The 57671-nt window shown below is 42.2% G+C and carries 55 protein-coding genes, 1 rRNA gene and 1 pseudogene (1 of these 57 running past the window's edge); 41 read left to right on the top strand and 16 right to left on the bottom strand.

Going from position 1 to position 57671, the window contains the following annotated elements; translation table 11 throughout:
• The 5 genes from KSP24_RS20430 to KSP24_RS20410 all read right to left on the bottom strand — a co-directional run.
• A protein-coding gene (locus KSP24_RS20430) for a DUF4870 domain-containing protein (RefSeq protein ID WP_040102217.1) crosses the window boundary here: on the bottom strand, positions 1 to 48 show its 5' end (the start). It extends 291 nt beyond the left edge of the window; only the first 48 of its 339 coding nucleotides appear in the window; its start codon is at positions 46 to 48; the stop codon falls past the left edge of the window.
• A 144-nt stretch (positions 49 to 192) separates the two neighbouring features.
• A complete protein-coding gene (locus KSP24_RS20425) occupies positions 193 to 876 on the bottom strand; it encodes an MOSC domain-containing protein (RefSeq protein ID WP_043886083.1) in 684 nt (227 codons plus the stop codon).
• A 459-nt stretch (positions 877 to 1335) separates the two neighbouring features.
• Positions 1336 to 1617, bottom strand: a complete 282-nt coding sequence (locus KSP24_RS20420) for a hypothetical protein (protein ID WP_019686045.1) — start codon at positions 1615 to 1617, stop codon at positions 1336 to 1338.
• 30 nt (positions 1618 to 1647) lie between these two features.
• Positions 1648 to 2799 (bottom strand): MGDG synthase family glycosyltransferase, encoded by a 1152-nt coding sequence (locus tag KSP24_RS20415; protein ID WP_216976450.1) that lies wholly within the window; start codon positions 2797 to 2799, stop codon positions 1648 to 1650.
• 43 nt (positions 2800 to 2842) lie between these two features.
• A complete protein-coding gene (locus KSP24_RS20410; protein ID WP_064964309.1) occupies positions 2843 to 3880 on the bottom strand; it encodes a serine hydrolase domain-containing protein in 1038 nt (345 codons plus the stop codon).
• Positions 3881 to 4246: 366 nt separating this feature from the next.
• Between KSP24_RS20410 and KSP24_RS20405 the strand changes: the two genes are divergently transcribed.
• The 3 genes from KSP24_RS20405 to KSP24_RS20395 all read left to right on the top strand — a co-directional run bounded on the left by KSP24_RS20405 (position 4247) and on the right by KSP24_RS20395 (position 6015).
• Positions 4247 to 4435: a hypothetical protein gene (locus KSP24_RS20405; RefSeq protein ID WP_007428354.1), complete on the top strand. Its 189-nt coding sequence runs from the start codon at positions 4247 to 4249 to the stop codon at positions 4433 to 4435.
• Between the two features lie 101 nt (positions 4436 to 4536).
• A complete protein-coding gene (gene map / locus KSP24_RS20400) occupies positions 4537 to 5319 on the top strand; it encodes a type I methionyl aminopeptidase (protein ID WP_081275993.1) in 783 nt (260 codons plus the stop codon).
• 183 nt (positions 5320 to 5502) lie between these two features.
• Positions 5503 to 6015, top strand: a complete 513-nt coding sequence (locus KSP24_RS20395; RefSeq protein ID WP_025675803.1) for a GNAT family N-acetyltransferase — start codon at positions 5503 to 5505, stop codon at positions 6013 to 6015.
• Here the strand turns inward: KSP24_RS20395 and KSP24_RS20390 are convergent.
• Positions 6004 to 7263 carry a DUF438 domain-containing protein gene (locus KSP24_RS20390; protein ID WP_013369241.1) on the bottom strand — a complete coding sequence of 420 codons (1260 nt, stop codon included), beginning with the start codon at positions 7261 to 7263 and terminating at the stop codon, positions 6004 to 6006. The genes KSP24_RS20395 and KSP24_RS20390 overlap by 12 nt on opposite strands.
• 14 nt (positions 7264 to 7277) lie before the next feature.
• Positions 7278 to 7505: a DUF1858 domain-containing protein gene (locus tag KSP24_RS20385; RefSeq protein WP_025675801.1), complete on the bottom strand. Its 228-nt coding sequence runs from the start codon at positions 7503 to 7505 to the stop codon at positions 7278 to 7280.
• A 237-nt stretch (positions 7506 to 7742) separates the two neighbouring features.
• Here KSP24_RS20385 and KSP24_RS20380 point away from each other — a divergent pair, with 237 nt between their 5' ends.
• From KSP24_RS20380 to KSP24_RS20360, 5 genes are read left to right on the top strand one after another with little or no spacing between them, the layout of a single operon-like run.
• A complete protein-coding gene (locus tag KSP24_RS20380) occupies positions 7743 to 8462 on the top strand; it encodes a hypothetical protein (protein ID WP_025675800.1) in 720 nt (239 codons plus the stop codon).
• A 40-nt stretch (positions 8463 to 8502) separates the two neighbouring features.
• A complete protein-coding gene (locus KSP24_RS20375) occupies positions 8503 to 8904 on the top strand; it encodes a GntR family transcriptional regulator (RefSeq protein ID WP_013369244.1) in 402 nt (133 codons plus the stop codon).
• Between the two features lie 5 nt (positions 8905 to 8909).
• A complete protein-coding gene (locus KSP24_RS20370) occupies positions 8910 to 9875 on the top strand; it encodes an ABC transporter ATP-binding protein (protein ID WP_216976448.1) in 966 nt (321 codons plus the stop codon).
• Positions 9872 to 10774, top strand: a complete 903-nt coding sequence (locus tag KSP24_RS20365) for an ABC transporter ATP-binding protein (protein WP_013369246.1) — start codon at positions 9872 to 9874, stop codon at positions 10772 to 10774. The genes KSP24_RS20370 and KSP24_RS20365 overlap by 4 nt, the downstream gene beginning before the upstream one ends.
• Positions 10767 to 12086, top strand: a complete 1320-nt coding sequence (locus KSP24_RS20360) for an ABC transporter permease (RefSeq protein ID WP_216976446.1) — start codon at positions 10767 to 10769, stop codon at positions 12084 to 12086. Before KSP24_RS20365 ends, KSP24_RS20360 begins: the two co-directional genes overlap by 8 nt.
• 211 nt (positions 12087 to 12297) lie before the next feature.
• Here KSP24_RS20360 and KSP24_RS20355 read toward each other — a convergent pair.
• The 3 genes and pseudogenes from KSP24_RS20355 to KSP24_RS20345 all read right to left on the bottom strand — a co-directional run.
• Positions 12298 to 12582 (bottom strand): annotated as a pseudogene (locus KSP24_RS20355) (Tn3 family transposase); the annotation flags it as partial.
• A gap of 137 nt (positions 12583 to 12719) precedes the next feature.
• Positions 12720 to 13571 carry an SPL family radical SAM protein gene (locus KSP24_RS20350; protein ID WP_165084247.1) on the bottom strand — a complete coding sequence of 284 codons (852 nt, stop codon included), beginning with the start codon at positions 13569 to 13571 and terminating at the stop codon, positions 12720 to 12722.
• 119 nt (positions 13572 to 13690) lie between these two features.
• Positions 13691 to 14131 carry a YybH family protein gene (locus KSP24_RS20345; protein WP_216976444.1) on the bottom strand — a complete coding sequence of 147 codons (441 nt, stop codon included), beginning with the start codon at positions 14129 to 14131 and terminating at the stop codon, positions 13691 to 13693.
• A 138-nt stretch (positions 14132 to 14269) separates the two neighbouring features.
• Between KSP24_RS20345 and KSP24_RS20340 the strand changes: the two genes are divergently transcribed.
• The 4 genes from KSP24_RS20340 (at position 14270) to KSP24_RS20325 (ending at position 17510) form a co-directional block, all read left to right on the top strand.
• Positions 14270 to 15163, top strand: coding sequence for a helix-turn-helix domain-containing protein (locus KSP24_RS20340; protein ID WP_216976442.1), 894 nt, complete (start codon positions 14270 to 14272; stop codon positions 15161 to 15163).
• Between the two features lie 123 nt (positions 15164 to 15286).
• A complete protein-coding gene (locus KSP24_RS20335) occupies positions 15287 to 16615 on the top strand; it encodes a replication-associated recombination protein A (protein ID WP_216976440.1) in 1329 nt (442 codons plus the stop codon).
• A gap of 47 nt (positions 16616 to 16662) precedes the next feature.
• Positions 16663 to 17010: an MmcQ/YjbR family DNA-binding protein gene (locus KSP24_RS20330; RefSeq protein WP_216976438.1), complete on the top strand. Its 348-nt coding sequence runs from the start codon at positions 16663 to 16665 to the stop codon at positions 17008 to 17010.
• A 74-nt stretch (positions 17011 to 17084) separates the two neighbouring features.
• The gene (locus tag KSP24_RS20325) at positions 17085 to 17510 is read left to right on the top strand and encodes a MaoC family dehydratase (protein ID WP_013369260.1); all 426 of its coding nucleotides are present in this window, start codon (positions 17085 to 17087) and stop codon (positions 17508 to 17510) included.
• A gap of 36 nt (positions 17511 to 17546) precedes the next feature.
• Here the strand turns inward: KSP24_RS20325 and KSP24_RS25375 are convergent, their stop codons facing one another.
• Together KSP24_RS25375 and KSP24_RS25680 are read right to left on the bottom strand one after the other, a co-directional pair.
• Complete coding sequence (locus KSP24_RS25375; protein ID WP_253806569.1) at positions 17547 to 17729, bottom strand: hypothetical protein; 183 nt, start codon at positions 17727 to 17729, stop codon at positions 17547 to 17549.
• A 167-nt stretch (positions 17730 to 17896) separates the two neighbouring features.
• Positions 17897 to 18079 carry a tyrosine-type recombinase/integrase gene (locus KSP24_RS25680; protein WP_367949371.1) on the bottom strand — a complete coding sequence of 61 codons (183 nt, stop codon included), beginning with the start codon at positions 18077 to 18079 and terminating at the stop codon, positions 17897 to 17899.
• Between the two features lie 507 nt (positions 18080 to 18586).
• On the opposite strand from KSP24_RS25680, the gene KSP24_RS20315 reads away from it, so the two are divergent.
• Positions 18587 to 19186, top strand: a complete 600-nt coding sequence (locus tag KSP24_RS20315) for a hypothetical protein (RefSeq protein WP_064964317.1) — start codon at positions 18587 to 18589, stop codon at positions 19184 to 19186.
• 167 nt (positions 19187 to 19353) lie between these two features.
• Here the strand turns inward: KSP24_RS20315 and KSP24_RS20310 are convergent, their stop codons facing one another.
• Positions 19354 to 19956 carry a lysozyme gene (locus KSP24_RS20310; protein WP_064964318.1) on the bottom strand — a complete coding sequence of 201 codons (603 nt, stop codon included), beginning with the start codon at positions 19954 to 19956 and terminating at the stop codon, positions 19354 to 19356.
• 395 nt (positions 19957 to 20351) lie between these two features.
• Here KSP24_RS20310 and KSP24_RS20305 point away from each other — a divergent pair, with 395 nt between their 5' ends.
• The 20 genes from KSP24_RS20305 to KSP24_RS20210 all read left to right on the top strand — a co-directional run bounded on the left by KSP24_RS20305 (position 20352) and on the right by KSP24_RS20210 (position 43348).
• Complete coding sequence (locus tag KSP24_RS20305; RefSeq protein ID WP_216976436.1) at positions 20352 to 20888, top strand: VOC family protein; 537 nt, start codon at positions 20352 to 20354, stop codon at positions 20886 to 20888.
• 62 nt (positions 20889 to 20950) lie between these two features.
• Complete coding sequence (locus KSP24_RS20300) at positions 20951 to 21646, top strand: response regulator transcription factor (protein ID WP_064964319.1); 696 nt, start codon at positions 20951 to 20953, stop codon at positions 21644 to 21646.
• 2 nt (positions 21647 to 21648) lie between these two features.
• On the top strand, positions 21649 to 23109 hold the full coding sequence (locus tag KSP24_RS20295; protein ID WP_216976435.1) for a sensor histidine kinase: 1461 nt from the start codon (positions 21649 to 21651) through the stop codon (positions 23107 to 23109).
• A 3-nt stretch (positions 23110 to 23112) separates the two neighbouring features.
• Positions 23113 to 24258, top strand: a complete 1146-nt coding sequence (locus KSP24_RS20290; RefSeq protein ID WP_216976433.1) for a hypothetical protein — start codon at positions 23113 to 23115, stop codon at positions 24256 to 24258.
• Positions 24259 to 24447: 189 nt separating this feature from the next.
• Positions 24448 to 26250, top strand: coding sequence for an acyltransferase family protein (locus KSP24_RS20285; RefSeq protein ID WP_216976431.1), 1803 nt, complete (start codon positions 24448 to 24450; stop codon positions 26248 to 26250).
• A 27-nt stretch (positions 26251 to 26277) separates the two neighbouring features.
• Positions 26278 to 26976 carry an SGNH/GDSL hydrolase family protein gene (locus KSP24_RS20280; RefSeq protein WP_216976429.1) on the top strand — a complete coding sequence of 233 codons (699 nt, stop codon included), beginning with the start codon at positions 26278 to 26280 and terminating at the stop codon, positions 26974 to 26976.
• A gap of 46 nt (positions 26977 to 27022) precedes the next feature.
• The gene (locus KSP24_RS20275; RefSeq protein WP_216976427.1) at positions 27023 to 28033 is read left to right on the top strand and encodes an LCP family protein; all 1011 of its coding nucleotides are present in this window, start codon (positions 27023 to 27025) and stop codon (positions 28031 to 28033) included.
• Between the two features lie 111 nt (positions 28034 to 28144).
• Positions 28145 to 30970 (top strand): M14 family metallopeptidase, encoded by a 2826-nt coding sequence (locus KSP24_RS20270; protein WP_216976425.1) that lies wholly within the window; start codon positions 28145 to 28147, stop codon positions 30968 to 30970.
• 211 nt (positions 30971 to 31181) lie between these two features.
• Positions 31182 to 32522, top strand: coding sequence for a DUF418 domain-containing protein (locus KSP24_RS20265; protein ID WP_216976424.1), 1341 nt, complete (start codon positions 31182 to 31184; stop codon positions 32520 to 32522).
• Between the two features lie 392 nt (positions 32523 to 32914).
• The gene (locus KSP24_RS20260) at positions 32915 to 33526 is read left to right on the top strand and encodes a hypothetical protein (protein WP_254207908.1); all 612 of its coding nucleotides are present in this window, start codon (positions 32915 to 32917) and stop codon (positions 33524 to 33526) included.
• 398 nt (positions 33527 to 33924) lie between these two features.
• The gene (locus KSP24_RS20255; RefSeq protein ID WP_216976422.1) at positions 33925 to 34140 is read left to right on the top strand and encodes a hypothetical protein; all 216 of its coding nucleotides are present in this window, start codon (positions 33925 to 33927) and stop codon (positions 34138 to 34140) included.
• Between the two features lie 11 nt (positions 34141 to 34151).
• A complete protein-coding gene (locus KSP24_RS20250) occupies positions 34152 to 34601 on the top strand; it encodes a hypothetical protein (RefSeq protein WP_216976420.1) in 450 nt (149 codons plus the stop codon).
• A gap of 383 nt (positions 34602 to 34984) precedes the next feature.
• Positions 34985 to 35137 (top strand): hypothetical protein, encoded by a 153-nt coding sequence (locus KSP24_RS20245; RefSeq protein WP_170973128.1) that lies wholly within the window; start codon positions 34985 to 34987, stop codon positions 35135 to 35137.
• A gap of 1136 nt (positions 35138 to 36273) precedes the next feature.
• A complete protein-coding gene (locus KSP24_RS20240; protein ID WP_216976418.1) occupies positions 36274 to 37311 on the top strand; it encodes a hypothetical protein in 1038 nt (345 codons plus the stop codon).
• Between the two features lie 1498 nt (positions 37312 to 38809).
• Positions 38810 to 38905 carry a pyridoxamine 5'-phosphate oxidase family protein gene (locus tag KSP24_RS25365; RefSeq protein ID WP_249930664.1) on the top strand — a complete coding sequence of 32 codons (96 nt, stop codon included), beginning with the start codon at positions 38810 to 38812 and terminating at the stop codon, positions 38903 to 38905.
• A 212-nt stretch (positions 38906 to 39117) separates the two neighbouring features.
• The gene (locus KSP24_RS20230; protein ID WP_170973129.1) at positions 39118 to 39288 is read left to right on the top strand and encodes a hypothetical protein; all 171 of its coding nucleotides are present in this window, start codon (positions 39118 to 39120) and stop codon (positions 39286 to 39288) included.
• A gap of 51 nt (positions 39289 to 39339) precedes the next feature.
• The gene (locus tag KSP24_RS20225; protein WP_216976416.1) at positions 39340 to 39849 is read left to right on the top strand and encodes a hypothetical protein; all 510 of its coding nucleotides are present in this window, start codon (positions 39340 to 39342) and stop codon (positions 39847 to 39849) included.
• 487 nt (positions 39850 to 40336) lie between these two features.
• Positions 40337 to 41299 (top strand): ABC transporter substrate-binding protein, encoded by a 963-nt coding sequence (locus KSP24_RS20220; RefSeq protein WP_216976414.1) that lies wholly within the window; start codon positions 40337 to 40339, stop codon positions 41297 to 41299.
• Positions 41300 to 41457: 158 nt separating this feature from the next.
• Positions 41458 to 43125 carry an AraC family transcriptional regulator gene (locus KSP24_RS20215; protein ID WP_216976412.1) on the top strand — a complete coding sequence of 556 codons (1668 nt, stop codon included), beginning with the start codon at positions 41458 to 41460 and terminating at the stop codon, positions 43123 to 43125.
• A 61-nt stretch (positions 43126 to 43186) separates the two neighbouring features.
• Positions 43187 to 43348 (top strand): hypothetical protein, encoded by a 162-nt coding sequence (locus KSP24_RS20210; RefSeq protein ID WP_014599449.1) that lies wholly within the window; start codon positions 43187 to 43189, stop codon positions 43346 to 43348.
• Positions 43349 to 43415: 67 nt separating this feature from the next.
• On the opposite strand, the gene KSP24_RS20205 is transcribed toward KSP24_RS20210, so the two are convergent.
• Together KSP24_RS20205 and KSP24_RS20200 are read right to left on the bottom strand one after the other, a co-directional pair.
• The gene (locus KSP24_RS20205; RefSeq protein ID WP_216976410.1) at positions 43416 to 44390 is read right to left on the bottom strand and encodes a bile acid:sodium symporter family protein; all 975 of its coding nucleotides are present in this window, start codon (positions 44388 to 44390) and stop codon (positions 43416 to 43418) included.
• 84 nt (positions 44391 to 44474) lie between these two features.
• On the bottom strand, positions 44475 to 45356 hold the full coding sequence (locus tag KSP24_RS20200; protein ID WP_216976409.1) for an AraC family transcriptional regulator: 882 nt from the start codon (positions 45354 to 45356) through the stop codon (positions 44475 to 44477).
• Between the two features lie 250 nt (positions 45357 to 45606).
• Between KSP24_RS20200 and KSP24_RS20195 the strand changes: the two genes are divergently transcribed.
• Both KSP24_RS20195 and KSP24_RS20190 read left to right on the top strand, forming a co-directional pair.
• Positions 45607 to 46893, top strand: coding sequence for a cellulase-like family protein (locus KSP24_RS20195; protein WP_216976407.1), 1287 nt, complete (start codon positions 45607 to 45609; stop codon positions 46891 to 46893).
• A gap of 78 nt (positions 46894 to 46971) precedes the next feature.
• Positions 46972 to 49329 carry a beta-galactosidase gene (locus tag KSP24_RS20190; protein ID WP_216976405.1) on the top strand — a complete coding sequence of 786 codons (2358 nt, stop codon included), beginning with the start codon at positions 46972 to 46974 and terminating at the stop codon, positions 49327 to 49329.
• A 111-nt stretch (positions 49330 to 49440) separates the two neighbouring features.
• Here KSP24_RS20190 and KSP24_RS20185 read toward each other — a convergent pair whose 3' ends face one another.
• On the bottom strand, positions 49441 to 50424 hold the full coding sequence (locus tag KSP24_RS20185) for a glycoside hydrolase family 5 protein (protein WP_216976403.1): 984 nt from the start codon (positions 50422 to 50424) through the stop codon (positions 49441 to 49443).
• 494 nt (positions 50425 to 50918) lie between these two features.
• Between KSP24_RS20185 and KSP24_RS20180 the strand changes: the two genes are divergently transcribed.
• The 6 genes from KSP24_RS20180 to KSP24_RS20155 form a co-directional block, all read left to right on the top strand.
• A complete protein-coding gene (locus tag KSP24_RS20180) occupies positions 50919 to 51482 on the top strand; it encodes a 5' nucleotidase, NT5C type (protein WP_025675578.1) in 564 nt (187 codons plus the stop codon).
• 127 nt (positions 51483 to 51609) lie between these two features.
• Positions 51610 to 52404, top strand: coding sequence for a Nif3-like dinuclear metal center hexameric protein (locus KSP24_RS20175; RefSeq protein WP_216976401.1), 795 nt, complete (start codon positions 51610 to 51612; stop codon positions 52402 to 52404).
• A 78-nt stretch (positions 52405 to 52482) separates the two neighbouring features.
• On the top strand, positions 52483 to 54825 hold the full coding sequence (locus tag KSP24_RS20170; protein WP_216976399.1) for a glycoside hydrolase family 2 TIM barrel-domain containing protein: 2343 nt from the start codon (positions 52483 to 52485) through the stop codon (positions 54823 to 54825).
• Positions 54826 to 54975: 150 nt separating this feature from the next.
• Positions 54976 to 55641 (top strand): ArsR/SmtB family transcription factor, encoded by a 666-nt coding sequence (locus KSP24_RS20165; protein ID WP_216976397.1) that lies wholly within the window; start codon positions 54976 to 54978, stop codon positions 55639 to 55641.
• A 77-nt stretch (positions 55642 to 55718) separates the two neighbouring features.
• Positions 55719 to 57002: an MFS transporter gene (locus tag KSP24_RS20160; protein ID WP_216976395.1), complete on the top strand. Its 1284-nt coding sequence runs from the start codon at positions 55719 to 55721 to the stop codon at positions 57000 to 57002.
• Positions 57003 to 57608: 606 nt separating this feature from the next.
• A 16S ribosomal RNA gene (locus KSP24_RS20155) occupies positions 57609 to 57671 on the top strand; the annotation flags it as partial.

Genomic DNA, 57671 nt, shown 5'->3' with positions numbered 1-57671 from the left:
AGCTGCTATATTTTCATCCAATCCTGTGGAAGACTTATAGACTGACATGTCAGGCATATCCTCCTTTATAAAAGATTCAAGCTAAGTCTCCGTACTATACAAGCTATGAGGATAGGATTGAAGGATATGCCCGATCTCGGTAAAAAAGTTGTCTCTACACAAAACATACTAACTCATTGAACCACTTCCACCTTACGAATTGCCTGATAGTCTTTCCCGAGAATCCGTTTCGGTTCCCGCCAAACGTTTTAGAAACGTATTTCTCCAGTTTACGGACAATTCTTCCACTTCGAGAATTTGTTTAATACCCTCGATATGATCCTTCTCTTGATGCATAATTCGATTGGCAAATGAAACCGTAATTGCTTTCGGATGGCGATGAAGGAGGGATAGTCCGTCGGCTTTAGAGGCAACTCCCTCTTCCAGAACGCGGAAGTAGAATCCCGTGTAGCCTGTTTGCTGTACCTTCAATGGCATGTCCGGTACGCCGTACTTGATGGACAACTTGTAGCAAGGCTGTCTCGGCTGGCTAACTTGAACGATAGCTTTGCCAAGCTTAAAGACGTCTCCAATGCAAACGTCGGATTCTAGCAAACCCTTTATCGTTAAATTTTCCCCGAACGCGCCGTAATCGAGCGGTCTCCGCAATTCATTTTCCCAGAACGGATAGTGCTCGTAGGGATAGACGCATACAGCTTTCTCTTTACCCCCGTGATGAACTAGATCGCCCTGCCCATCCCCTTCGAAGTTTAGATAAGATAAATACAAATATTCATCTGTGGCCGACTTGAATATCCCCGTAGAAACGTCCTTCTGATTAAACTGGATCTGCTTGGGCATGCCGACATTAAGTGAAAGGATTTTAATAGATGCCATTCGGATCACCCCTACTCTTTTTACATTTCGGTAATTCCTTCTTTTGACTCTGTTCGTCCCCGTTTCCATTTTACACTCCTCTATGCGCTATTTGCGAATTTTTGATTAGTCTCCGTTAATGGGATAGAGTCCTGTTTGGGCAACTCATCGTTCCGGGAGCGATGTTCTCGTTCGAACATACCCGATCTCGGTAAAAAAATGAATTAGAGAATGTGTATAAAAATGCGAAAAAGGCTGAACGAAAAGAATTCGTTCAGCCTTTTAAACGGTTATGCACATGTTTTGCACATGTTGTATACACTTTATCCACCGCATATTAATATTTATCCACAGAAATAACATGATTTATACACAAATTGTGCACAATCTGTAGATAATATTACGATAATTCATACTTTGCACACAGTTTGTCCACAAACTATCAACATATTGGGTGTAATTGTGGATATACTTCCGTAATTATCGATCACCAGTTTTTAAATGGCGGCGTGGGTGCGTGATTTTACCCATTTTATTCTTGTCATCCTCTTTGGGGATAAGTCGTTCATCGGTACGTCCTTCGTGATGGTTATCAAAGGCATATTCGGTCATTTTCCACTCGGAAGTACCCAAAACAACATCAGCGGGAAAGTGCTGGCCTCTGTGCAAATGTTGCTCATGTCCATCCTCATCCACATAAATACCATCCACTTCTACCTTTTCACCCGTTAGTGGGAGTAAATCCTTTCCTTTGTGTTCCATTGGTATCCCCTCCGTCTGGCTTATTCTTCGTTAATTTGTCCGGACAGAGGTTCTTTTATCCACAAGCTGCAGTAAAATATCCTCGGCAATCTGGTCTGCGGGATGAGGTTTGCGAAGTAACTCAATCGCCTGCTTCATTTCCTTAGCAAGAGAGGGGGTGGAGATCAGATCCAGACAATGTTGAATCAGTTCCTCTGTTGTGCGAGCAATGCGGGCAGCTCCTTTTTGCTGCAGATACAGAGCATTATTTAGTTCCTGCCCGGGTACGGGTTTGAACACCAAGATAGGTAAACCCGATGCGATGCTTTCCGAGAGTGTGATACCACCGGGCTTTGTAATCACCAGATTGCTTGCTCGCATAAGTGCCGGGACGTAGTCCACGAATCCGTAGGTGTAGATGTCGGGGTGGTCCGCATACAGCGCATCCAATTCTGCTTTTAGCTGCTGGTTGCGTCCGCAGACGATCAGCAGTCGTAGCTGCGGAAGTCGGCTTAAATGACGACAGATATCCAGTATGCCGGATAACACACCATATGCACCTGCCATAATGAGCAACGTGGTCGTCTCAGTTTGTAACGGTGGGATTACCTGTTGCTGATCAGGGACTTCGTTGACAGATAGGTTATAAAAAGAAGCGTGAATCGGAATCCCGGTCGCGGCAATACGTTCGATAGGTATTCCTCGCTGTACGGCTTCCTGCTGAAGATCCTCAGTGGCTACATAGTAGCGATCAATATCGGGATGCAGCCAGCGCCCATGCAGGTCAAAGTCTGTAACCACGTTGACAATAGGCAAATTCATTCCCATTTTGCGGCGTAACGCCGGGAGAGCGAGCTGCGGGAACGTATGGATTACGAGATCCGGCAACTCCTTTTTCAGTGTGAGAGCAAGTTGACGCATTCCGAATGAATGCAACACATGGCCAAAGGCCGATTTAGCCTGCATACCGCGCGTGATGTTATAGACCCAGCCGTAAAGCTGTGGAATGGTTTTGAAGCTTTGCATATATACAAATTTGGTCAGCCCATTCAACCATGGATGTGATTCAGCCATCAGGTCGAGTAGTTGTACCTCGCAGTGTCCGAGTCTTCGCAGACTATCCATGATTGCCCGGGCGGCCTGCACATGGCCTTCCCCGTAGCTGGCGTATAATATTAGAATTTTCGGTGCTGAGACTTCCATGATTGTTTAGCCCCCTATATTCAATAAGCACATGTAGCTCATTTCAGGAACGTTCCAAGTTGAGGGAGGATACGGCTGGCAAAACGAAACGCTCTAGCAATGTTCGTGGGTTTTTCCAACGGTTTACCTTGCTGTCTGCTGTAAATACCACGACTGCATTCGCTTCCGGTATCAGATAAATTTGCTGTCCTCCATGTCCGTGTGCACACGCATAATCAATGCCGTGGAGTCGTCCAGTCCACCATTGGAATCCGTAATCTCCGAATTCCGGATAGCCTTCAATCTGTCGCTGCGTCGCCTCATGCAGCCAATCGGCTGGAATCAATTCTTTTCCACTCCAGATGCCTTGATGAAGGCAGCAATCGCCGAATTTAGCCATGTCTCGCGACGTCAGATACAGTCCGATGTGGCCCATGGTGTAGCCCTCTGGATCTTGTGCCCAACCACTTTTTCCGAACCCTAACGGTTCGAATAAATGCTGGAGAGCATAGGTATAGGCGTCAATGCCACAGCAACGGGTGAGCAGAACGGACAACAGATGTGAATCCACACTGCGGTATTGGAATACGCCGATTTGATCCTCCTGTACAGGTAAGCGTAGGGCAAAGGACGGCCAACTTTTGCTGCGATGAAAACGGTGGATAAAGGCTTCACCGAGCTTTTTGCCCGTCTGCCAATACAAGCCTGACGTCATAGTCAACAGATGACGAATTGTAATCCGTTCTAGCAGTGTTTCCTTCCGCTTGGGTAAATACTCAGGCAACAACTTATGCACAGCGGTCTCTGGTCCGGGCATATCCCCACGTGCCATAGCAATGCCGACGAGCGTGGAAGTGAAGCTTTTGGTTGCGGAACGCAAATCGTTCAGGGAGCTTGCTTCATGACCGTTGTAATAGCGTTCCCAGATCAGCTTGCCGTGGCGAAGCAGCAGAAAGCTATGCATTTTCGGAAATTTGGCTCGGATTTCGTGGTCTGCCTGATCAAGTAGGGAGGCATCGATGTCTTCCTCTTCACAAGTTCCGAGGTTCAGCGCAGACAGACGGGCAACAGGTGCAGTGAACAGTGGAGCATAACGGCTCATCCTTTTCCCCCCCTTGTTATGTTTATTTATTTTACCCCAAACACATACGCTCCAAAAGCCGATAAATAAGGTATATACCTCTATGCAGCAGCTAATTGAGAACTCCAAATGATATGAAGCGTAAAAGATAGGTAAAATCAATGTAAATTTACTGGAAAGCTGAAAGCTGTATCTGAATATGGTATAATGGGGTAGTGATTCAGCCAAAAGAAAATCGGTTAATAATAGTGTCAGGTACATGCCTCGCATAAGGCATTCCCGACCTAAGCTGCACTAGACATACTACTTCACTGCATAAGGACATCAATACTTTTCGGCATTCTCTTCAACGGAGCACTTATTTTCAACGTTTTGGGAGGGAGTTACATGGCAACGAAAGGTCATAATGAAGTTAAGGAAAGTCTGCGGGAAATGACTCGAATTTTCCGGCCTAAGGATCCCAAAAAATTTGTAAAGGAATATGTGCGAAAATACCGGATAACAGGAGGGTATGAGGAAGAGTTGACCATGGTGGTGGAAAACGAACTCGGCCGCATAAATTCTTCAGTATCTTAAGGGTTCGCTTACGAACAACTAGAAACACGACTTTTATAAACCGTCATCCACAGAGGAGACGGTTTTTTTGTGTCCGTCCTGCATACAATGGGATAGGTTTAGTGAATTTGTATGCTCAAAGGAGGCGGATTCCAATAGAAATAGCGATACGAACACCGGAGGAAATCGGCTACATGAGGGAGGCCGGACGTATTTTGGCAGATTGCCATCGTACGCTGGAAAGTCGTATTCTTCCGGGAATCACAACGCTTGAAATCGATGCTTGGGTGGAGCAATTTCTAAGCAAGCGTGGAGCTACGCCTGAACAAAAGGGCTATAAAGGGTTCCCTTATGCTACCTGCGCTTCGGTCAATGAGGTGGTATGTCACGGCTTTCCCTCGGAGCGGGTGCTTCATGACGGGGATATTGTGACCATCGACATTGTGGTCAACAAGGACGGGTGGCTGGCTGACCGGGGATGGACCTACGCAGTGGGTAACATCAGCCGGCCGGTAGCAAAGCTGTTGCGGCACACCCATAAGGCGCTAATGCGAGGCATCGACGTTGCCCGCCCCGGCAGGACATTAGGGGATATCGGGCATGCGGTGGGAAAAGCGGCAGGCTGGCGGCGGTACGGTAACGTCAAATCTCTGATCGGGCATGGGATCGGCCGCCAAATGCATGAACCGCCGGACGTTCTCCACTACGGTCGTGCCAGAACAGGATTGCCACTGCGCGAAGGGATGGTGATTACCATTGAGCCGGTATTTACCCTCGGACCCGAAGGCGCGGTGCTCTGGGGGGATGATGGTTGGACCATCAGCACAGCAGACGGCAGTTGGGGCGCTCAATATGAGCACACCATTGCGATTACAAAGAACGGTCCTTATATTTTGACCTCGTAAAAGAGTATTGTGCCATAGGGAGTCCAATGTGCGGGTCGTGTGCATAAGACTCTCTTGGTAAGTTTTTTAGCATGGCCTATCCACTTCACCAAACAATGAGCTTCTTGTTATAGATCATAGATCGAGATTCGGATCGTCGGTATAATAGGAGGCATAATATTGGAAACTAGGAGTGGAACCCACATGATGATCAGGGAAGCGATGATATCAGATGCCGAAGACATCGCCAAGGTGCACGTAGACTGCTGGAGAACGACATACAAAGATATCATGCCTGACGAGGTTCTGGAACGTCTTTCCTATGAACAAAGAATAGAATTATGGAATGCGAATCTATCTACTGAAGATGGTCACCTCGTATATGTTGCTGAAAATGAAAAGGGGGAAATTATCGGATTTGTGAGTGGAGGTCCGGAAAAGTCAGGGGAATATCCCCCGTATGGGGGAGAGATCACGGCTATTTATGTTTTGAGTGAATACCATAGTTTAGGGCTCGGCAAGAGACTTTTTCTACGCTTGCTTCAACATTTTAATAGTATGGATATTCACTCTGTCATGGTGTGGGTGCTGGCAGATAATCCAGCGTGTACTTTTTATGAAAGACTGGGGGCCAAGCCTATAGTAGAACAGCATATTATAAATATGGGTGGCAAAAACCTGAACATGGTGGCTTACGGCTGGCTGCTATTCCGATAGAATACGTTTTTGTCCTTCCAAGGCGCGAATAGGAGCGATATTTTGCGTGAATTCCAGCGTTCCCAGATAGCGTCCTTCGTTATCCCGAACGGCAAAATAACGGATGTAGACAAATTTGTCCTTGATTGGAATCCAAAAATCCTCAACATCCTTGCGGCCGGCCTTAAAATCCTCCAGCAGTTTCTCAACGACATGCACGCTTTGCGGCGGATGGCAATTTTGCACGGTACGACCAATGACGGCCTTTGTGCGGGCAAAGATCCGTTCTTTACCGTGAGAGAAATAGCGAACAACATCATTTTCATCGATAAAGGTCAGGTCCACAGGCAGATGATTCAACAGCAGTTCCAATTGTTGTACAGATACAATCCCTGTCTCAAATCGCACGAACCCTTGCGGAGTTCCAGAAGTGTCTTCTTTTTGCTCAAGGGCTTCTACAGGCTCCTCTGCCCGTTCAGGTATCCATTCACGCTCAGGAGCGGTCAGGCAGAAACCGATTTCCTCGCTTTCCCGGGCTATTTTTAGCCATTCATCCTCGGTCAGCTTACTGAGTGCCATCGGCAGCAAAATATTTTCTTCCTTGAATACCATTTCATTCACTTCGCTCATGATATGGGCAAGCGCCTTCCCGATCTGCTCACGATCTCCGTTATATTCGGTGAGCAGCTTCTTCGCATCCTTGATTGCGGCGCGAATGCCGTCGTCCACTCCCCACATTACTTTGGTTGGACCAAAGATCCCATAACGTTCTAGATAAGGAAATACTAGATTTTCTTTGCGGCTATAGTGTTTGTCTACATCCATTAGCAGACTTAAATCCTCAAGTAGCTTGTAAATAACCTTGGGACTGTCTTCTTTTTGAAATTGCTCTGCATGCAATGCCAGCTTAAAGTTGACTAGCCGTTCGATCTCGCGATTTTCCAGCTTGAAGGTGTGAACAGGATGTCCCGGTTGTTCCTCAGGTCCTGCAGGACGGTGAATATCCTCAATAGAGCCCTTGAATATCGACGTATGAACGGAACAGAGGCGCTGGACTTCCGACACCGGAATTCCTTCCTCAGTCATTAAGGCATGCTCCATCGCTGAAATTTCTGCCACGCTCACTCCACCAACAGCCTCTGCAAAACGAGCTTTGACTTCCTCCACGCTTTTCCCAGCATGTAGTTCTTTAATAATTTCCTTCAGTGTTCGCTGACGCTCCGTTAATTCCTGTGCTGTATGTTCACGGTTGTTAATTAGCTCGCTCATGATCGTTAACCCCTTTATTTTTGAATGGTAAAACCATGTTGCATAAACGTCTGCTGCACAGTTTCCATACCTATTTTCTTCAATGCAATTCCCTTGGACAGTGTCATAAAACGTCCTGCGGTTTGGAGCATACCGGGCTTGGCAATATCGTGAAAACCTAGTTCTACCATAATGTCCTTCACTTCAGGATGACGATTAACAAGGTTAAATATGGACTCATCCCAATGCAGTATTTTATCCATTTGTTCATCCCCTCGATTGAGAACGTTTTTCATTTACAGAGTAGCATAGGTCCAAACGAGCTATTGTGATTGTACGCACAATATTGTTCAGGTGGTTGACAACTGTAAATCTTGGTTTATATACTGTGTATAAGGATATATACAGTAATAACACTGAACACTGTCGTAACACCTTCGAAATGAAGAGCGAATGAGGTCGTTATTCAAAGGCAGTGCAGAAGGGATCAGGATAAGAAAATGACGATCATGAAGCAAGCATGGATGATTACCCGTCAGGATTTTCGCAAGAATCCATATGCAGCACTATGGACGTTGCTGTTTATTGCGTATTTGGGATTTACCATGAGTTTTGCAGTAAGTGTGCAATGGGGTGAGCATGCAGCCTTGAGTCCAGTAGCTGATTTCATCATGCTGACGTTGATTCCGTTTTTGGGGTTCATTTATAACCGTCGAGCGTTCAAATATTTGCAGGAAGATTCTTATACGCACATGCTAGCCTTTTTCCGCACCTTGCCTATACCGATGAAAGCGGTAATTATGAGTCGAATTCAACAGGCGGTGTTGGCGTTTGTTGCGAATAGTGTGATATTTTTTGCTCTTTTGTTTACGTTGTCAGGTACGCTTCGGGTATATGCCAGCACAGGTTTCTTTGTATCGTTTGCTCTGACCTGGATAGGCTACGGAATGCTCATTCAAGCCATTTATATTCACTTGGAATTTTTGAAAAGAGGAAAAGAGTACTTCTGGCTATCTATTGTGATCATGCTAATGTGCGGGATGGTTACGATTATAGCTCGAGTATGTGGGGCCAATCTGGTATCGATAACGGCTTCTTACAGTAAGGAATGGTTGCTGTTGTCCCCGGTGATGTGGGGAGCATTGTTAGCAGGAGTTCTGGCTATGTCAGTGTCCTATCGGGTGACACAGCGTAAACTCATGAAACGGAACTTAACTTAGAGTATGTGTACAAAAATAACAAAAAAGGGGGGGAAAGCAGGTGAATATTCCAGTGCAAATTGATGAGAATAGCGCGGAACCGCTGTATGCGCAGATTGAAAAGCAGCTTCGTTCACTCATAGTAACCGGACAAATTGCAGCGGGAACGCTGCTTCCCTCCATTCGTGAGTTTGCGGGGACGCTTCGTTGTAGTGTAATCACCGTCCGGCGGGTCTATCAGGATTTGGAGAACGAAGGCTTGCTACGTACCCGGCAGGGAACGGGCACCTTTGTCGCTCTGGTCGAGGATGATATGCGCTCAGGTTACCGCCTTAAAGCGGTGACCGAGGCATTGGAAACGGCGATTGCCACAGGCATCGCTGTACAGATGACAGAGCAGGAATTATTGGAGCTTTTTGCAGAAATGGTGAAAAGAAGGTATGAAGTCCAGGTGAAGGAGTGACAGCTGTGAACAATCATGTGGAAGTTCCTACGCAAATACAGAGGAAAGCACCAATTATTGAGATGAGCCAGGTCTATAAAACCCGGGGTAACCGGAATATTGGGCCGATTAATTTAACGGTTGAACCAGGATATGTGGTCGCTTTGGCTGGACATAACGGATCAGGGAAAAGCACATTGATTCATTTGCTGACTCAGCTTGTTCATCCGGATTCCGGTGAGATTCGTTGGTTCGGTCAAGCATACCCCGACGGCATGCCGGCAGATACACGACAATGGGTTGGGTATATACCGGAGCAGCCGGTTCGTGAGGAGGATCGATTAACGGCAGAAGCAGCAGCGGCTTTTCGAGCATTGTGGTATCCCGGCTGGGATGAAACACGTTTTCAGCGTTTAATGGACCGCTTTCAGGTTCCATCACATACGAAATTATCGCGTATGTCCAAGGGACAGCGTCGGAAATTCGAACTGGCTGCTGCCTTGGCGCCACACCCTCGTGTGTTGCTGCTGGATGAGCCTTCATCAGGTTTAGATCCTTTTGCTTGGAAAATCATGCTAGATGAACTGCGGGATTGTATGAAGAACGGCAAAACGACGATCATTATTGCTACCCATATCATGGACGAGATCAAGCGTTTGGCGGATTATATTGTCTTGATGCACGATGGCAGGCTGCTTGGCAAACTGGAAAAAGACCATCTGCTCGAAAATGGCAAGGAAATGTGGTTTGAAGGTACACCAGAGGAGGCATCGGAGCTTCCGGGAGTTGTAGAGACGGAGAGTGATGGGAATTTACAGCGAATTATAACGCTGGCAGCCGGGGAGGCCAGTGCTATATTGGAACAAGCGGGGATTCGCCCCATCCGTGTGCGGCGTCTGGAACTGGATGATATTTTAATATATTGGTCTGCAGGACAAATATCTGCGAATGCAGAGACATTTATGGAGAAGGAAGGGGTAAAACAATCATGAGTATGCTGCAATTGGAAAAGGTCGTGAAGCAATATGGGAACCATACGGCGGTAAATGGAATATCGCTGAATGTGAACGGCGGCGAGATTTACGGACTGCTGGGAGGCAATGGAGCAGGCAAAACGACAACGATGCGCATGGTGCTCGGTCTGATTTACCCTGACGGGGGAAGCATCCAATATGAGGGCAAGCCCTACAGCAAGGAGCTTCAGCGGACAATGGGCTATTTGCCCGAAGAGCGTGGGTTGTACCCCAAGGTGAAGGTGAGCGAGCAAATTAACTATTTGGGCAGGCTGCGCGGAATGTCGGCCAAGGAGGCAGACAAAAGTCTACGCTACTGGCTGGAGCGCTTTGGAGTGCCGGAATATTATGACAAGCGGATTGAGGAGCTATCCAAGGGAAATCAGCAAAAAATGGGTTTTATTGCCGCGGTTGTGCATCGCCCAACGCTGCTCATTTTGGATGAGGCCTTCAGTGGACTAGACCCGGTGAACGTCGAATTACTTAAGGATACGGTGAAGGAATTACGGGATGATGGGGCTGCGATTTTATTCTCAACCCACCGTATGGAGCATGTGGAGGAACTGTGCCGACATATTACGATTTTGCATCGCTCAAATACTGTGGTGCAAGGAAGTGTGCAAGAGATTAAAGGCCGCTATCCACGTGAAAAAGTTCGTCTCATCACTACGGGTGAAGTGAGCGGGCTGGAACAGCTGCCAGGCGTACGCAGCATAGAGAATATGGATCGTGGCTGGATGCTGCATATTGAGCAGCCGGCTGCGGCGAAGTTAATTTTGCAAACAGCGTTGGGGCAAACGGATGTGGAGCATTTTGAGATCAAGGAACCTACGCTCAACGAAATTTTCATAAGAGAGGTGGGGGATTCCCATGAATAGACTAGGTACGGTGATCGGTTTTACGTTTCGTCAGAAGGCGAGGACCAAATCTTTTATCATTACGACACTGGTACTGGCCTTGCTTATTACGGTTGGCATGAATCTGCCATATTTGATTTCTTTGTTTAAAGGAGAAGGGGCCGGAGGTTCCGGTACAACGGCAGCTGAGCATCAACGCTTGGGGCTGATTGCCGGGAGCCAGACAGAAGTGGCGAATCAGCTGGAGCAGTTTACCAAGGAGCAGTCCAACCCGGCAGCCATCTGGGTACGTTATGACAGCGTACAAGCGCCAGCAATGCAGCAAGCCTTGAAAAATGGGAAGCTGCAAGGTTACGTGCGGTTTACGGAGCCTGCCGCCAAGGGAGACACATTTCCCAAAGTGGAGTACGTCTCTGTAGAAAAAGAGCCATCTCCGGCTGTAATCACATTGGTGCAAACGGGACTTCAGGAAGCAAAGGTCAAGGCTATTATAGGCAATAAATCGTTGACCAGCGATCAAATTCGTGAAATCAGTACACCTGTAATGGTGGATAGCAAAGAAGTAGACAGTCCATCTGAACCAGGGGGAGCTGTAGGGACAGAGGAAAAAGAAACCTCAATGATTAACTATGGTTTGGTCTATGTATTGATGATATTATTCTTCACCTCTTCCATGATGACAGGGAATATGATTGCTGCAGAAGTAACATCGGAAAAAAGCTCACGGATCATGGAGATTCTCATCACAAGTGTTTCGCCGTTGACCCAAATGTTTGGGAAAATTATCGGCATCTTCCTGGTTGGTCTGCTGCAAATTGCTGTTTTTGCAGCCGTTGTGTGTGCCAATCTTATGCTGCCGCATAATAATGTGATCCTTAGCTCTGCCGGGCTGGATCTGTCGCAACTGAATATCGCGGTGCTAGGATATGGTCTCATATTTTACATCCTTGGCTACTTTCTATATGCAGTACTGTTCGCTGCGGTGGGCTCCATTGTTAGCCGTACCGAGGAGTTGGGGCAGGCCATTATGCCAATTACCGTGCTGTCACTGGCAGCCTTTTATATCGGTATCTTCAATATCGCCGCACCTGATACGATTTTCGTTAAGGTGGCTGGGTACATTCCATTCTTTTCTCCTACCGTTATGCTGTTGCGGATTGGTCTGGAACGGGCGAGCTTGCTGGAAATCTGGCTGTCACTTGCCATTCTGGTTGTTTCCATTTTGTTGTTCGGTTGGTTGGCCGCAAAGATCTATCGTACGGGTGTCTTAATGTACGGGAAACGACCTTCATTCAAAGAGCTAAGAAAAGCAATGAAGGCTTATAAGATTTAAAAAATTAAGAAAACGTGTCCGAATATAAGAAGGTTGTGTACAGACAATAAAGTTGTATACTAATTATTAATGACGGATAACAAGAATATCTCTTCATAATAAGTATTTAATAAAAAGCCCGATGAGCACGTATCATCGGGCTTTTTATTAAATTCAGAGGGTGACTGCTTAGGTTTCAATCAGAGCGAATATAAATTGCATAACAAGTCAAAATCTTTTGAATCTTTTCCTGTTGGGGAAATCCGAGCAAATGCGTTAAACCAAAGACTTGATCGGTGTAACCGGCTGTATCCGTATAATGCACCTCGATGGCCAAGTCCGTTTCATGGTGGAGCAAACCGTCGATGACGTGTACGGCATCCCAAGTGTTCGTATTGATGACTTTCGTGTAGAAAGAGGAGAATTGGTCGCTCACGAACCGATAAATCGTAGCTCCTTTTCCCGTCCCGTAATGGGGATTCGCATCTACGTGAAGCGTCGAAACTCCAATCTGGACGGTAATTCTATAATTTAAATTATTTTACATACACAAAGAGCAGCCTGTTTAGTTGCTCTTTGTGTATGTAAAACATATTGAGTTTTCATCAATTGAATCTCCTAATAGAGAATATGACTGTCCCATTTTTTTGTAGATTAATCAATTGTACATATTTTCCCCTTTAGAGGATACTCTCTACTAGAAGATAAGAATATAATCTTTTCGTCAAAATATTTATTAAAATAGTTGTTCGTTTTTAAATGAATATCAGGCTGATACCATTTAGAAAACCCATTTCGCTGAAACAACAAAGGCATACCCAATTGCTCGGATCGCTTCCCCTTTAAACCATCTCCAATGTTCAGCGAATCAATATATATTCGATCAACAATCCCCTGTAATCTTTTGGGGAAATCTGGCGTGAAAGGCAAAAGAGGAGAAATGGATGCCTGTGTAGCAATTCCTGCTGCATGGACATTTCTAAGAGCCTTTAAGCGCAGGTTGATCCCTGGAGCTAAAGGTGCAAAAAGTCGCTTTACATCTTCTCGGTCTGTTTCAATAGTCATAGAAACTAATAACTCACAACGTTGTTGCAATTCTAATAGTATATCGAGGTCTCTAACCACCAGAGGACTTCTTGTTTGGATTTGAAGGAAATCCGGTGGAGATTCAATCATCTCCGTTAATATTTTTCTTGTGATCTCAACCTTACGCTCGATGGGTTGGTATGGATCTGTAGCAGTAGACATGAATATATTGATAGGTTTATTTCTTCGGCGAAGACTATTAATTTCTTTACTATAGTTTTCAACAGCGTTAAGTTTAATATCAATCCATTCTCCCCAAGGAATATCTTTATATTTTTGAATGGGCATTTCTCTAACATAGCAATAACTACATCCAAAAGCACAACCACTGAAAGGATTCAAAGAGTGAGTAAATCCAACAGTAGATGCTCCTTTGGTTTCGCTCAAAATTTTTTTTGCCATCGTATTATCAATCTGCATGTTGGATACCCCTTCATTTTAAATATTTACATAAATGAAATTCCGAATGAACAGAAACTCCCTCCATCAGTTCAACTGATAAAGGGAGTTTCATTAATTATAGTAAAAGGTGTGTTTATTTAGAACGCATCAAGACCCGATATAATCCCAGGATGGCGGACAAAAGACCAATGGGAATGTACTGTGCGCCATTCGCCATTAATTAAACGAAAAACTTCAGTAGTATTCCAACTTTTTTGAAGTTTTTCTTGTCCATCTTCTCCTGCTACGTAATTGTGTAAATTATAACTCAACACAGCCAAATCACCAGCTTCACTGACAGCGACATCGGGATTGAGATATTCACTCCGAATAATATTAGGATTTTTATAGCGTGACAAAATATGTTCTCTCATCGCTGAATTACCTACAATAAGTTTTTCAGTCACAGGATCGAAGTATGAAATATCATCACTGTAACTATCCAGGTACCCAAAGCAGTCTCCTTGATTCCACCGTTCATTATTGGCGCGTTCTATATTCAATACAGTGTCAGCTACTTCTTTGATATTTACACTCATTTTTTTTACTCCTTTTTTTTAGATGTTGGAAATGATATGATCATTTTAGGTCATTCAACACAAACGATAAAGGCAAAACCGGGAAAATAAATGATACTTTTCGGACATTCTACATTTTTAGTAAAGGAGGTTTATGTAGTGGTTCGCATATCAAAGCAGAAAAGAAATATAGAACGTCTTAAATATCAACCTGTACTACCTTATCCATACGATGTAGAAATTTTTCGAGTCTCTGATCTTAAACAACGGACATCCAAAGAAAGGATGAGTGTAACTTATAGATATGAATTCTATATGCTTATATGTGTTACTCAAGGTGAGTGTATACAATGGGTCGATTTTGAGCCGATTTCCTGTAGCACTGGAACCTTTCTTGCCATATCCCCAGGTCAAGTTCATAATTTCGGACATGATGAGAATTGGGATGGTTGGATTATTTTGTTTCGTTCGGAGTTTCTTATACCTAACACATCAACATTAAATGAGCTTAAACTAGCTTTTGATTTTGGAAGGCTACCAAGCATTCTAAATTTAAATCATAATGAGTTGCGTCGTAGCATCGCTTCTATCGAACAAATGATCGAAGACTTGTTGATTGAAGGGACAGAAGAAGATATTCATATGTTGTTGCGTTACCAACTCTACGCATTTGTAACTTGGCTTAGTATTCTTAATAAATGCAAACGGATGAATGAAACAATAGATTCTCAAACATCGCTGCGTTTTATAAGCTTCCAGAAACTCGTTGAAAAATACTTCGCTAAGTTGAGCCATGTCAGTGAATACGCTACTCGTCTAAACTGCACGGAAAAAACTCTAACTCGAGCAACTATGGCAGCAGTTGGAATAAGTGCAAAGGCTTTCATTTCGGCCCGGATTAATCTTGAAGCAAAACGTCTGTTAATGCATACGGACTATTCTATTAGTGACATTGCGGAAAAACTTAACTTCAAGGAAGCAACCCACTTCAGTAAATTTTTCAAACGTGAAACAGGTTGTACGCCTGCAGAATTTCGACAGCAGCATCTTTGAAATTATTAACTTACTCGAGTGTCTACTACTATATTTCATAATTGAATAAAACACTAATTGTAGTTATATATTAATGTTATCTTATGAAATCTTTTAAAATGCGTTGTTTAAGGAAGTGATTTTATGATCCAAGGATCTTTATTTGATGACGAGTATGATCAGGGACGGCCTTTAGCAAATCGGGTACGTCCACAAAATTTGGAAGAATTTGTAGGTCAAAAACATTTGCTTGAACCCGGAAAAGTATTACGTGAAATGATTGAGAATGATCAAGTTTCATCTATGATTTTTTGGGGGCCACCAGGAGTGGGAAAGACAACGTTAGCTAAAATAATCGCCAATCAAACCCAATCTAAATTTATTGATTTTAGCGCTGTGACTAGCGGTATCAAAGATATTCGTAGTGTCATGAAAGAAGCTGAAGGAAACAGGCAATTAGGTGAGAAAACACTTTTATTTATTGATGAAATTCATCGTTTTAACAAAGCACAGCAGGATGCCTTTCTGCCTTATGTGGAAAAAGGAAGCATTATATTGATTGGAGCAACAACCGAAAATCCATCGTTTGAAGTGAATTCAGCCTTGCTTTCTCGTAGTAAAGTGTTTGTGCTTCATCCGCTCAATCATGCAGATATTTTAGAGCTATTACAGAAAGCATTAGCGAACCCAAAAGGGTTTAATAATCAATCAATCGAGATCGAAGAAGGCGTTCTATCAGCGATTGCTGAATATTGCGATGGAGATGCCAGAATAGCTTTAAACACACTAGAAATGGCTGTATTACACAGGAAAAAATCAGATGGAGCCATTGTAGTGAATAAAAATGATTTAGTACAAATGTTAAATCGCAAGTCATTATTATATGACAAAAATGGTGAGGAACATTATAACATCATATCTGCTTTGCATAAGGCGATGAGAAATAGTGATGTTAATGCTGCAATTTACTGGTTATCGCGCATGTTGGAGTCCGGAGAAGATCCATTATTTATTGCCCGAAGATTGGTCAGATTTGCAAGTGAAGACATTGGTTTAGCAGATAACCGAGCTTTGGAGATAGCAGTAACTGTCTTCCAGGCTTGTCAGTTTATTGGTATGCCAGAGTGCGATGTACATCTAACCCAAGCTGTCATTTATCTCACCTTGGCCCCGAAGTCCAACGCAGCTTATTTGGCCTATAGAGCTGCCAAAAAAGACGCCCTGCATTCCGTAAATGAACCTGTTCCCTTGCATTTACGAAATGCTCCGACTAAGTTGATGAAAGAACTGAATTACGGGAAAGGTTATAAATATGCCCATGATACACAAGAAAAATTAACAATGATGCAGACCATGCCAGATTCTCTCATCGGACGGGAATATTACCACCCCACTATACAAGGATCTGAAATGAAATTTAAACAACGGATGGAAGAGATTTCAGCATGGTATGCAAACCACAAAGAAACCTAATTGCGTCTAATATATAGATGATCCAATAGAAATCGAGGTAATTCGTCATGACAATAGAAGAAATTATTGAGCATTGCTTATCATACCCAAGTTCATATGAAGATCACCCTTTTGGAGACGGATGGACTGCGATGAGACATCAAGGGAACAAAAAAATTTTTGCCTTGATATACAATCATGATGAGCATCTTTGCGTCAACCTAAAATGCAACCCTGATCATGCTGATTTTTTGCGAAAAGCGTTTAAAGAAGTAAAGCCTGGTTATCACATGAACAAGGAACATTGGAATACAGTAATATTAGATGGTAATCTACCAGAAGATGAAGTTCACGATATGGTGCATCATAGCTTCGAATTGACCAAGCCAAAAAGCTCCAAAAAACATACTAGCTAGAGAGTAAACTCCTTGTTGACAATTAAATTTTGCGGAAGTCATTATGTAAAAGTATCCGTTTCGAGAGGTGTAATATGAAGTTTAATGAATTCTTTGTAGGGCAGCGGTTCGAGACTGATTCTATAAAAGTAACCAAAGAAAAAATTATAGAATTCGCATCTGAATTTGACCCTCAGTACATGCATTTGGATGAGAAGAAAACTCAGGAAGGCATATTTGGAGGAATTATTGCTTCAGGAATCCAAACATTAGCTCTAACATTTAAACTATGGGTAGAGTGTGGTTTATACGGTGAGGATGTAGTGGCTGGTACTGCTATGGATAATATCCGATTTATGAAACCTGTATACCCTGATGATGAGTTACATGTAGTTGTTGAAGTCATTAATCTAGAAGATAACCGAAAGAATACAGGAATTGTAACTGTGAATTTATCCACTTTTAATCATACGACTCAAAAAATTTTTGAAGGGGATCTTTCTGTAATAATAAAAAAATAACGTATCTTTAAATAAATGAAATTGACGGGATATCCCTCATTCACGTATTGGGATAATACCAGCGTCGCTGTCACCAAGTGCAAGCGTATGGGTTAGATTGGAAATTTGCGGATAACCTCGTTGTACTCGTTTGTGTTTCGGTAATGGCGAGCTTGAATACACCTCTAATGACTTGCGGCTTTCATGGCCGGAGTACGGTTGTATGAGTGCGTCGTCAATTCTCTTCTTTTTCAGCCAGGTTAGTAGGAAGTGGCGTAGTTTATGTGGCGTAAGGTTTTATGTAAGACCGGCTTCTTCTGAATACTTGGCTAAAATTTTCCAAATACCTCGATCCGTATATTTCTTCTTCCACGATGACTCAAATAGATACATTGCCTGTTTTTTCTTCATCGCGTCAACATACATGGCCAGTACTTCTTTAAATGACTGCGGGAAAATGGAACAATGCGATCCTTGCAGTCCTTTCCGTTATTAATGCGAATTTGGCAGCAATGAAAATCAATGTCCGTCAGCCGAATATTGATGAGTTCGCTTACCCCGATTGCGGTATACATGAGCGTCTTAACAATCAGTGTCCTGAGGTATAACGACAGGATGATTTCCTGAAATTTTCCAACAAAAAAATGACTTGGGTAGGTTCAATATGGGCGTATTGTTGTTTGTGTTTAGATAACATAAAGTTAACCTTATTCATAAATAATGTTAATTTTATGTCATTCATCGCTTCAATTGCTCTGATATAATTTCTGCTAGGTAGATGAGTTTTGCTTTCAGAATGTGGGTCAGATAAGCCTACAATGGTTACGCGAGGTGCGAGTGAGCCTCCCAGTAAACAAGTAACAACTCAACCGGAACAAAATACTGAGGCAAAACTGATAAAGGCATCGGAAAATAAAGAAAAAGTATCACCCCATTTGTTATACAGCAGTGAAGGATTACTCGCTGTATGGAAGTAGCTTTTAGCACATAGTGATATAAAAACGATGGAATAGGAGATTTTAATCCATACGGGGATTAATTCAGTTAGCAAGCGAGTAAACATGCGAAAACATAACTTTATAGTAGGAGTGTGAGATATGAAAAAAACATTATTGGCTTGTATTATGATAGTGTTGATGCTAGCATCAGCTTGTGGAAATGTTGACACGACATCAAATCCAAATACTTCTAGTGAGCCTAAACCTGAAACGGAAGAGTCTATTATTCCAAAAAACACATCCGAATATTGTACTGTAGAACGTATAAGTCTGGATAGTGAAACTGAAAAATATTTCTATGGAACTTGGAAAGTTGAGAAGCTTTTAGGATTTGCAAATTCATATAATGATGCTTCTGAATATCCAACAGGGCAAAAATTTATTGGAGACGAAATTATAATCAAAAAAGACTTTTTTTCATCAAAAGGACTTAAAAACTATAGTAATTATCAATATGAATTAAAAAATCCATTATATGAGATTACAGCGACATGCCATAACTCTGACTCTTTTTATAGATTATATAAAATAGATATCCCAGACTTAAATATAAATGATGTAGTAAAAGCAATAGATATAAGTGACCCTTCTACAAAACTTAGCATACCTGTAAGTGTAAGTTTTTTTGTTGTTAATAACGATAGGCTTATCTTGTTATCAGAGGCAACTATTTTTGAACTTAAAAAAATTACTGATTAAATGAATTAAGGTTATGTAATAAGTTCTGTGCTAATAAAATAGAAAATATCCAGGAAGGTAAGTATATCCTATAAGCGATTCTGAAAATGCCTGTGAATATAATTTTTTAAACAAGAAAGGTCAGCCTTTAGGCTGACCTTTCTTGTTTATGTCGTATAATGATTAAACTATAGTGTATATACTGGATATTTGTGAGTGTACTTCCTTCCTTTGCAAAATAAAGTTGCTTCTTCATTTCTTCTTTTTTGTAAATTTCTATCATATGAAAATGCTTTGCTGACTAATTTTGAACAAGTATCAATTTGACTTTGTGAAAGTGGACCAACAAAAGTTGGATATATATGCGCATTGGCAAGCATAGCTTTTACATCATTGGTTTTTAGCACCCCAGGACCTGCATTGAAAGTGAGCGAAACAAGTGCATCAAACTGAGATTGTGAAAATTTATGACCGCTAGGAAGTACCAAGTTATTTACTGCCGCTACAGCACTTGCAGTATCATTAGAAAAAAAAGTATTTGCTTTAGACTGAGAAATTGGTGAAGTATAACCTAAATTTAAAGATTTTGATAGAGCATCAGCTTGTACTTGAGAGAGAAGAGAATCATTTGGATTACCTGTTGTATTCTTAGTATAAACTTTAGACTTTGTTATCAAATGTCCCCATCCAACTGTTGGATACCCATAAGGATCTCCATAAAATTTCAAGGAAAATCCCTCATGTTTTTTGATAAGGTTTGCTCCATCTGTGCCTAAAGAAAAATTTGCCATAATAATCACTCCTGAAATTAATATTAGTAGAAGAACAATAAGGAGGAATCATAGACAGAGCACCATTCCCAAGTTTTCTGCAATGCCGTATTGCCTTCACATATATAAAGAGAAATGAGTCTCTTTGTTACAACCACTCTCCAAATTTTATTTCAATTCACTAATATCAAAAGTTTGTATAACCTCAATCATTTTGACATAGAGTTCCTGTTAATCTATAGGAGGAATGAAAATGAAATTTAACAAGTTGTTTTGTGGATAAATGAATTCGAAGATACGAAGGTATTTTACTCCAAATTGAATTATTTAATTGCGGATGATAAGGATGATAATGAATTTACGGTTTATATGGGCTACACGCAAGTGGTCTTCAAAAAGGCGGATGATCGATCTTAGTGCAGTATGGTAAGCCTTATTATCATATAGCCATCAACATTCCAGAGAATAAATTTACAGAAGCGAAAAAAAGGGTATCTTCTCAAATCAGTCTTATTGAAGAGGATCACGAAGATGCAGTGTTTTTCGATTTCTGGAATTCTCATTCATACTATTTTGAGGACCTGTCAGGAAATATCGTAGAATTCATTGCTAGGCATAATATGAAAAACCAAAAGGATTATCCATTTTCGATGAAGGATTTGATCGGGGTGAGTGAGATCGGTATCGTTTCGAAAAACGTTCCAAATACAGTGAAAAAGTTAAATGAACTGGGGATACCGAACTTTGGAGAGTCATCTGAAAACTTTGCTCCCATAGGGGATGAGCATGGTCTATTCATCATTGTGCATAAAGGAAGAGAATGGTTTTTTTCAAACGGAAAAGAGGCCGTATCTTATCCAGTAGAGGTATGGATTGAAAACATCGGACACATCACTTTCACATCAGACGAAGATTTCGTTATTCATGATATACATTTGATTGTTTTTCCCTGATTGATTAATATAATGGGCGATGTCCTAAACCTGTCGTATTAAAAATAGAGATGAGGATTACGATGAATAAAGCAAAGATTCTTATTATTGAAGATGATGCCCCGATTGCCGACTTGCTATCGTACGGACTTTCTATGGAGGGGTTCCAGACATGCATAGCGGCCAGCGGAGCAGCGGGAATGCATGAACTGCAGTCGTTTCAGCCCGATTTGCTGCTGCTGGACTGGATGCTGCCTGACCAGAGCGGCCTAGACATTTGCAAAAAGGTGACTACGAATTATAACATACCGATCTGCATGATTACCGCTAAATCGGATATTACCGATAAAATTCTCGGTCTTGAATTCGGAGCCGATGATTATATTACCAAGCCTTTTGATCTGCGTGAAGTTGTTGCACGCATTCGAACCATTTTACGCAGAGTGGAGCAGGCGAGCAGCCCCGACAGGGAAACAACGAAAGCCGTCATTCGGTTTAAAAACATTGAGGTGATCGAAGAAGAACGACTTGTCCAAAAAAAAGGTCGTCCCGTTGAGCTGACCCCCAAGGAATTTGACCTGCTTATGATGCTGGTTAAACATCCGGGCAAAACTTTTTCACGTTCCGAACTGCTTGATTTGGTATGGGGTTATCATTTTGCTGGAGATACACGTACAGTTGATACGCATATCCAGAGACTCCGCAAAAAGCTGGATGACACCGAATGCATTGCTACCGTCTTCGGAATCGGGTACAAATTTAAAAAAATGGGTGAATAAGCATGATACGCAAAATCAGCATCAAATTTCTGATCGGTTTTTTTCTGATCTTTTCGCTTTCTTTTGTCGTGCTTAATCAGACCGTCAAGGAATTTATCCGAACAAGCAATCAGAACCTGGTTACCTCGGAACTGGTCGGACTGAAAAATAACAGCAATGTTTATGTGCGCCAAGCGTTCCTGATTAACCATTTCAGCAGCAATGAGCTGTATTTTGGAGGAATTGCCAAGGAGATAGCAACTGATCTGAACCATACCACGAACAGCAGTATTGGCGTGTATACGGTGGAAGGCAAATTGCTGTATGCCCCGGACAACTCCCCGTTTCAGCAGCAAATGCAAAGCGATCTGCAGCAGGCGATTGGTGGCAATACAGCGTACAGCATTACTTATGATCGTAATAAGACGACAGTCCTCTTCTCCTACCCGGTTGTTATAGACGGTTCAAAGGTGGGCATACTGCGTTTTTACAAGGATTTCAGCTCACTCTACGAACAAACCGGACAGATTCGGGAGATTACCCTCTATATGGCCCTAGCGATTTTTGCGGCAGCCTTTCTGTTTTCCTATATTCTTTCCAGGCATATTACCATCCCGCTGACCAGATTGACGCAAGCATCCACCGAGGTGAAAAACGGGAATCTGGATATCCGTCTTCATTTTAAACGCAAGGATGAAATTGGCCGATTAGCTGAGAATTATAACGATATGATTGATCAAATCAGTAGACAGATCCATATTATTGAGAAGGACCGGGACCATTTGAAGCAGCTTCACCAGCAGGAAAAGCGCTTTTTTGACAATATTACTCACGAACTGAAAACGCCATTAACCTCAATTCTGGGATATGCGGAGTTGATCAGGCTGAACGGTGAGAAAGACCGTGCTTTTTTTGACAAAGGAATGAATCATATTATCGAGGAGAGCAGGCGCCTGCATGCGATGGTGCTAAAACTGCTGGAAGTCTCACGCAAAAATATCATGCTCAAGGAGCTTGATCGGGTGGATATTGGGTTAATCCTGCAGGATGTGTGTGAATCGATGATGATCCGAGCGCAGCGCTATAAAAAGACCATTGAATATGAGATCAATGAGGAATTGTTCATGTGGGCTGATGGGGACAGAATTAGACAGATGTTCATCAATTTGATAGATAATGCGATTAAATATAGTTTGCCGTTTTCGGCAGTATCTGTAAAAGCAGTACGGGCAGAAGAAAAGATCCGCCTGATCTTCAGAAATCCAAGCGATCCGATTGAGGCAGAACATCTGTCACGCCTGTTACAGCCATTTTATCTGGCTCATTCCGACAGCGCAGAAGAAGGCAGTGTAGGATTGGGGCTTAGCATTGTGAAATCCATCGTTGAAGAATTTGCGGGTTCCATCATGATTACCAACGAGCAAAATGAAACCATCGTTACGGTGGAATTTGATGCTCTGGAAACCGCACGGAACGGAGAATAAATAATGGGCAATAAATATAAACATTTTGTAATGCTTGTGGTCGTATCTCTCGTAGTATTACTGCTGTCAGCATGCGTTTCAGAACCAAAAACAGAGACCGTTGTCATCGCCGATAGTAATGAAGTTTCCAATGCCGATCAAAGCTCTCGTCCGTTTCAGGTCCAAAAAATATATCGGCTTCCAGAGCGTTTTGCAAATAGGGGTCAACTGCTGGGCTGGTCGTCTGGAGATGCCGTCATCGCATCGTTCGGAGCCATGACCATACTGAAGCGAGGTACGTTGGAACGTTTAACTTATCCGTATGAGCAGAGCAAGGTCATATCCGGAATCGGCAAGGTAACTTCCAATACGATACTTTCTCCCGATGGGAAATATATTTGCGAAGTTTCCCCTTCTTCCTTGGAGACAAACTTAAAGCTTATTTCCTTACAGGATGGCAAGGAAAGGGAAATAGACAGGATCAGCACCAGGAACGAGTCTTATGTACAATATGTTTCCTGGTCGGCTAACAGTTCGTATATCGGCTACCTGGTAGAAAATCTGGTTGATAACGGAGCTGATAGCCTATATATCTACGATATGGGGTCTCAAACTTCCAGCAAGTATCAGTTAAAAGGGATCGTAAAGGGAGACACCCTTTTGAGTGTTAATCTTGCAAATGATGGCCGCAGCGTACTGCTGCAGTTATTGCGTGCAAAACAAGGTCAGAACAAGGTACTAACCCTGGGGAAGGTTTCCGGGAAGAATATTGAATTTCAATATGAACGTCAGATTGGTGGAGATTCAGTAGCCTGGATGAATAACGACCAGTTTGTGTTTCTCGGAAAGGATAGTTCATTGTACGAATATGATCAGCGAAACGGCGAGCTCTCTGTCATTCTAGAAAAAGTGCTTGATTTTGAATTCTCGCCTGACAGGAAAAATATCGCATACACCGTGTATGATCAAAATATCACTTACGTAGGCAAGGTGCAGGGAAGAAATATACTGTACAACGAACCGGTGTATCGCGGAATTGTGCCGAAGCATATGTACTGGAATCCGAACAATAAAAGTGTACTGCTTCAAGGACAAAAAAAATTGGATTCCTTGCAGACTTCCCCAATGGATTCTCCTAGCGAGGAGTCATTGATCATTGTATTGAAATAGCAATTATGATCGCCATATTTGTATATGTCAAAAACTAAACCTTATTTCGGTTGTTCAGCCGGAATAAGGTTTTTCTTTTTGCAACCGTTGTGACAATTTGTTTACATGTTGATCAAACTTTCGCGACATCTTTTTTCTATAGTAAATGAAGCAAGATCAATAGCCTATAAGGACAAGGAATGGACCATAGTGAATGGAAACCGGAATTTACACCTGAATCAACCAACAAAACGTTATATGACCGGTCTGGATGGGCTAAGGGCTATCTCCGTGCTTGCTGTTATTGCTTATCATCTTCATTTCAGATGGGCAGAGGGTGGGCTGCTGGGGGTGGAGATTTTCTTCGTCCTGTCGGGATATCTGATTACGGACCAGATCCTTTATGAGTGGAGGACACGCAGCGGTTTTTCCATTGTGCAATTCTGGATAAGACGAATGCGCAGACTACTGCCGGCAATGATCTTTATGCTGACTGTAGTGGTATTGTGGCTTTTAATTACCGATTTCTCTAGACTGCAGACATTAGGAGGCCATTTTGTATCCTCGCTTTTTTACGTAAACAACTGGTATCTCATTTTTCATCATGTTTCATATTTTGAGAGCTTTGGCCCTCCTTCTCCAATCGGACACCTCTGGTCGCTTTCCATTGAGGAACAGTTTTACGTAATCTGGCCGCTTGTTCTACTGATCGGTCTGTGCTTTGCACCGCAACGAGGCAGACTGATGTTATACATTCTGGGTTGCGCCATCGTATCCGCCATAGCAATGGCCATTATATACGAACCCGGAACCGATCCGAGCAGGGTGTATTACGGCACGGACACACGGGCGTCTGCCATTTTGATTGGAGCAGCTCTGGCGGTTATCTGGCCCAGTTGGAGACTGAGTGACAATGTATCTTCTTCGTCCCGGACGATGCTGGATATGACTGGCCTACTGGGCATTGTAATGCTGTTTATTTTGATCGGTCAGACCAACGAGTTTGATGATTCGCTGTATCGCGGCGGTTTTCTTTATTTATCACTCATTACGGCGGTTGTCATTGCTGTACTGGTTCATCCGGCCAACCGACTGGAACGATGGCTCGGCTGCCGGCCTCTAAGCTGGATCGGTAAGCGATCTTACAGTCTGTATATATGGCATTATCCAATCATTATTTTGTCAAGTCCGGTGGTAAATACCGAAGATGCCAACTATATGCGTATTGCTCTGCAAGTAACGGTCAGCTTCATAACGGGGGGGCTTTCTTACAAATACATCGAAGAGCCTATCCGTCGCGGTACCTTTTGGATCAACCTAAAATCACTCCGCAGGTCGGCCGATGGCAACCAATTAGGTCTTGTCGTCATTGTTATCGCCATTATTCTAGTCCTGACATCATGGAAGACGAATTCACCAGATCCTGTGCCTGATGCGCCAGCAACTGTAAGCCGGGAACCCGTCCAGACAGAAAAGCTGCAATGTGGTTGTTCCGATGACAATCATTCTGCTGGAAATACAGACCATTTGGCTGAAGGAAGTGGGGTCACAGCGATTGGGGATTCCGTCATTCTGGATGCCGCCCCGTTTCTGGAAAAGCAGTTCCCTGGTATTGTCATTGATGGTAAGGTGGGACGACAAATGTCACAGGCCAAGGATGTGCTTAATGACCTGCGGGCACAGGGCAAACTTGGCCATAAAATTATTATCGAACTCGGTACAAACGGTGTTTTTAACCGGAGTCAACTGCATTCCTTGCTGGCTTCATTGCAGGATTCTCGGCAAATTTATCTGATAACGACCAGAGTACCGAGAGGATGGCAGAATACCGTAAATGACAATCTGCGTGAAATTGCTGGTGAATTTCAAAATGTACGACTTATCGACTGGTATTCGGCCAGCGAAAACCGCAACGATCTATTTTATGACGATGGTGTTCATCTGAAACCAGAAGGAGCTCAGTATTATGCCTCGGTTTTGATTGATGCTATCAAACAGGATAAAACCTACTAGCATGTTAAAGGAAAGGATGAACTAGGTATGAACAAAAAAAATGTCGGAAAAGTGAGGGCATTATGGGGTTTTATGATTCTTCTTATCGTCATAGGAGCCATAGGGCTCCATCTACATTCAAAGCAAAATTCGGATGATAACGAACCACGCGGCAAGGATTCTTCTCTATACAATCTTGATGCGATGCAGCCTGCTGCACAAAAGCCTAGGGCTTCCAGTACCAGCGGAGAACAAGCTCAACCATCCGCGTCCTTAAACGGCGAGGGCGTCACGATGATTGGAGATTCGGTTACGGTCGGAATTGAGCCTTATTTAAAAGAGCAGCTTCCGAATATGACGGTAGACGGCAAGGTTGGCCGGCAGATGTCTCAAGCTGTAAAAGTCATTAATGAATTAGCCGTCCAAGGCAAACTGGGAGACCAAGTCATTATCGAACTCGGCACCAACGGTCCGTTTAGCAAAGACCAACTGCACGACGTACTGCAATCCCTTTCTGGAGCCAGACAGGTAATCTTGGTCACCACCCGGGTTCCGAAAGGATGGCAAAACACGGTGAATGACACGATTGCACAGGTCGCCGATGAGTTTAGCAACGTCAGCGTGATGGACTGGTATTCAGCCAGTGTATTCAAAGATGAATACTTTTATAAAGATGGCGTCCATTTAAAACCAGATGGTAGCCGATATTACACTTCACTCCTCGTAGCAGCCTTGCAAAAATCTTAAATACAGAAGGGACAGGCGCGTTCATCATCCGGAAAGGAAGAATGATATGACACAGAGGAAAAAGAGGATATTGATTGTAACATTGTTACTTGTGGTCGCTGCTGTAAGCTTTATCTTTTATTATTTCTTTTCGATTTACAAAGGGCTGGAAGGATTTAATAAGGCTCCGGCAAACTCCCCGTTCATTAATGTAAGCACCGATAATACCGAAGCTCTGGAAACTCCAGAATGGGAGGGAAGCGAGCCTGTCAATATTTTGCTGATGGGTGTGGATGCCCGTGGAAGCGCCAAGGGCGAGGTACCCAGATCCGACAGCATGATGGTCGTTTCGTTGAATCCTACCGATAAGCATATCCATGTGTTTTCGATTTTGCGTGACACCTATACGGATATTCCCGGATACGGCAAAAACCGAATCAACACCGCTATTACGCATGGGCCGGATACGGCGATGAAAGCAGTCAGCGAATTGCTGGGGGTGCCTGTTCATTTTTATGTATATACCGATTTCCAGGGGTTTATTAAACTCGTGGACTCTGTAGGCGGACTCGATTTTTATGTCGAAAAGGATATGTACTATGAAAGCAAGGCCGATCTGCATGAGTACGATATTAATTTAAAGCAGGGACAGCAGCATTTTAACGGCAAAACGGCACTTCAATATGTCCGTTTTCGTCATGATGCCATGTCCGATTACTCCAGAACAGAAAGACAGCGCCAATTTATTACGGCATTAGCCGAGAAGGTCAAAATAACGACTTCCATTATGAAGCTTCCTTCCATTCTAGAGGAAATCAGTCCGTATATCGATACCAATTTGTCAGTTTCCGATATGTGGAATTTGGCTTCGGTAGGGTATCAAAGTTCATTAAGGGAAAATGAACAAATACCGCCAATGAAGCTATTAAAAGAAACTTATGTGGGCAAAGCGGCTGTTCTGGATGTAAAAAGTCGAACTGATTTGAAGCAATTTGTGCAAAGTACCATAAACTCCGACGCTTCTCATTCGATGACAGACAATCCTTCCGGGCAGAAGCAGAAAACAGATCTTGAATAGGATTGGACAATATATAAAATCGTAATTTGCCGGACAATAGTCTGTTAAATGCTCTTTATGAATAAAGAAGAGCACAACATGGTCTTCCGGTTATCCATAGGGGGAAAAAGAATGAGTACAAAACCGATGATGAGGTTCTGCTTGGCGTTAACTGTATCCGCCGCCATGCTTCTGGAAATCACTGCTCCGCACATAGCTATGGCTGATGCTGCGCAACGCGCAAAAAGTACGTTGTTGAACGATAAACAGAGTCAACCAACAAAAGCAATTTCAACGCAGGTTAAAAATAAGTTTAAAAATACCCCGACACTGAAATTGGATAACAATCTGGCATCCATGACGAAGAAAAGAAGCATTAAAGCCAGATTCAAGCTTCCGAAGAATACTGATATAAAGAAGATAAGCTGGACATATGGTGGCAAGCCATTATCGGAATGGAAATCGTACAAGGATCGCGATTACAAGGGTGCCCCCTTTATCACCGTTACTCAGGTCAAAGCAGACAACGGAGAAGTCACTGCCAATATCAATTTCGGTCTTACTTACGGTACGGATAATCTTGCCGAACCGAGTCTGCAGCGTCCACTGTACGCCTCGTTGATGGGAACCTATGAACTAGCTGCTGCCGTCAACGGCAAAATCGTTGCCCAGGCCCCCATTAAGTTGGTCCCCTACGACAGCTTCCGTACGTATGATGAACTGAAGCCGGAGATTGATGCGATTACGGCACAGGCAGCTCAAAAAAACAACAGATACATTAAAACGATGTCGATCGGTAAATCCGTTGAAGGCCGCGATATTTATATGACTGTGGTTGCCAAAGATCAAGCAACGATTGACAAATATCAGAATGTAACTCATCCTGACATGCTGAATCATCCTGCAAAGCTGGAGAACGATATTAAATCAGGTGCATTCGGAGATTATCAAGTGCCCATCTGGATCAACAATATTCATCCAAATGAAGCGCCGGGCTTTGATGCGATTATCAATTATTTTAAGACCATGGCCCTCGATAAAAATGTTACGTACAAAACGACCTCATCCAATGGAAAATCGAGTACAGTAACTCTGAATATGGATGATGCGCTTGATCATGTATTTTTCCTGTTCCTGTATACGGAAAATCCGGATGGAAGGGTTCATACCGAACGTGCAAATGCTGAATATTTTGACTTGAATCGGGATAATTCCTATCAAACCCAGCCTGAAACACGCAGTGTCACAGAGCAAATCGCCAAGTGGTCGCCGATTTCTTTCCTAGATCTGCATGGGTTTGATAAGAATTTTCTGATTGAGCCTACCACACCGCCTCACGATCCGAATATTGAATACGATCTGCTTATGGATAATATGGTAGAACAGGCAAAAGTGATGGGTGAAGCAGGCATAGCAAACACAAAGTATGATTACTACCATATTCCTTATGAAGAACATCGGAAAACGGTTGAAAATCCTAAATATGTTTCCAAGGGAACTGCTTCGGGATGGGACGATGCGTCTCCAGCGTATACAGCCGTCTTCGCCATGCACCATGGTGCAATGGGACATACGCTGGAAACACCTGAATCGAATGAAGAGTCGACCAAAGCATTGTATTATAGTGTCGCTGCAGCAACCGATTATGTTATGCAAAAGAAAGAAAAGTTATTTTTGAATCAGTTAAAAGTATATGAACGTGGAGTTAATAATATCGATGATCATGCCGTAGATCGGTATCTAGTCAATGCAAAAAATCAAGTCATTGGTCGCCCCCGTCACGGTAATGAGAATTTTTTTCCTGAGTATTACGTTTTGCCGACCGATAAAAGTCTTCAAAAAAATCCGCTGGAAGCTTATCGGATGATTGAGTATCTTATCCGCAATGGAGTAACGGTTGAACGCTCGACAGAGGCTGTAAGTACTGCTGGCAAGACCTACCCCGCGGGTTCATTTATCATAAATATGCACCAGGCTGAGCACGGCATTGCAAACATGGTTTTATATGATGGTATTAACGTCTCGGATTATGCTTCCGTAGCTGGCGAGATTGTGCAGGACTTTCCCGTCATGCGAGGATTTGAACGTGATGTGATTAGAGAAGCCGGCGTGTTTGCGGGCAAAACTTCTCCGGTGACTTCCGTATCGATCCCGGCCACACCAATGCAGAATCATTCTGCCTATGTGTTAATCCGAAACACTAATAACGATGCCATCAAAACCGTTAATGAATTGCTTAAATCCGGCAAAGTGGTTACGATGCTATCCAAAAGCGGAACAGGATATGAAGCGGGTGACTTTGCAGTGGCCTATGATGATCTGCATCCGCTAGTGTCAAAATACTATCTTGATGTCACGGCATTCGGCAATAACAAACCCGTTGGTAAAGTTCTTAAACCTTCTACGGTAGCCGCTCTCGGCGAATCGGCTTATGTGCTCAAAAATCTCGGTTTTAAAGTGACCGATGATCAGCAGCATGCCGATGTGTTGGTGAATACATTCGATTCCGATAAACTTGTCGAGAAAGGGAAACCATACATTGCTTATGGAAATATGGGGATGGGTAACGTGAAAAACTGGATTCCTCAATTTGCGTTTGCTGGACCGACATGGGAAAGATACGAAGGGGTCTTCCTAGCGAATGTCAAACAGGATCATGTGATTACAGCCCCTTACGATAACGAAGAATACTTCTACACCGTTACAGGTTCTTACATTACGAAACTACCTAAAGCTGCAAAAATTCTTGCAACCATTAGTAATAAAGAAAACTTCTTCAAAGCGGGCTGGTGGCCAGGTCACGATGCTGCAAGAGGAAAGATTATGGCCTTCACCTATAAGGAAAACAAAAAGAATATTACTGTTTTCTCTAACGATCTAACCAATGGCGCTCATTCGCAGCAACAATTCCGTTTGCTGGCCAATTCCATTTTTAATGCTGTTCCCAGCAAATCCTAAGTAATTTTGCAAACAGCCTTATTCCGGTGATCAGCCGCGAGTAAGGTTGTTTTTTTGTGATAAACTCGTTTCGTCCGTTGTGACATTTTGTTTGCAACTTGATCAAACTTTAGCGACATCTGCACGCTATATTGGATTATAGCGTAACATCATCTTGTACATGCGGGTTGATGAAAAATACGAGTCCAGGATTTTCAAGGAGGAATGCAAGTTGCTAAGCAGTATCAAACTGATAAACAGATCCGTCAGAGAGTATGAGGAAGAGGCCAATATCAAAATACGAGCCTTTTCCGTAAATAGCCAATTGAAAAATGAAAATCAAGTAAATGAAAAGACGGTTGCTAATAAATTAGATGAAAAAGAAGTAGATACAGCAGGTATATCCAATTCATCCTACGACGTTACACAAACCGATATTCCTTCTCGAAGCTCTGTAGAAGAGTCGAAAAGAAGGCGGGGCACCGGGCGTCTTGTAGCACTTGATGCAGTACGAGGAATGGCGGTGCTGGGAATGTATTTGCAGCACTTCGGATCGAACCCAAACGTTTCTGCGATTGTTTCCGGAAACACGACACTATTATTCGTATTGTGCGGGGGTATATCTTATTCCATTATGGCACAGCGCATGATGGAACGGGGAGCGGATACGGCCGCTTTCCGTGCGCGAATGCTGGCACGCGCCGTATTTGTTGATATTATCGGGTATTTGCTAATTATGCTGAACACTTCATATGGCATCATTCTGCCTGCCTATGCAGCTATGTTTGTGTTGGCCCTAATGTTATTTCGCCGTTCGACCCGCACCATTGTTACAACAGCAGCAGCTTTGCTCGTGACAGCCCCACCGCTAATGATTCTTGGATCAAGCATTTTCTCGAAAGCTTATCTTCTTAGTGATATCGCGGGAGGTCCGATGTCTGCTCTCGCCTTGACTCCTGCATTTGTTGCCGGTATGGCCATTGGCCGCTTTGATCTCACCAGATTACGCACAGCTCTCTTACTCGCAGGCAGTGGTATCGTTATGCTTGTTATTGGTAAAGCACTGGCCGCTTTTATACTTCCGAATTGGAATCTTCACTTTGAACAATGGCTGATAAGTGTGCAAGGAGTTGTTCCTGTACAACCGACGGATGTGTACGCAATTTGGCCTCTTAATACGGAGACACCGATGTGGCAGCTCCTTTTGGGAACGGCTCCACACACCGCTTCGACATTCCAGACGATGATAGGATTAGGGATTTCATTTCTGGTAATGGGAGTTGCGTGCCTCGTATCGAAAAAGGCTTCCGCTGTATTAATGCCTTTCGCAGCAGTCGGCCGTGTGGCTCTGACCATGTATGCCATTCAATTTGTAGTGGTTTGGATTCTAGATTTGACAAAGATTGGGCACATCCTAGAGGGAGTTCCGTTCGGCGACGTAATGATCGCAGTGACAACACTGCTGCTGGGATTGTTGTTTGCTAAGCTTCCTGTTGGTCCGCTTGAAGGATTGATGCGCCGCTTTGACCGAGTGTTTAGCCCTGCCCAACCAGTTTCACAAACAGTAAAGTAGATAGCCTTCTTGATACTCTATATTTATAGTCATAAAAGACATCGGATTATATATTTAAAACGGACTGATCAAAAAAGATACCAGATAAGAGCTATAAGATGATTATTGAACAGATTGAAAAGGAGAAAATAATAGAAAATATTAATACTTAATTTCTTCGAAAGGGTGGGTTCCATTGTGAACCCACTCTTTTTCCATTGAGTACAGTTATGGTTTTTTCTGTAAACAAAATCACTAATTTGTCCGATACATACATAAGGATGATTTACTGTTAAATATACCCTTGAAAATTATGATTTCACATATCACTAAAATTAGACTTCGGTTTAAGATAACCAACTACTTGATACATACAGCCTATGTAAATGTGACGACTAGAAAGGAGATAGAGCGTGAATTGTGAAGAGGTTTTTCGACATTTTACAAATGAGATCTATGAACCCCTAAAGCATCGAATGTTATTCGCATTGGAAGTCTATTTCCAAAATCATAAGCGTGTTTTGGCTAAGGCATTTCGCAATTCACTGGAGCAGACATTTGAGAAAGTCAAGTTGATGCAGCAAGAAGGTAATAAACACGCCTTGGGATATATATCTTATTCCATGCTTCGTACCGAATTAGCAAATGGAAGGGCGACCTATTTAATAGAGGCGATGGACAAAACATGGTTTATGGATCTCCATACTTGTCGAGATACCTATAATGCGGCTTGGGCATTTCGCTACTTGGACGAGTGGGAGACGGAATTAAGTAAGCACGCTAAGAAATACGGTGGAAGAATCGGATTAGATGATATTCAGAGGATGAAACTGCACGTGGCAGTACATGTCCATCAATATATCATTGCTTTGGCGCGTTTTAGTATAACAGAAGAATGGTTGGATGAAATTCAATATGCTCATGAGATGCAGTTGGAAGATGTGTTCGAAGTGAGAATCGGAGAGTATTTAGACCACAGTGAAGTAGCTATAAACGGGATGTGCGTGTCAAAGATTCCATTGTGATTAAAGACTGGCTAGAGGAAAAAAAGCCATTAAAGTCATAACGGAACCAGATGCTGTTATGAAAAAACGATAAACAGCTCCAAACAAGAAAATGCCCGTCTGTTAGTAAGAAGCAGCATTTTTATTTGCCGTTGGAAGGAAAGAAACATTCTAAAGATGACGGAGCTTCACCAGGAGGATCGCATAAGAAGGATGATCACACTTCTGAGGGTGGAGGAGAAAAGTCAAGCGAACTAACAGGGGAAACTCCCAAAAATGAGGGGAGTCATAAAAGTGTAGGTAATCATTCTGTAACCAAAGTGATGTAAGAAAACGCAGCAAAATATAGAGAGAATCTTAACTATGACTGTTCAGAAATAGCAGATGATCTAGTACAAGCAGCGGGTGGAAAAGGTGAAGTGCTAACTATTAGATCGTCCGAAAAATTCAGGCAGATAGAGGTAACTGAATATGGGTCGAAGGTTGATTTTGACTATCATACGGTTTATTCAGATGGCAAGTATATTTACGATCCGCGATACAGTGAAGTGCCGATTCCTAAGGATGCCTATCTTGAAAAACTGAAACAGTCCAATGGCGGGAATATCGAAGTTACTACAGAAAAACTGGAATAGAGGTGAGGGTAATGCAACGGAAAAGCTTTTATTTTAAACATTCGTCAGAAATAAGAAAGAATGAAAAGTTGGCGTATACTATTTCAAAACTTGGGTCTTTCGAATGGGTTAGAACTGTTATGTTTTTTGAGGATGATATATATAAATTACCTCCAGGATTCTTCTTTAGGTTTTCTAACGGGGATGAAATATATAATCAATTGAAAGAATGTATAAGATCGTTTGATGGAAAGCTTAGTTGGATTATGTATATGAGTAAAGATACAAAGCATAAAAATTATATTATTGAACCCACTGAAGTGTACATGGCAAAGTCTACAGATGAATTTCACGAGCATTACAATGTAAAAGAGATTTTAAAAGATAGATACCGCTATATATGTGAGACACCGTTTTGTAAGCATATTGAGACTTGGTTTAATTTGGAGGATGCAAGACCTGTATTACCTAAAATGCCATAAGTGATATTTATTAGGTGCATATAAAGTTTAAAGAGAGGGACATTTATTTAGCGGAAGAGAATGAACATACCTGGGGTCAATATCACATTAAAAACACAGCGCAGTCCACTAGTCAATGCAGCAACTGCTGTCGTCCAAAGACTATGTTATGTTTGTCTTCGCTGTGCTAGGTGGGCTTGACTATAATAATCCAAGAAATTGGGTTCGAAAAACGAAAAGGACCTTGCCATGTAGGACACAATGGAGGTGGGAACATTTGAAGCCTTGGAATGTGCCCTCTCGCCCCAAGGTCAATGTAAAGTGGAGTATTAGCATGGAGATGCTAACGGATTGGTACATGGCAAGCCGTTAAAACAAGTCCCTCAGAAATAAGGGTGCTAGGTATGGTACACGAAGGATCTACCATTTACATTGGTTCCGATGAGAATGCAGCTGTAGGACTGGATTATCGACGTAAGGGAGTAGAAAATGTGTGCGTTACTGGTGCATCCTCTGGCCTGTTAGTGGTTCTTGGAATCCAACTTTGGCCATGGTAGTTTTACCTATAATTTGGCCGATACTTTGAGTAAAACAGTCCAAGTCTGAAATCCCCCTCTAAAGGAGTGATCACTTGACTCAATCAAAACTAGTTCGGTAATGACCCGACTTTGATGTCATTGTGGCGTTTTGAAGAAGGTTGGTTGGATGTAGTTATCTGTTTAAAATTGCATATGAGGATCGATTACATGAGAACTCGTTATTTTCAGTGAGTTCTTTTTATGCACAACTAATTTTTAACATAGAACTTAACAAGACATACACCTGATTCATCCTCAAATAGGTATTATCTTATGAGCATAATTTCTATCCAATGACAAGCATTAGAAACTGTGTGAGAGATCTATTGATTTAAATAAGAATCAAACTTTAACAGTGAATGTAATTAGTATATCTTTTACTCATGAATATCTATTTGAAAATATCTAAATAAATATACAGTTAACAGTTCTGCAAATCGATTATTTACACTCGTAGCTGACCTTCTGTCTGGACAATTCGGTGAATTTAGTATTTCGGCCTACTCAGAGTTTAGCAAAAGCTGAATTTTTTTATATTTTGATCTACCGCTAGTCATAGAAAATATAAAGTCTCAAGTTAATATATAATTAATCTCATTTGTAACAATAAAAACAGCATATTTTGTACTTATTTTGTCTCATTTATGAGCATTACTCACAGTGGAAAACGGGCTTAAATACTATTCATGGTGTTAAAGGCGAAACACATTAAGCAACTTACTTCTTGAATCAAACTTTCATAGAAATGGTGCGCAAGTGACATTTTAGATTATATATCAGGAGAGGATTATGATTTAGAATTGAGTGTAGTACCAGATATAAGAAAAGCGTTAAAGCTTGCGTACGTAGCCTTTAGCAGACCTAGATACTTCGTTGGAGTCACATTTGATAAATCTAATGTAAGCATAGCAAGAATAGATAAACTAAATTGAAGTGTTTGAAATTTAATGGAAGTTTAAATTTGGAAAAATGTGGTCATTACAAGGGATTAAAGTCATAACACTTTGTAAGCTTTCTTGATTCTAAGTCAAATGGGAATAGAAAATTTCTTAGTGGCTTTGTTGACTGAATCGAGATGAAGGTAATGCTCTTAGAAATTAGTGAGGAGGATATGCATGGGTGGTAGAGATACTATTAAGGGAGTTAAGGCACAAGGAATGGTAGCGGTTTTAGAGTCGCTCTTGAGAGACGACTGGAAAGTAGTACGTATTGAGCCTGAAAAGGTTGGGGGAAAAGCAGATAAAATCGATATTCAATGGGATTTAAATGATGGTAAATGTAGAATTGCCCAAGTGAAAAGCTCTGAAAATCCGATACAGAAAAGCAGTTTAAAAACCTATCTAAATGATCTTATTCAAGAGAACCCTTCAGCGGATGCATATGATTTGCATATTATCGGACCTTTAACCGCCAGTGTTCATGAGTTTGTTAATCAGGTTAACAATGGAACGTTGATTGAATCAGATTTAAATGATTATCCTGCTTTAAAACAACAAAAAGCTTCATCTAAGATTATCGTCAGAGGATTCAATTTCGTAGCGTTGGAAGCCATGGTATATAAACTACTACACGAATTTTATGATCGTAAAGGGATCGTGGGTAAAGCGAATGAAATATCAGTGAGGACAAAAGCGCTGTTGAACGATTTTGATATTCTACCAATCTTAAATAAGCCTTTAACAAAAAAAAGTTTGGAGGAAAAGTTAGCTGAATGGACAAATAAATTTGCTATTGGAGATCTTGATTTAAATGAACGACAGCTCATGAAGGAATCGCTTCAAAACCTAGAGGATCAGTTTAGGGCGCTTACAACAGGATTATACGGGTTTCCGCATGATACTCTTAGAGAAAAGGTATCTCGCTTAAATCATTATGATGCATATAGTAAGGCCTTTACAGTTCGTACAGTTCAAAGCCGATACCTCAAAATCTTAAATGAACTTGAAACGTATGAAAAAAAGAGAGAAAGTATGCTCAAATTAAAGGCTCAATATGAAGAAGCAAAACATTATGGGACTCGAAGCGATAACCTTAAGCATTTAGCAAATCTAATAGATAAATTGTCAGTGGAGATTGAAGAGGGAATGAAAAATTCAAGATCATTTAAAGAATTTATAGAGTTCTTAGAGGAGTTAAATCGAGAATTATATTGATTATAAATATGATGATGATCTCTCTTACGCATACTTAATTGGACGGGAACTGGTCTTTGTATAGAAAGATTATCTACGTTAAAAAGATGATAGCTACAAAGGATAGGTTCTGATAATATTTTTATACTTAGAAAAAGTGAGTTATAGTCGTTATGGCTTTGGAGGATATCTATGGAATTTGAAATTACAGACGAAATGTGTAACAAAAATCGAGGAGTGGGATTCTTGTATACCAACTGGATGTAACTGGGGCAAAGTATGCATATACATTTATTCCAACTGGGATTGGGCTTGTAGTAAACGTAAGATGTGATGTATGTAATAGAGTATTAGGTCTCTCAGACGACTTTTAAGCAATTCGGAAAATCTAATCGCTTAGTGCATCTCGCAGAAAACACTCTAAAGATCCTTCGAGATTTTAGAGGAGCTCTAGGAGGTGCACTTTTTCTATTTCGCTTTTGCCTATTTTGTACATGTTATCTACATTTCTTTTAAAGCAATTGCCTCTTTGATTAATCGATGTACAACTTGTAATTCCTGGTTGGATAAAGACAATAATGGTTGGCTCTGCGGGTGTGCTCTTTAGCTTAGTTACTATTTGCTCGTGAGTGCTGTAATCTACGGTATGAGCGTTTTCCATAAGAACGATTCTTGCAATGTCGCTGTATTTTTTGGTACTAAGGATTATGATGCTCCTTATAAGTCTACTCCTCCTTAACAAAAAAAGTTTGACACTTTGATTAAGGCTTACAGGTGAATGAAAAACTGAATTTATATCTGTAAAAGAACCCATTTTTTAATATCTTCTCAAAATGGATTCTTTTTATTTATCGCAAATCTGAGTTGCGCTGACGGGAAACGTAAGCTTATTTTAGCAGCTGGTAGTAGCAGTCTCTATGATGGTAAGAGAGGAGGAGACATTACGACTCTAGCTCACGAAACGTAGGGCTACCCAAGGTGGATGAATAGGTCTGTTTTTCTCCTTTATGACTTGGCCCTAGGTCTACCCTAAGATATATGCTTAATTTGCATTCGAAACTGATGGGCCTGTCCGTTCATCAAATTATCCGTCCTGCATTAATGAAAATCAATACAGGATGTAATGGAATCAACGAGATGTACGCAAGAATCCTCTTTTGGATTCCTGAAAAACTGGTTACTCAATTTAGAGAGGATTTTTTCGTAAAACTTATACTATGATGTACACCTCAATCAATCATGGCACTCAAGTTGCATGAAATTCTTGCCCGCTAATTCATTAAGCTAACGGAAGGATGATCCACATGAATAACCCGAACGATCTATTAAGAAGTTTAAAATCATTGTCCGGTCCTTTTCCTTCATTTGATGTAAACATGTTACTAGAAACCCCAGGACAATTGTTCTTGCAATGGCTAAACCTAGCGATTGAGAATGGGGTGAAAGAGCCACACGCGATGAGCTTTCTACGGTTGATGCCAATGGCTACCCAGATGCGCGCGTATTAATATTGAAAAATGTGGTCAATGATACGTTTTACTTCGCTTCAAGTTCCGAGAGCCGCAAGGGTCAGCAATTGAAACGCAACCCGCAAGCAGCAATAACTTTTTACTGACCAATGCTGGGTAGGCAGATCCGGTTGCAGGGGATGGTCAAGGATAGGGGGGATGAGGCCGGGACTTCCGATTTCTTGCAGCGGTCAGCGGAAGCCCGGGCTGTAGTGCTAACAGGTAATCAGGGTCGGGAGCTTGTAAGGGAGGCTGAATTCTGGCAAGCAGACACTGATAGAAAGCATACCCGGGTTTAGTATTACTGGAGTGAAGGGTAATGGAAACATCGTTAGGGGATGAGCATGGTCTATTCATCGTTGTGCTTAAAGGAAGAGGGTGGTTTTTTTCAAACGGAAAAAAGGCCGTATCTTATCCAGTAGAGGTATGGATCGAAAACATCGGACTGATCACTTTCACATCAGCCGAAGATTTCGTTTTTCATGATTGATCTTTCGAATAGCCCATCTGAATTAGATTTGATTGGAGAGTGAGGACGACTATGAATAACTATATAATATCTTTTACAAAGAAGTTTGATTATTTTTTCGAGCAAAAAGAAATCTCAAATATTATTTATTTACATGATGATGAGGATAATGAGAGATTAGACCATGTCCTTTTCCTTGAGAAAGAGGATGGCAATGTTATAGGCCTGTATATAAGAGGCATGAATCCGTTAATCTCAGTGAATAGAATTTATGATTTGGATGATTTTAATCTATTTGCAAGTTATGAAGGATTGGTTGAATCTAAGGAAAATATTAAACTCAGAATAGAGCATATAGATTTGTTTTTTAGTACTCAATACAACGAATTATTGGGTTTGTATTTGGCTAATAACGGTGCGTCTAGTTCTATATTTATATTATTTTTACAAGATGAAATTTATGTAGAAAAAGATTGTAGTAAATATGAGGCTAGTAAGGCGCTTGAAAAAAGGTTTTCGACTGAAGGTTTTATAACATACGAAAAAAAATGTGAGACTGACTGGAAGAAAATAAACTTCTAACCGAAAAAAATACTTTTTATTTTAATGTATTGCTCCCTTCAGTGGAATTACTCAATAGAAATTATCTTTAAAATAAGATTTTTCGTTTGGGGAACAATTGCAACTACCACCAAAAACTCAGATGATTCTTAAGAGGTTCAATGAATTAGTCGGTGATTTTCAGAGTACGTAGCTTAAGCGAAGGCGAGGGAATGACCTTTTTATTGAACTAACGGGCAGAATAGTTGAACAGCTTCTCAATGTTCTGTGGGGAGGGTTACAAGGCGACCTTATCATTACGAACTATCGCTTGGCTCGTGTACAGAGCTTATGTCCAAAGGCGGGGATGGCTGCTAGTAGTTGGGTTGAGATAATAATACGATCATTGACATTTATCCAAGCAAACTTTTGTTTTTTTTTCATTGTTTCCCCTTTTCACACTACCTATAATAATGCCGTAAATGATAACCATTTTCAATTAATAGAGAGAAGGAAAGGGGCAACAAGTGTGAAGAAACAACGTGGAAAGCAAATTATACTCTGGTTAGGGAGTTTCCTCCTGTTGTTGATAATATCGGCATGCAGTACTTCTAATGCTAATAGCAGCGTGTCTGATAAACAGAAAGAGGAAAGTGAGAAAACTGTTCAATATACAACAATAACAGGTGAACAGGTTGAAATACCTGCAGATCCAAAACGAGTTGTTTATATTGGCCAGACAATTGGTGATTTCTTGGCGATGGATATTCCAATTGTCGGTAATAACCTTCCCCAAGATACTCCTAGTTACTATGAAGGTAGATTTGAAGGAATCGTTGATGTTGGAAATCCTGGTGACTTAGAGACGATTCTGAGTTTAAAACCCGATCTGATTATTAATGGTTATTACAAGGCAGAAGCAGATCATAATGAGGCATTGTCGAAAATTGCTACTACTATCCCCTTTAACCCAGCTCTTCCTTATACAGAACGTGTAAAGGAGATTGGAAATATCTTTGGCAAACAGAAAGAGGCAGCTCAAATGATTGCTAAGTTTAAAGCACAGTCGAAAGAAATGTTTGATAAGTTTCAATTAGCAGACGGGGAGACAGCAACAATTTTCTACCAGTTGGGTAAAACACTTTATGTTATGGGCAATCGTAGTCTGGGTGCTATTATTTATGGGGAAAACGGTTTTGCCGTCCCACCAGCTGTACAGAAGAATATTCTTGATAAAGAAGGCGTGTCTTTCGTTAATATTTCAGAAGAAGTGCTTTCAGAATTTGCTGGTGATCATTTGTTTGTAGTTGTACAAGATGATAGTGAAAGTAAAACAGAAGCTGACCGACTGCTACAAAGACCGATATGGGCAACTTTGCCTGCAGTTCAAAAGGGAAATGTTCATGTTGTTCCCAGTGAATGGAATACAGATAATTTGTTAGCTTTGGAGCAATTGTTTAAACAGATGCCACAATGGATGGACCAACAGTAAGGACTTATTTTGGCACATTCAGTTCTTTATATCGCTAGTTTTCTAAAATAGCACATACTCCAACTATTAAAGCTGAACTATAGTTATAGTTGAAAGCAGGTCATTATATGTTACAATAACGATAATGATTCTCATTTTCAGTTGTTGGAGAGTTGCTTATGAATCTAGCACCCCTGTATATTAGGCTGCAACACTATGATAGGTTTCAAGTTGACCAGGTAATTCCAGCGAACGGCCACAATGAGGGAATGAATGACAATGAAACGAGTTTATGCACATTATTGATAGCACTCAGTCACGGCATACGGCTGTATGTAGACAATATTGCAATCGATCTGCGACAAGGAAGCTGCATTCTGGTTTTGCCTGTACAACGCTACACTATGGAATCAAGTAACAAAGAGGCACAGCTTGCACGCTTTACCTTTGAAACCTTTAAAGTAGAAGGAATGACTTTGAATCCGGTTGCTCATCCACCTTTGCTTTGTGGTTACCCCTATAATCTGTTGATTTCTCAAGTCAATCGAGTATTAGGAAATGAAGCATGGACAAGTAACCAATGTTGTTCCTCTCTATCCACATCAGAAATGGCTATGATGCAAGGTAGACTTCAGCTCATTCTGGGGTTGATGGCTCAGTTCGATGAGCAAGTTTCCCAGTTGCAGAACAATGAAAAGATAAACTTGGTTCAACAAACCGTACAGTATATGGAACAGCATTATGATGAGGACTTAACAGTTGAAAAACTTGCTAACATGGCTGGAATGGTCAGGTGGCAATATAGTCAAAAGTTTAAAATAGTGACCGGCAAAAAGCCAAATGATTATTTGGTCCAATTACGTATAAACCACGCAAAAAGACTTCTGTGTAATTCCACCGAGACATTGGGCAAAATATCTCGACAAATTGGGTTTAAAGATGAATACTATTTCAGCCGGTGCTTTCATAAATTAACTGGACAAACCCCGCGTGAGTATGAGAATATTCATCTTCGTACTGGGCAAAAAACAGTTATCGATTCATTTGGCAGAAAGATTCATATTCCCAAAGATACAACACGTATCGTGACTGATGGCAAATTTACGCTTGGAGAATTACTCGTTTTAGCCATGCCCCCTATAGGAGCGGCCATCTCTATCATGAAAGATAACGTGATTTATCACAATAAGTTGCGAAATATTCATAATATCGGGCATTGGGCAGATCCAGATAAAATTGCACAATTGCAGCCGGAGTTATTATTGCTTAGCTATGTTCATCCTGAACAAGATTTGCAGAAACTAGATGCGATTGCTCCTACTGTTATATTGAACAGTAAGTTTAGACTATTTGAGCGGTTACGGTATATTGCTAAACTAGTTGAACGTAGTAAAGCGGCGGAGAAGTGGATTACCAGATATGAGAACAAAGTAAGATGGGTACGCAGGCAATTAGCAGAGGCTTATGTTGCTGGGGAGACAGCTACTGTTTATCTCAAGTTTGGTGCAAAACTTTATATTATGGGCCAGAGCGGATTGGCTGCCACCTTGTATGAATCTCTTGGCTTTCGTCCTTCTGCCAATGTGATGCACCTAATCGAGCAAGGGCAAGCATGGATAGAAATTCAGCAGCATCAAATGAATCACTATGCGGGAGACCGTAATTTCGTCTTGGCTTCTCGCCAGGAATTGCAAACCGTTGCTCACTGTCCACATATCGCGGCTTTAGCCGATCTAAGTAGCAGTAAGACTCATTTTGTGGATAGTATATGGAATTTTGATGATCCCATTACACGCGGACAGTTGCTAGAGGTGCTACCGTATATTTTTAATAAGAAAATTAAGTGATCAGCGCAGAACCGTGAGTTGAACAAATGTCTTAGAATTATAGCGGGAGCACCGGCGGATTGTGTACCTGCAAATAACTGATGCTGGTGACGAAATGCTAAATAAAGCGCAGGAAGAAGGACGAAAGCTTAGAAGAAAACTATTTGAAAACCTAACCGAAGAAGAAAGAGAGTCCTTATTGTCTGTTTATGAAAAACTAAATAAGGTAATGAGTGAGGATTGATACAGGTAATCATAAAGAAGCCGCCATATTGGCGGCTTTTTTATTGATAATTAGAACCGCTTCGATTTTAAGAAGCAGAGACCGTACTGCGCTTATTCTTAGCGTTGGCGCGGTCGCGACGACTCAGCAGAAATCCGACCAGAGATGCCGTGGACTGCTGGAAAATCATTCCGAGTACAACGGGCAGCGCTACCGGAGCCGGGAAGTAGGTAATGGCAAGCACAGCCCCCGCGCTAATATTGCGCATGCCGCCGTTAAAGACAAGCGCCGTACGGTCTGCATTATTCCACCGCATCAGCCCAGATATGAGGTAACCTATCGCATACCCTGTGGAGGCAAGGATAATGATGGAGACGCATACTCCAACAAGCTTGAGATTAAAATCGACCAGGTAAGGTGCGATGACAGATCCGTTAATCATGACGACAAGAGCCATGGCGAGCTTGGAGAACGGGCCCAGCCGAGGTCCCCACACCTGCTTAATCTTTCCTTTGGTCGATTCGTTCAACACCATGCCAACTAGTGAAGGAACGACAATCATCCAGAACAGGCTCTGCATCATCGCCCAGGTATCAAGCTGCACATTCGCTCCGATCAACAGAGACATGATGCCGGGTACGGCGAACGGGGCCAAAATTGTATCAATAAGAATGATCGCCAAGGTCAGCGCTGTATTGCCTTTGTAGATACTGACCCACACAAAGCTGGAAATGCCGGTAGGGATAGCCGCGCCAAGAATCAGTCCAGTAATCGTATAAGGATCATCATTGAAAGCCAGATGCCCAAGCATCATGGCGAGAAGCGGCATGGCTAGGTGAAGAATAAACAGACAGGCAATCAGCGGACCAGGATGCTTGATCACATGGATAAAATCCTTGAACCCCATACCGATACTGCCCGCGAAGGTCATGAATGCAAACAGCCAGGGAGAAAGCTCGGTATATTGGGACAACGGCGTACCGATGAGGACGCCGATTAGAATGCTGATGGGTGTAATTAGCGGCATAGCTGCATTTAGTCTTCGATTCAACGTTAGGAGCATACAAAACTTCCTTTTTTGAACTTAAGTATAGACCTTGCTCTTTGATCCGTAAATGATCCGTGTAGGGGGAAGATCATCTATGAATTAGCCCTTTAAATTATGTCGGTAATCCAGAGGAGAGCAGCCCATTATTTTTTTGAATAGCCTGGAGAAGTAATAAGGGTCCCTAAAACCAAGTTGTATGCTGATTTCTTTAATAGAAGCATTCGTTAAATCCAAAAGCTGACTGGCCCTCTGAATTTTCATTCTTAAATAGTAATCGACAGGAGAGTAGCCGGTTGATTGCTTGAATATCAAGTTTAAATGCTGCTTGGATACCTGAACATGCCGGCTCAGCTCATCAAGTGAAACGGTAGATTCCAATTGTTCTCCCATATAACGTGTGACCTTATCGACATGGCTCTGGTATATACTGTCTTCCTTGCGAGATGCAACAGATACAACAAAACTTAGCAGATAACGGATGGTTTGCGACACTTGTACCAAATGTATCATGGAGTATGATTTGTTCAGTAAAAGGTCGTAACACTGATGAAATAGCTCCAGCAGTTTGATTTCATCACTGGCGGCCATTGAAATATACATTTTAAACGGCTCAAACAACGCCATAAAATCATCCATTTGATCCCCTTGAAGATGAAACCAGTAAATTGTCCATGAATCTTCATCGTCAGCCCCATAAGCATGCGGCATGTCCCTGGGAATGTACGCAAAGCTCCGCTCTTTCAGGACAATGGTTAGGTTATCCTTGGTCCGTATCCAGCCTTGTCCACTCGCACAGTAAATGAATATATGAGAGTCACAGCCGTGTGTTCTTTCGCGAAAATGATGGCGGGCATGGCTGAAGCAGCCTATATCCGTAATATATAAATTTTTTGTAAGCGGATTTGTTTTTAATTTATTCAGCATGTAGGGTGGAAGGACATATACCTTTTTACGCTCATATTCATCAGCTTTCTTATTCATAATTTATTTATCTCCCAGCCGTAGGCGGCTCTAATGATGAAATACGTATATAGTCCATCATAAACAGTGGATTGTCAATTGTCTGTAATATCGCTTACTTGTAAGCTTTTGTATAAGAGTGACTATGAGGGAGTGATGAGTTGAGCGTGAAGAGAACTGTACAGATTGAACAGGCTGTAGAAGGGCTGCGGAAGGCTAGTGAATTAAAGAGCATTGAACCCTATGGACTGGGGCTGGGAGGAGAGATCACATGAGTAGTCTGATGAGAAATGTACCGCACAAATTGACGATTACGATGTGGGACTTCTCTTGGTACACCATGACCCAGGAGGGGGAGCCCTACAGCGATCTGGAAGCTCGTTTTCAGGAAGCAGTCGAAAGAGGCTACAATACGATCCGAATATGCGCCATGCCCTTCATGTTGTTTACGGCGGATGGCAAACGTACTGGCTCCTTGGAGTTTGCGAGCCTTGGGAAAGTGGGCCAGCGTACGCGCTGGTATAACTGTCGGGGCGGCGCAGTGCTGGATGGGCATGCTCATTTGCTCGAGCTGTTTAGACAGGCGAAGGCACACAACTGTTACATTATATTATCCTCTTGGGAATATCAGCAGAGTCCGACCTTCCTGGCTCATACTGAGCTTAGAGATGAATTAGCTGCGATCCCTCCTAAGGAAAGATTCATGGCCATTGCCAAATCAATGGATCAGTTGATTCGTTTTGTTACAGCAGAAGGCTATAGGGATCGGATTGTCTATACAGAGTTGCATAACGAAGTGGAATTTGGGCAGTTAAACGCTGTCGGAACGTCTGTGGGCATAGCGGAAACGAACATACCAGCGCTTGTTGAAGCAATGCAGCCCTATGTAGAAGAAGCGATTGAATATCTTCGCCAATGCCATCCAGATATGATGATGACAGCCAGCTATACGTTAAATGAAGCCTACCCCAAAGCTTACGTGGCGCGCAATATGCAGGTGGCCCATTTTCATCTTTATATTAAAGGGGTGCTGAATGAGCTTATGGAAGCGGCAGGGCTTGATGATGAGCTGGCTCCGTTCCCCAATCCATTCGTCCAATCCCTATTGAGGGAAGAAGCCCCTCCATTTGCAGAATGGATTCTTCCTCCAGAGCAGAATTGGCGGATGGAAGGCAACCCCGTTGGCATGAGGCTTATTTATTTGCACGACTGGGTAGATCCGGATCAATGGGATTTATTTTTGTACGATCGGTATGGGGATCATAAAATGGCCATGTTGCAGAAGGCCGACTCCCGATTGGAAGAGATTCATGAATGGACCCGTCATTCCGGTATTCCAATTGTCATAGGAGAAGGTTATGTAGGCTATACGCCGCTGTATGCCCAATTTGAAGAAGGTCCAGTTGGTAAATATATAGCCGAATATGTATTGCGAAAAGGAATGGCACTAGGGTTTTGGGGAATGACCCTCTGCTCCAACTGTGCTCCGCATCATCCATTCTGGAATGATATAGCCTGGCAGCGCAAGTGGAACCAATTTATCCTAAATTCAGATTAGAGTTTCTTTCTTAGCCAACCTGTTGTCTCTAAGATAGCCGGTGTCATTCAATATGAATGAGTGAGGGGAGTGAACTTCATGAGAAACTATCGAATTACGGTCCAAGATGATCACAAGCAGATTGTGAAAGGACATCTTAAACTTGGCGGCACCAACCCAAAGGGAGAACAAATCGGATTCACCAACTATTTTATGGAGAAGGATGGAGAGCCTTTTTTCGGGATTTGTGGTGAATTCCATTATACACGCTATGATGAACGCTATTGGGAAGACGAAATTATTAAAATAAAAATGGGTGGCGTCAATATTATTGCTACTTATATCTTTTGGAATCTACATGAAGAAGTTGAAGGTATTTTTAATTGGAGTGGAAACAAAAACCTCCGTCATTTCATTGAGTTGTGCGGCAAACATCAGCTATATGTCATTATCCGGATCGGCCCCTTCAATCATGGCGAAATCCGAAACGGCGGTATACCGGATTGGCTATTCGGCCGCCCATTTGAGGTTCGTTCTAATGATGAGGGGTATCTGTTCTATACAAGAAGAATGTATAACGAAATCGGTATTCAGGTTAAAGGGCTGTTATATAAGGAGGGTGGGCCGATCATCGGCACCCAAATCGAAAACGAGCATCATCATTCCTCTGCTCAGTGGGGATTGACTGTAGGGATTAATGATACGTGGTTAAACTCTGGGAGTGACGGTAATTCACATATGTTAAAGCTTAAAGAAATAGCTTTGGAAGCAGGGATTGATACCCCGATCTATACATGCACAGGCTGGGGAGGAGCGACAACGCCTGTTCCTGATATGCTGCCATTATGGGGCGGGTATGCCTACTGGCCGTGGATCTATTACGAAGAGGGACGTTTGGAGGGGAAGGACGAGCATCCTGCGACACCGGAATACATTTTCCGAGATAAGCATAATAACAAGATTCCGAAGAGCTACAATTTTGAGCCCCTATACGCCCCTGAAGACTATCCGTACGCTTGCTGCGAAATGGGTGGCGGCATGGTTCAGTTTTATAAATACCGGTTTGCATTTCCTTATCGTAGTGTTCCAGCGATGACAGTCATGAAGGTTGCAGAAGGCTGTAACCTGATCGGATACTATATGTATCATGGGGGTTCCAATCCTCGAGGTAAGGTTAACCCGTTCACAAACGATCTGGCTACGCCTAAAATATCCTATGATTTTAATGCCATGATCGGAGAATTTGGTCAGATCAGGGAGTCATACCGAAGAACAAAGCTGCAGCATTATTTTCTTTCAACATTCCAAAAGCAATTCTCTCTGACGAAGACTATACTGCCAGAGGACACGTCCCGAATGGACCCTTATGATGTGGATACCTTACGATATGCGGTGCGCTCCAGTGCCGGGTCGGGCTACCTGTTTCTAAATAATTTCCAGGACCATGTTGAAAATCATGACCTGTACGATTTTAATGTAAGCATCGAGCTGGCTGAGGAAACGATTGTAATCCCTAGTCAAGGTGAACTAACGTTAGGACGTGATAGCTTCGCTATATTGCCATTTAACCTCAATTTGGATGGAATAAAGCTCAAATATGCAACAGCACAACTGATAACAAGGATAGAAGAAGAAGGAGAAATATATTATTTTTTCTTTGTACCGGACGGGATGAAAGGAACGTATGCATTGGAGTCAAAAGATATCATCAGTGCCACAATCGACAAAGGTTCGATAGAACAATTGGATGGGAATACGATCATTCAGATTGCTGAAGAGGAAGAGAGTCTTATCCGCCTGGTATTTGAAAGTGGCTTAAAAGTCGCCATCTACACGATGACTGATGAACAAAGCTTGGAGTTTTGGAAGGTTAACCTGCAAGGTCGGCACAGAGTTATCTTGACGAGTGCCAATTTACTTGTATCCGAAGATGAGATAAGACTGGAATCAACAGATCAGGAGATTGTAGCACTGAGTGTATTCCCGGATTTTGACGACTCAATCACATCTATATCTGGTGGAGAGTTGTTTGCAACAACAGAAAGTGAATTATTTACAACGTATCTGTTAAGGGTTCCTAAGAAAGAAATACAATTTAATCTGAAAAGGGTGAACCATGATAAATTCGTTCTTGATTTCGAAATAAATGCCCTCAATGGGATCAAAGAGGCTCTGTTGCGTATCGATTATACGGGAGACATTGGTTATGCATTTATTGACGGTGAACTGATTCACGATAATTTCTGTAACCACACAACCTGGGAAATAGGTTTGAAATCATTTGAACATCGGCTTATCGAGCGAGGGATGTACGTATACGTTGCTCCAATTCGAAAGGGCAAGGTTCTAAACAGCAATACGACCATGGCTGGCTGGAAAGAGACTGCGGAGGAACGAATCGCGGATATTGGCACGGTCAGCATCGTACCTGTGTATGAAATTAAAATCACCATGTAAATCAGGGAGTGCAAGATCAGAAGCGCTCAGCGAAGAGTTTAGTACAAAGTATTAAAAATAGATAGCTCATGGTCGTTCAACCATGAGCCTTTTTATATTCCTATTGTCTTTTTAGAAGATACCGGCTTTTTTCGATGTTTCTTTGATCCCGTTCGCTCCCTCTACCACGGTGCGACCCCAATCGGTCAGATTGCCGTTAGGCCCTGTCACAAGATCAAGATAATTAAGGTTGGAGCTATTGCCATACCAGGACCAGGCTAACCAGCCTACGCTTTTAGATTGGCCGTATCTCATGATTTCTGTCTCGTCGACGTCTGCTCCCTGATGGTAACCGCCAAATTCACCAATAATCAAAGGGAGCCCTTGATTCAGAACGTTATCAATATTGGTTCGAACCGTTTGAACATCTTTACCAGCAAACTCATACATATGAATGGAGAATACCGTATTCTTCAAAGCATCAGCTGCAAATACAGATTTACCGAAGTCATTGATAGATTGAGGATATTGTCCCCAGCCTGCACAATCGACGATGAGCGTATTTTTGATACCTGCGTTTCTTAGCTTGGGAATCGCTTGCTTATACCCATCTGCCCAACCGCCTCCATTCCAAGAGCCATACCATTCGTTCGCAATGTTCACGATAACCCGATCTTCCTTGCCGATCAGAGCATCTTTTATACTAATCCAGTAATTCACTGCTGCATCTAAAGACGCATAGTCGTCTTTACCTGTAGCGTCATGAACTTCAAGTACAGCAATCATTTTATGGTTGGAGACGAGAGAGATAATATTTTTCACGGAATTAATGTCATCCTTGGTGTACTGGTTTCCGTTAGAAAGGACAATTCGGACTGTATTAGCACCTGTTTTGGCAATTGCTGGGATAGCAGTATAAAGATCGTTTTTGTACCAAGTGTGAGCATGATTGACGCCTCTCATAACGAAAGGCTTGCCTGTAGAGTCATACAGTTTGGTACCGCTTACATAAAATCCTGAAGCAGCTTGCGCCTTGGAGAAGAATCCCCCCAAACCAATCATGATAAGCAGACCAGCGAGTCCAGAGAATAATGCTTTTCTTAACAATGCGTTCACTTTTATTCCTCCCTAAAATATATTATTCAACTTCCTGCTATATAGAGGTGGAGTAGGTATGTAAGTATGTAAATAGCAGTAAGCTAAACACATAATAAAGCGCTTCCATTTTTGAAGGAGTTATTTTTCGTTATTCTATCATTTGTGAATTTGTTATTCAATTGATTTTTTTAATTTATTTTTGTTTTTGGAGTATATCTGTATGGAATTCTTATTAAAGTGTGATTTTTAAAGGTTTTATGATGGATTTTCTCTCTATTATAATGTGTTTTCTTGATTTTTTACGTTGGTAATTTAGTTAAAATATTAAAATAAAACCTAACTGATTTTTATGATTGCTTTGTTTAATATAAACCAACCTAACAATATGTTTGGTTAGCTATCAGGAGTCATCTGAGGAACCGACAGTATAGCCCATGTCAAGCTTCACCCCGGTATTAAATTGTTGTATGATATTCTCGTAATACTTTTACCAGAATAGATAGGGGCGGATGATGAGAAAACCAATCATAGCAGTCGATATGGACGATACGATCTGTCATCTCGTCAAACGGGCTATATACCATAACAATAGTGAATTTCCCACTCATCCGCTTCATTATGAAGACATGTTAGATTGGAACACCGATCATCTACGTCATCCCAAAAGCACACATGATGTATTTTATGGACGACCGGGTTTGTTTGAGGAACTTGAGCTGTATGACGAGTATGTTGTAGAAGAAATGGAGAAGCTTTGCAATGCTTTTGATGTCATTATTGTGACAGCGGCAGAACCAAAAACCGTCGTGGAGAAATGGAATTGGCTTCAGAGGCATATGCCATTCATTCCGATGGAGAATTTTTTCCCATGTAAACGAAAGAATCTGATTAACTATGATCTCCTGATTGATGATGGTCCCCATAATCTAGTGCCTGCGCTGGAGGACGGGAAGAAGGTGCTTTGTATTCCTCATCCATGGAATTTGAGAGCAAGAGAGCAATATGCATTCCCGGTCATGGCATCTTGGCGAGGAGCAAAAGAGCGAATCGACTCCATTTTGGGAGTTCTGAAATAAAAAAATAGATGCATTCGCAAAAACAGCTAGCTCCCTTGGAGCTGGCTGTTTTGCTAGAAATAATAGGCCCCATGATAGAATAAAATGGTACAATTGATACATATTTTTCATGGGGAGGGATACATGTATGATCATGACTATGGGGCAGATGGTGATTCATCTGACAAAGGGAATAGACATACCCAATACGACCGTAGATCTGCTTAACCCAGAGCTTAGGGATACTGAGATTCAAGGAATTGTAACCGCTTTCTGCGCGTCACAATATGTAATAGAACAAGCTATTTCGCTTGGCGCGAATTTTATTATTACGCATGAAGGTATGTATTATAGCCATCACGGTATCCAGGAATGTTTACTACATGATCCTGTCTATTTGCACAAATCTCGCCTGGTCGCCGACTCAGGCCTAGGGATTTATCGTTTTCATGACACCATACACCGTTATCAGCCAGATGGAGTGATGGTTGGACTTCTTCAGGCGCTTGATTGGCATCCTTACGTTGTGAAACAGCAGCCCTCTTCCGCCATTTTGGCTATTCCGGCTATGGAAGTTAAGGAGATCGCTGAATATATGAAAGCCAAACTTCATATTCGTTATGTACGAGTAGCTGGCGAGGTATCCATGCCGTGTGAACGAGTGGGAATCTTAGTCGGATATAGGGGAGGTGGTGAACTAGCCATACCATTATTTCTACATGAAAATGTAGACCTGATCATTGCTGGTGAAGGGCCCGAATGGGAAACACCAGAATATGTGAAAGACGCTGTCTATCAAGGGCAAAATAAAGCACTTATCATGCTGGGACATGCTGAGAGTGAAGCGCCTGGTATGAAGTATCTTGCTGATACACTTTCCCTCCAATTTCCAACGCTCCCCGTCTACTTTGTCGAGGATCGCCCCGTGTTTGAAATATTGTAAGCGAGACCATACCTATGATGATCATCCCAGATTGTTGTTTATATCCGTTCATCTACTTTATGAAATGGAGGCAAGATAATGGGAAGCAGAGTGATTATGCCGCTCAGAACAGATTGGAAATTCGTAGAGGGCAACTACACAGGTGCTGAGAAGACAGATTATAACGATGGGCATTGGCGGGACCTTCATCTCCCTCATGATTGGAGTATTGAAAAATCGTTTGATCCACATATGCCGTATGGCGGCAATCAAGCCTATTTGCCCAGGTGGTCCGTCGGGTGGTACAGAAAGCATTTTAATGTGGAGCCCTCCTCTCCAAAACAGCGCGTATACATACAATTCGATGGCATTCACAGTAATAGTGAGGTTTGGCTCAATGGGCATTTTGTGGGCAAGCGGCCCTATGGATATGTTAGCTTTCAGTATGATTTGACTCCATATATTCGGTGGGATGAGGAGAACGTAATTGCCGTCAAAGTGGACAATACGCTTCTTCCACCTGACAGATGGTATTCAGGGGCCGGTATTTATCGTAATGTCTGGCTGATTTATACGGATTATCTTCACATAACCGAATGGGGCACTTATATTACCACACCTGAAATTTCACCAGATGAAGCCAAGGTGAGTGCCAGAATCCAGGTAAGTAATCATTATGCGCATGCTGTAGAGTGTACGATTATGACTGAAATATTGGATTCACAGGGACAACTAAAAGGGAAAATTGAAAACCGAGTAACCCTTGCAGGCTTAGAATCAGAGGAAATTGAGCAGAAAACACGAGTTTTAGAGCTGGAATTATGGTCACCGGACCATCCAGTGCTCTATGAAGCCCAAACGACGATCTATTGCGACAATACTGAGGTGGATCGTTATCGTACCCCTTTTGGTATAAGAAAAGTGATCCTCGATTCTCAAAAAGGATTATTGTTGAATGGAAGCAGCTTGAAGCTGAAGGGAGTGTGCATTCACCATGATTTAGGCTGCCTGGGAGCTGCTTATCATGATACAGCAATGAAGAGAAGGCTAGAGAAGCTGAAGGAAATGGGCTGTAACTCAATCCGTTTTGCTCATAATCCTATGGCGCCCGAACTATTAGACTTATGTGATCAGATGGGTTTTTTTGTGGTTGATGAGGCTTTTGATAAATGGAAATCTCTCTCCTATGAGCATTTATATGATGAATGGTGGGAAAAGGATCTGGAGGCCATGCTTGTTAGAGACAGGAATCATCCTAGTGTTTTGATGTGGAGTGTTGGTAATGAAGTGGAGAACCAAGGTCAACCGTCCATGCTAAACATGCTGGAGCAACTCGTTGCCTTTTGCCATAAAAAAGACCCAACCCGGCCTGTTACCTGTGCGCTTGAGCCGCATAATACACCAATCAACTTGCGTGATGGTCCGATTGAATCCAAGGTGGAGCATACCAAGCTGCTGGCACAACGAGTGGATGTGCTAGGGCTGAACTATCAGGAACAGTGGTATGAGCACTATAGAGCAGCCATGCCGGATACGCTTATCCTCGGAACAGAGACATTCCCATACTATCGGGGTAAAGATAACCGGGTTAAAGGTTATTTACCCCTGAATCCCTGGTTTGATGTTGCTAATCATGATTATGTGATCGGTCAATTTGTTTGGAGTGGAATAGACTATTTGGGAGAAACAAGCTACCCCTCTAAAGGATGGTCCTCCGGACTGATCGACACATGTGGGTTCCGCAAACCTGTATCTTATCTCCAACAAAGTCTATGGTCTGATCAGCCAGTTGTGCACATAGCCGTATTTAACGATCATATGAAATCGGAATATAATCCCACATGGACAATGCACTGGAAATCGCCGACTATGGAAGATCACTGGACATTTCCTGAATACGCAGGAAAACTGATACGATTGGTTACCTTTACCAATTGTGAGAGCGTAGAATTGATCGTGAACGAGGAATCATACGGTGAGAGAAAGTTGACCGATTACCCTAATCATTTAATCCTATGGGAACTTCCCTATACACTAGGCAAAATCCGAGCTATAGGCCGTAATGGGAATCAGCAAGTTTGTGAGCATGAACTGACCACCGCCGGGCTTCCTTATGCACTAAAATTGGAGGCTGATCGGGCGATTCTCCCTGCTGATGGGCATGAAATATCTCATGTGGAAGTAACCGTTATAGATCAACATGGGATTGTTGTACCCAACCAGGATGTTGATTTGAGCTTTGAACTGCATGGTGATGGTCGTATCCTTGGAATAGACAATGGAGATCTCACCAGTGATGAACCCTACAAGGCGAAAGGGAGACGAACACACAGAGGAAGGTGTCTTGTGATTGTACAATCCGGGAATGTGGCTGGTGAGCTGTTGCTTCAAGCCTCAGCGGATGGGGAGTTACAGGGAGAAGTCAGTCTGATAGTGGAATAAAGGGGAAAATGAATTTTTGCCAGCTCATGCAGCTGGCTTTTTTTGCGTGAAAACTGAATATATTTCAGAATTGACATGAAAAAAAGGAAGATTTATAATTTTATAATTAAAGAAGTTAATTGAATAGTTTAATTAATGGGGTGTTTGATAGTGAACGAACGAGATTTCAAAGATGGTCTTTTCACCGAATACGCACGGATCGGAAAATGCTTGTCCAGCCCGAAAAGGTTGGAAATTCTTGATATTCTCATACAAGGACCCAAATCAGTTGAAGTTCTATCTAAAATGACTTCGATGTCCGTTGCCAATGTTTCTCAGCATCTACAAACTCTATATCAGGCTAAGTTGGTTCAATCCAAAAAGCAGGGAAACTTTGTGTATTATGAACTTTCTGATTCATCTGTTTTGCACTTTTTAAATTCACTGTATGACCTGTCTGAAAAGCAGTTAATTGAAGTTCAGCACATTAAGGAGCAATTTTTGGGTCAATTCTCAGATGTTGAAGGAGTCACAATGGAAGAATTGGCAATGCGGATGGAAAAAGGGGAAGTCACACTTCTTGATGTACGGCCGCGAGATGAATATGAAACTGCGCATATACCGGGAGCTGTTTCCGTTCCAATTGAAGAATTAGCGGAGCAGTTATCCTTGTTGCCAGCCGACTCGAAGATTGTGGCTTATTGCAGAGGCCCGTATTGCTTAATGGCGGTTAGAGCTATTGAATTGTTGCAAGCTCATGGTTTCGAAGCTAGACACTTGGATAAGAGTGTTCACGATTGGAACGACTTTATTCTTAACGAAATGACAGGCTCATGAAGATTGGAATGCTTGTCACTTTTTGATGAAAAACAGATAACTGTTTTGAAGGGAATCAGGGGAGGATGTTAGCCTTAATGAATTTGACGAATGCTTCGCAGAAGAAGCAAGCGCTTATCAATTCCTATGTGGAATCTTCAGATAAGCAAAAAAAACTGTATCGTCGTACGCTTATCACCGTTATTTTCTCTCAAATTTTTGGAGGCGCCGGACTGGCTGCCGGAGTAACCGTGGGTGCGTTATTGGCGCAAGATATGCTGGGTACGGATAAGTTCACGGGGATTCCTACAGCACTATTTACACTTGGATCAGCGGTTGCAGCGCTCCTCGTTGGTCGGTTTTCCCAAAGATTTGGCCGACGGATGGGGTTGGGACTCGGTTTTATTGCAGGGGGAGTTGGGGCGATCGGTGTCGTTGTTGCAGCTCTTATGAATAGTATTACCTTGCTTTTGGTCTCCCTTCTTATTTATGGATCGGGAACGGCTACAAACCTGCAGGCTCGTTATGCCGGTACAGATCTCGCGAATTCAAAGCAGAGAGCAACAGCTGCGAGTATGGCTATGGTCTTTACAACGATCGGAGCGGTAGCCGGTCCCAACTTAGTTAACGTTACGGGAGAGTTTGCGTTATCCATTGGAGTCCCCAGTTTAGCGGGACCTTTTCTTTTAGCGGCTGTAGCCTATACACTAGCAGGCATAATATTATTGCTACTTCTTCATCCAGATCCTTTATTGGTAGCCAAAGCGGTTGCGAATCAGGCGGCACAAGGAAGCCAGTCGTCTTCTGATCTTGAAGCTACTCGTGATGGCAAAAAAGGAATTACTCTTGGCGCTTTAATTATGATAATAACTCAAACTGTCATGGTTGCGATTATGACGATGACTCCCGTACATATGAAGCATCATGGACATGGACTTGGCGAAGTAGGATTAGTCATCGGTTTTCATATTGGCGCTATGTATCTTCCGTCTCTGATTACAGGTATTCTTGTCGATAAGATTGGTCGTATAGCGATGGCGCTGGCTTCGGCTGTAACGTTACTTCTCGCTGGCGTAGTAGCTGCGTTGGCTCCCACTGATTCCATGGTTATGCTTATTGTGGCGCTTTCTCTTTTAGGGATAGGGTGGAATTTTGGACTGATTAGCGGAACCGCTTTGATCGTAGATTCGACGACAACATCTAATCAAGCTAAGGTACAGGGGGCGGTGGATGTACTTATTGCTTTGGCAGGAGCGTCGGGAGGAGCACTGTCTGGGATGATTGTAGCAAATTCAAGCTACTCCATACTTTCTTATGCGGGAGGAATTCTGGCGCTGGCGTTACTTCCTATTATGTTATGGATGCGTCCAAAGAGAGCATAGACTAGAAAAAAACGACCTTATGGTCGTTTTTTTGTGTGTTTATTTAACTGTCAGGGGGGAGGAGTTTGCATGAAACCGAATAGAGAAGTCCTAATTTCAAATTTGCACCGGTCCTTATCCTGAAACTAAACGATTTCATTGCTCTTAGCATCAACCAAACTAGGTCAGGTCTGGCGATCTATCTTGATGCCCAAAAACACAATAGGTATAAACCGAAATGCTATCGTTATATATAATTAATTGTATAATTTACCTGTGGTAATTAGCAAAGCTAAATGGTATATTATTTGAGCTGACAACAAAACAGCCGTTTCGAAAGAGAATCCACAGGGTGAAATGATCTTCAGAAAAAAAGAAGAAAATAACCCTTGCATTTTTGAAATGAACATGGTATGATCTTATAGCTGCTGAAAAACGCAGCGAAAAAGAATTTGATCTTTGAAAACTGAACAACGAGTGAGTACGGATTTTGTTTACAAAATCCAACGTTGAAATTTTGGTACATGCCATCTGGCTGTATGAAATGGAAACGAAAATGAGATATTTTATCTCGTCAGTTTCAAAATGAGCTAATCGCTCTTTCTATAAACCGACTTCGGTTGGTCTTTAATGGAGAGTTTGATCCTGGCTCAGGACGAACGCTGGCGGCGTGCCTAATACATGCAAGTC

It is taken from the genome of Paenibacillus sp. AK121 (assembly GCF_019042715.1).
In the GTDB taxonomy this organism is placed as follows: domain Bacteria; phylum Bacillota; class Bacilli; order Paenibacillales; family Paenibacillaceae; genus Paenibacillus; species Paenibacillus polymyxa_C.
Note: the sequence above shows the minus strand (reverse complement) of the source record. Positions and strands in the feature narration are given on the sequence as shown.

What these genes read in the sequence shown, in the direction of transcription:
- KSP24_RS20425 (WP_043886083.1), bottom strand. Translation starts at nt 876, where the DNA reads ATGGCATCTATTAAAATCCTTTCACTTAATGTCGGCATGCCCAAGCAG.
- KSP24_RS20420 (WP_019686045.1), bottom strand. Translation starts at nt 1,617, where the DNA reads ATGGAACACAAAGGAAAGGATTTACTCCCACTAACGGGTGAAAAGGTA.
- KSP24_RS20415 (WP_216976450.1), bottom strand. Translation starts at nt 2,799, where the DNA reads ATGGAAGTCTCAGCACCGAAAATTCTAATATTATACGCCAGCTACGGG.
- KSP24_RS20410 (WP_064964309.1), bottom strand. Translation starts at nt 3,880, where the DNA reads ATGAGCCGTTATGCTCCACTGTTCACTGCACCTGTTGCCCGTCTGTCT.
- KSP24_RS20405 (WP_007428354.1), top strand. Translation starts at nt 4,247, where the DNA reads ATGGCAACGAAAGGTCATAATGAAGTTAAGGAAAGTCTGCGGGAAATG.
- KSP24_RS20395 (WP_025675803.1), top strand. Translation starts at nt 5,503, where the DNA reads ATGATGATCAGGGAAGCGATGATATCAGATGCCGAAGACATCGCCAAG.
- KSP24_RS20390 (WP_013369241.1), bottom strand. Translation starts at nt 7,263, where the DNA reads ATGAGCGAGCTAATTAACAACCGTGAACATACAGCACAGGAATTAACG.
- KSP24_RS20385 (WP_025675801.1), bottom strand. Translation starts at nt 7,505, where the DNA reads ATGGATAAAATACTGCATTGGGATGAGTCCATATTTAACCTTGTTAAT.
- KSP24_RS20380 (WP_025675800.1), top strand. Translation starts at nt 7,743, where the DNA reads ATGACGATCATGAAGCAAGCATGGATGATTACCCGTCAGGATTTTCGC.
- KSP24_RS20365 (WP_013369246.1), top strand. Translation starts at nt 9,872, where the DNA reads ATGAGTATGCTGCAATTGGAAAAGGTCGTGAAGCAATATGGGAACCAT.
- KSP24_RS20360 (WP_216976446.1), top strand. Translation starts at nt 10,767, where the DNA reads ATGAATAGACTAGGTACGGTGATCGGTTTTACGTTTCGTCAGAAGGCG.
- KSP24_RS20350 (WP_165084247.1), bottom strand. Translation starts at nt 13,571, where the DNA reads ATGCAGATTGATAATACGATGGCAAAAAAAATTTTGAGCGAAACCAAA.
- KSP24_RS20345 (WP_216976444.1), bottom strand. Translation starts at nt 14,131, where the DNA reads ATGAGTGTAAATATCAAAGAAGTAGCTGACACTGTATTGAATATAGAA.
- KSP24_RS20335 (WP_216976440.1), top strand. Translation starts at nt 15,287, where the DNA reads ATGATCCAAGGATCTTTATTTGATGACGAGTATGATCAGGGACGGCCT.
- KSP24_RS20330 (WP_216976438.1), top strand. Translation starts at nt 16,663, where the DNA reads ATGACAATAGAAGAAATTATTGAGCATTGCTTATCATACCCAAGTTCA.
- KSP24_RS20325 (WP_013369260.1), top strand. Translation starts at nt 17,085, where the DNA reads ATGAAGTTTAATGAATTCTTTGTAGGGCAGCGGTTCGAGACTGATTCT.
- KSP24_RS20315 (WP_064964317.1), top strand. Translation starts at nt 18,587, where the DNA reads ATGAAAAAAACATTATTGGCTTGTATTATGATAGTGTTGATGCTAGCA.
- KSP24_RS20310 (WP_064964318.1), bottom strand. Translation starts at nt 19,956, where the DNA reads ATGGCAAATTTTTCTTTAGGCACAGATGGAGCAAACCTTATCAAAAAA.
- KSP24_RS20300 (WP_064964319.1), top strand. Translation starts at nt 20,951, where the DNA reads ATGAATAAAGCAAAGATTCTTATTATTGAAGATGATGCCCCGATTGCC.
- KSP24_RS20295 (WP_216976435.1), top strand. Translation starts at nt 21,649, where the DNA reads ATGATACGCAAAATCAGCATCAAATTTCTGATCGGTTTTTTTCTGATC.
- KSP24_RS20290 (WP_216976433.1), top strand. Translation starts at nt 23,113, where the DNA reads ATGGGCAATAAATATAAACATTTTGTAATGCTTGTGGTCGTATCTCTC.
- KSP24_RS20280 (WP_216976429.1), top strand. Translation starts at nt 26,278, where the DNA reads ATGAACAAAAAAAATGTCGGAAAAGTGAGGGCATTATGGGGTTTTATG.
- KSP24_RS20275 (WP_216976427.1), top strand. Translation starts at nt 27,023, where the DNA reads ATGACACAGAGGAAAAAGAGGATATTGATTGTAACATTGTTACTTGTG.
- KSP24_RS20270 (WP_216976425.1), top strand. Translation starts at nt 28,145, where the DNA reads ATGAGTACAAAACCGATGATGAGGTTCTGCTTGGCGTTAACTGTATCC.
- KSP24_RS20250 (WP_216976420.1), top strand. Translation starts at nt 34,152, where the DNA reads ATGCAACGGAAAAGCTTTTATTTTAAACATTCGTCAGAAATAAGAAAG.
- KSP24_RS20245 (WP_170973128.1), top strand. Translation starts at nt 34,985, where the DNA reads ATGGTACACGAAGGATCTACCATTTACATTGGTTCCGATGAGAATGCA.
- KSP24_RS20240 (WP_216976418.1), top strand. Translation starts at nt 36,274, where the DNA reads ATGGGTGGTAGAGATACTATTAAGGGAGTTAAGGCACAAGGAATGGTA.
- KSP24_RS20230 (WP_170973129.1), top strand. Translation starts at nt 39,118, where the DNA reads ATGGAAACATCGTTAGGGGATGAGCATGGTCTATTCATCGTTGTGCTT.
- KSP24_RS20225 (WP_216976416.1), top strand. Translation starts at nt 39,340, where the DNA reads ATGAATAACTATATAATATCTTTTACAAAGAAGTTTGATTATTTTTTC.
- KSP24_RS20215 (WP_216976412.1), top strand. Translation starts at nt 41,458, where the DNA reads ATGAATCTAGCACCCCTGTATATTAGGCTGCAACACTATGATAGGTTT.
- KSP24_RS20205 (WP_216976410.1), bottom strand. Translation starts at nt 44,390, where the DNA reads ATGCTCCTAACGTTGAATCGAAGACTAAATGCAGCTATGCCGCTAATT.
- KSP24_RS20200 (WP_216976409.1), bottom strand. Translation starts at nt 45,356, where the DNA reads ATGAATAAGAAAGCTGATGAATATGAGCGTAAAAAGGTATATGTCCTT.
- KSP24_RS20195 (WP_216976407.1), top strand. Translation starts at nt 45,607, where the DNA reads ATGAGTAGTCTGATGAGAAATGTACCGCACAAATTGACGATTACGATG.
- KSP24_RS20190 (WP_216976405.1), top strand. Translation starts at nt 46,972, where the DNA reads ATGAGAAACTATCGAATTACGGTCCAAGATGATCACAAGCAGATTGTG.
- KSP24_RS20180 (WP_025675578.1), top strand. Translation starts at nt 50,919, where the DNA reads ATGAGAAAACCAATCATAGCAGTCGATATGGACGATACGATCTGTCAT.
- KSP24_RS20175 (WP_216976401.1), top strand. Translation starts at nt 51,610, where the DNA reads ATGATCATGACTATGGGGCAGATGGTGATTCATCTGACAAAGGGAATA.
- KSP24_RS20170 (WP_216976399.1), top strand. Translation starts at nt 52,483, where the DNA reads ATGGGAAGCAGAGTGATTATGCCGCTCAGAACAGATTGGAAATTCGTA.
- KSP24_RS20160 (WP_216976395.1), top strand. Translation starts at nt 55,719, where the DNA reads ATGAATTTGACGAATGCTTCGCAGAAGAAGCAAGCGCTTATCAATTCC.